Source organism: Oceanospirillum sp., from assembly GCF_982874595.1.
In genome coordinates this window covers 1-57,671 of sequence record NZ_CEYNZH010000014.1, presented here as the reverse complement: position 1 = coordinate 57,671, position 57,671 = coordinate 1, and the positions used below count along the sequence as shown (strand labels likewise).

The following is a 57,671-nucleotide window of genomic DNA, read 5'->3' as shown; positions in this document are numbered from 1 at the left end:
GGCCCTGGTCCCGGCAAACGCTGGCAGACTTGTCGAACCGTTTGCAGGAATATGGCGCTGCAAGCCAGGTTTTTGATCTTGTCTTTCCTGAAAGCAGGCCCGGAGATGATCTCCTTAACAGAGCATTAATCAGCAATCAGGCCATTGTAGGCCAAATACCGATTCTTGATCTTGAGCAGAAAGCGATACGGACCGGAGTGCTGTCAGGAGCCATGTCTTCTGGCTGTTACCCATTGGCACCCAAAGCCCGAGGCTACCTCGCCAATGCCCCAAGCGTTATGACTCAGGGCGCTCAGGCTGTTGCCTCCGGCCATATTACCCCGCATATATCCAATGACGGTTCGGTGCGTTTTCAGGCACCTGTTGTCTGCGCAGATGGCAAGGCTTACCCCTCTTTAGCACTGTCGCTGATGCTGCATAATCTTAACATTGACCGACTTGTTTACCAGGAAACCTCATTTCATAACCCAGCGTCCCTTCTGGAGCCTTCGGGTCGTCTGGTGGCCCCGGATTATCCGTTGTTATCAATCCCTGTCGACAACAACGGCCTGATGCGTGTGAATTACGAGCATTCCCCGGAGCGCTTTATTTACGTCTCAGCAGCCGATGTTTTGGCCGGTCGTGTCGATCCTGACCTGCTGAACAACCGATGGGTGCTTGTTGGGGCTACAGCCTTTGGGATGGGAGACCTTGTTCCCAGCCCTTATAGCGGTTTAACACCCGGGATTGAGATTCAGGCGCGTCTCGTTGTCAGTATGCTGGACCAGTCGATCCCTTATACGCCTTCCGGCTTGTGGCTCTATCGCGTACTGAGCCTGGTTATGATTTTTTCAGCCTTACTGGTGTTGGCGACCCGTTCCGCAGACCACCGTCATGGATTTAGCCGTGCTATCTTCATGAGTTCACCCTTGTTGATACCCGGTATTGCCCTGATTATTCATACGGGTGCGCTGAATTATCAGCTTTGGCTGGGTTGGAGTGAGCAGGCTATTTTGGGCTGTGCATCGGCTTTATCCTTGCTGGTGCTTGAGTATCTGCGCAACCGGCATGAGAAACAGCGTCTTTTCGACAATCTGAGTAGCTATCTCCCTGAAGATATTGCCAGCGCCATTGCGTTTCATCAGCCCTCGGGCCAGCTGAAAGCTGAGCAGATGTCCTGTGTCGTCCTGAGTGCAGACCTGAGAAATTTCTCTGCCTTCCAGCGCAACAGCTCTCCGGAGAATACCGTTCAGTTGCTTCATGGCTTTTTTACATTGGCCAGCCACATTCTGGAAAAACATCAGGGAACTCTATTTGAATTAAAAGCCGATGCTTTACTAGCGGTATGGCCCTTAGAAACGGATGACGACCGTAAAGGTGTGCCTATTCGAAATGCATGGGCCGCCGCCGCTGAGATTCAGCAGCAAATCCAGCCCATGCTTGCGCGTGCACTTGCTGACGAATCTGAGCCTCTTGGACTAGGGATAGGTTTAGCCGCGGGTGATGTCATTCAGGGCCAGCTGGGTTCTGAACGAAACCGAACCGCCATTATTTTAGGCGATGCCGTCACAAGAGCCTTAGGCTTGCAGCACATGACGGAAGAATTGGCTTATCCCACGCTTTGCAGTACCGAGATTCGTCATTATCTTGCTGATACAGAGGTTCAGGACATCGGGCGCTTTTTATTGCCGGGTAGCCTACGCCCTAAAACCTTGTTTGCGCCTGATTCTGCATCTCTTAGTCGTCAGGTTCCGGGTGTCTTTAGCGAACAGGACGCCGATGAGACGGATGGTTCAGTAACAGACAGCATGTATAAAGCGTCAACGGGCATCGCACAATTGTCTGACTACCGTACGTTTAAGTCGTCCGCAGCAGGAAAGACAAAGTAAATTTAAGCACCCAAAAAGCCTTTAGCAGCAAGCCAGGCCCTTAGTGCCCAAAAAGCAGCAAGCGGCAAAATGGCCAAGCAGTCTTTGGTCAAAAAGATAAGGTTAGCAACCAAAGCCGTTATGTTCTCGTGACCGACTTAACAAATCCAAAAGCTAAAGGCTGATTAACCCGCTAAATTATGCAACACTCACCAATCGTTTTGTTCTTGGTTTGACAAAGCGCAAGCTGAACAACATAAAAATACAAACTTTTGTCTGGTTGGCTGGGCTTATCTGATGCATAATTCTGCGCCTTCAGGACGTATGCACGGCATGAAGCGTGTGCTGGCGTTTGAAATAGCGCTTCTGGTGTTTGAAAAAATAGGTTTTAATCGTTTATAACTTATTCTGATTTTTTGATACGCATCGCCACTGGCAGGAAGCTGGTTTTTTGCAAAGTTTCCCGCCTTAAATTCGTTTAAACGCTATCCGGTTTAACTTTCATCGGGTTTAAAATTCACCTTTGGTTGATGTCCGCATTCAACTGGCGGGCCGATGTGATAAGAAAACGTGTAACAGTATGGAGTTCTGGTTGGTAACGTCACATCAATCACTGAAAATGCGCGTATCAGAAGACGCAACGGCACCAATTTTTCCGTTTTTTTTCAGGCGAATTATTTCGTTTTCTTTAAAGACTTCACTAAAGCCCGCGGCTAATCTTTTGGCGGTGTTGCTCGCCTTAGCGCTTCTGCTGGTTCCTCGCCATGTTTATTCTGCCCCCGCGTTTTTCGCGCCCTATCAGCAACTTACGCAGCAGCAGTGCCTGAGTATTGTTCAGCAGGTTTTTCAGCAAACCGCAACCGACCCCGACCGGGCTTCCCGCTGGGAGAAGCGACTGAGTTTGTTGCGTCCCTACAAAAGCACGTGTTATTTGCATGCTGACTTCCTGTCCGCACTGGGTACGGCAGAGTTGAATACAGGCCGTTTGTCTGATGCTCAGGATACCCTGGAGCGAACCCTCATGGTACAACCGGACAATGGTGATGCCTTAGTGAATTACGCACAGGTGCTGGATCTGTTGGGGCAGCCTTTTGCCGCGTATGACCTTAATCGGCAATTGCTCAAGCGTACGGACTTGCCTGATGATGTTGCCCGTTTTTTAAAAGCAAGAGACAAGCTTTGGGCCAGCCGTTTTACCCGCACGGACTACCGATTGTCGGCGGCTATCGGATATGACAGCAATCTCAATACCGCCGCCGATCTCTCCAGCTTAACCCTGGGAGACGGTAACACACTGGTTCTCGATGAAGAGAGTCGGCCTATTTCCGGCAGTGTCTTTCATCTTAACGCCAGTGTTAAAAACGCCACCCTGCTTGAAGATGGTATGCGAGTCTGGCAGGGCAATCTGTATACGCGCACCGGTACCGAGGCGCGGTTGCAACAGCAGGCATTCCGGCACGATCAACAGCAACTGGATATTCACTTCAAGCGTTTTTATTACTCAAGAGGTAAGCGCGCCCGTAAACTAAAGGGAACACTCGCTTGGGGCGTGACCGGACGACAATTCTGGTACAACGACACAAGCCTTTATCAATCAGTGGATCTGGAGCTGGAGCATCGTCAGCCATTGGCGGCCGATTGCGCCATAGAAAGTGATATTCGGCTATCCCGCCAGCATTACCCGGATGACAACGATCAGGATGCCCTTGATCACCGCCTTCAGATCGGCTTCGAATGTCAGGTGTCTCCCGCGCTGATGCTTTATAGCCAGCTGGGTTTGGCCTTTAACCGCGCCTTATATGATCGGACAGGGGGCGACAGAAGAGTCCGGGATCTGATTTTGGCCGCCCAATACCGCCAGGACACAGGACGGCTCTGGAGCTTAAGTGGTCGTTATGCCCTAACCGAGGATGCAACCGGCTACAGCGACCAGTTGGATCAGGGCAATGCCCGATATCAATATAGCCTGCAGGTAACCGGACAGCTGCGTCAGCCGTTAACTCCGGACCTTGATCTGGAATTAAGTGTAACAAAACTGACGCAAACCAGTAATATTATTCTTTACGAGTATGAGGCGGAAAAAGCCAGCCTGGCCCTTAACTGGCAGTTTTAACAGCCAGTGGTGGGTGTCCGTGGGTATTGTCGTCCTGTGTGTTCGCCACCTGTGTATTCGCCAATAGGGTCGACATGTAACGCCTGGCGTTATGTCGGCCATGTACGGGCTGAAACCGGTATTTGTATCGAAAGTTTAACCGTTGCGTAACGATTGCGTAAACAAGTGTGATCTGGCTCTTTTTTTGATGCTTTGAGGGTTGTGATGGTTTCGCTAAATGTCTATTATCGGGCAGGTTTTTTTAATCAATAGCGTAAAAGCCGAATCACGTCAGACGTTGTTGATACATAGGTTGATACATAGAAAGCAGCAGGCTAATACGTCTTCGTTAATGGTGCTGACTAAGCCCTTGGCTGAACAACGCTTGCCTTTAGCGCAAGCAGAACAGGCCTTTAGCGTGAACAAAACAGACTGTAAGCCTGAACAAAATATAAACGTATCGCTCATGTGACCACCATCACAAGCACGCCAAACAAGAGCTGATACCTTAACAACAGAACAATGGGAACAGATGCTTACTGACCTTAATCGCGGTAGCGAAATCCGGTAAGCGCTGATCCCAAAGCCCGGTAGCTCATCAGGCTGTCGGGTTGCTCGCAAGAGCAAACACTTTATCTTCGACGGGCACGATGCCCTCGAATTTAAAACCAAAACTAAACCAATCCTTGATCAAGGAGTTTTACAAATGGCTTTAACTAAAGCTCAAATCTCACAGGTAACTGTGGCGGCACTGGGTGCTGCACCTGGTGGTTTCGCGGCTGATCTGGCTGCATACAACACTCAGGACGAACTGGCTGCATTCCTGGAAGGTGCAAACCTGCTTGGCGCTGGCAAAACCAACGCTGAATACGCGCTGGAAGTAAAAGCAAACGCTGGCGGCACGGCTTCACAGGATGACGTTACAGCTCTGTTCAACGCGCTGGAAGCAGGCACTAGCCGTGCAGAAGCGGTTGTAGATTTTGTTGGCAAACAGCTGGTTACTGCTAACTCTGCATTCAACGCTAAAGTTGATGCGGCTGTGTCTTACACCGGTGGTTCTACTAACCTGGCTGAGCTGAAAGCGGTTGTGGCTGATAAAGTAGATGATGGCCTGACGGTTGTTTTCAATGACGGTGAGATTAACCAGGACCATGACGATGGTGCTGATACTGGTGAAACCGTAAACAACATCGGTAAAGCTCAGATTGATGCCGGTCAGAGCAAAATCTCTGCCGACTTCACGTTTGAACTGGAAAACCAGATCGGTGAAACTGACCAGTACAACGGTCTGTTCCTGTCTCCAATTATCGATCGTCAGGCAGCTGAAAGCTCTGGCTCTCAGATCTTCCTGGAACTGTTGGACCTGCGTGCTGAACAAGACGGCAAAGATCCACTGGAACGTGTTCCTGTAGATACGTTTGCATTCAGCCTGGACGGTTCTCAGATCATTGTTCAGTCTGACGCTATCTATCAGGCAAAAACTTATGATGAGTTGTTCGCTGCGATTAAAGATCGTGTTGCTGAGCTGGGTAACGGTGTAAATGTTCCTACACTGAACTCTGACGGTGTAACACCTGCAGATGCTGCTGCTTACGCGAAACTGTCTGGTTTCACAGTAGAGAAAGGCAACCTGTTCACCGTAACTAACCAGTCTGGTAACGAAGTTTCCGGTACTCAGATCGTTCTGACTGACGCTGGTGGCGCAACTCTGACACCACAAGGTTTCGTGAACAAAGCGGGTGTTATTCCTGATCCTGGTTATACCCTGTACGCACAGCTGGACAACGTTCCGCCAACTACAGTAACCAAACTGATCACGACTAACCTGGATGCTGACAATGTGGGTTACGGTTCACAGGGTGCATCTGTAAACCTGGCGGGTCAGTCTGCATCTGACAAAGGCGTTGAAGAGATCAAAGTAACAGCAAACAACGGTGTTTGGCTGACCACTCTGACTTCTAAAGCAGCGACTAACCACCTGGAGCGTATCGAACTGCAAACCGGTTCTGACAGCTACTTCCGCGTGGGTACTCAGAAAAACGCAGCAAGCCATGTTGTTGATCTGGTTGACCAGGACTTCTCTAAAGGTGGTCTGGTAGACGTACAGGAACTGGCTGCAGGCGCTGCTGAAAGCGTTGCGATCAACAGCTTTGTAAGCGACAACATCCTGGGCCGTTTTGAGCATGACGACACCGGTATCTACACCGCTGACGACTCTCAGGCGACGGTTGATTACGATCTGACTTCAGGTAACGACGTACTGAACCTGGCGATCGATACTGACATTCTGGAATCGGTTGACGTTCAGGTTGACGTTAACTCCGGTGCGGGTGACGACGTTATCACTCTGATGGCGACTAAAGGCCTGACGTCTAACAAAGCTGTTGCTGTTCAGGAAACAGGTGCTACAGGTTGGGTAATCAACCAGCAGCTGCTGGACAACGTTAAGATTGATGCCGGTGCAGGTAACGACTGGATCATGACCACTGGTGCTGGCGCGGTTGATATCGACGCGGGTGCTGGTAACGACGTTGTACGTGTAGACAACGCAGGCGACCGTGGTGTGTTCGTATTTAACGATGCAACCACTGATATCACCACTCTGGCTAACAACCGTGACATCGTTTCTAACAGCGATGACGCGCTGACCAGCGGTGCTAACGCTGTTGCTCAGACTTACAACTTCTTCAAAGCACAGGTTCAGGTTAGCTTTAAAGGCTTCGAGTCTGACTTTATTGAAATTGCGTCAACTGACTACCGTACGACTACAGAGCAGATTAACCAAGCTGTTAAGAAAGCCGTTAACTCTGATCCAGTACTGAACAAACTGCTGCACGCAGTAGAGAACGAAGGCCACGCACTGGCAATCGAATCTCTGATCGATGGTCTGCTGGCGACTAACGAGCTGACGATCAACATCATCGAGCCTGTTGCATACAACGCGGCAGAAACTGCTGCGGCTAAAGCCCTGCGTGAAGATGCAGGTCAGCTGATGCTGGCAACAGATGATCTGACTAAAGCGGATACCGCTTATAAAGTAGCCGCTAACACGACTGCTATTGGTGATGTTCAGACTGCTGTTAACAACGCAGAAACTCTGTACGCTTCTGACTTTGGTACTAAGAGCACAGGTAGCAACACCACTACAACGGTTGCAACTACTACTGCGGGTGCTTTTGAAGTTCAGAACTTTGATCTAGCGGCTGTAAGTGTTGCGAATGGTGAAACCTTAACCTTTACGATTGATGGTAATCCAGTAGTTTACACTAACGGCTCTGGTGGCGGTTTAACTGGTGCGGCCCTTGCTGCAGATATCGCTGGTAACCTTGCTCCAGCTGCTGTGAATGGTGCTACCTATACTGCTACTCAGTCTGGTGCAACTTCAACGCTGGTGATTACTCAGTCTGTTCTATCTAAGAACATTGCTGATATCACGGCTGTAAACCAAACTCCTGCTAGTGGTACTATTGGTGCACCGGCTACTGGTTCAGTGAACGGCGCTGATGAAGTTCAGACTTTGGATCTGTCTAACGTAACCGTTGCTAATGGTCAGACTCTGATCTTTACCTCTGCAGCTCTTTCTGGTGGTTCCGTTACTTATACCAATGGTACAGGTTCTGACATCTCTGGTGCTGCACTGGCGACTGCTGTTGCTGGTCAGATTGATGTTGCAGGTGCTAATGAGGCTGCGTCGGCTGCAGGCAATGTGGTAACAGTAACTTATAATGGCCAGCAAGCTGGTGCTGCAGGTGACGTTGCTCAGATCGTTGTAACAGGTACTGGTGCCGGTACTAACACACTGGTACAGACTGACTACGCGGGTGCTGCAAGCGGTGCTGAAAGCGATAACGTGGTTAACCTGGCATCAGGTCAGGACGTTCTGACACTGGGTACGGGTGCGCTGAGCAACGATACTGTTGAAATCACAGGTTACAACCTGGGTGAAAACTCTATCGTTAACTTCACCACTGGTGCGCCTACTAAGGCTAACGGTGCAGATCTGCTGGACTTCAGCTCTTACCTGACCAGCGTTAACGCAACCACTAAAGCGCCTATCGCTAAAACGGTACTGGCAACCAACGCTGATACTCTGACAGATAACTCTGTTACTGTTCTTGAGTTCAACGATGGCACGGCTATGGAAATTGCAGATTCTGCAGTGACCTTCGAAAGCCTGACTGCTGCTAACGTTAAAGCGATGATCAACGGCACTGAAGCAGGTGGTACTGACTACTTCGGTGAACTGGATCTGGCTCTGACTGCAGGTACTGCAGGTTCTACCAGCAACTACGTAATCCTGGTGCATGACAATGCACAGGGTGCGAATGCTAACAACGAAGGCGCTTATAAAGCGTTCCACGTAACCAGCTCTGGTACTTCTACCGATGCTGCTGACGTGAAACTGATCGGTACCTTCGACTTTGGTGAGAATGCTTCCGGTGATTCTTACCTGGATGGTCTGGTAGCTGCTAACCTGGTTTAATCCGGTTAGTTAGTGACAGGACAGGGTTCGGGGCTTCGCCCCGGACTTATCCAATAAACCCCGCTCTCTTTGAGAGCGGGGTTTTTTGCGTTTATGGATAGATCTTTGACGGGCTAAAGCCCGACCTACATTGGCAGGGCAGATCATAGAAGGTAGGTCGCCCATTAGAGCGACAATGTGGGTGGGGTTAAATGCTGGGTCAGCGTTTATGGATAGACCTTTGACGGGCTAAAGCCCGACCTACAGTGGTTGAGGCAGATCATAGAAGGTAGGTCGCCCTTTAGGGCGACAATGTGGGTGGTGTCAAATGCCGGGTCAGCGTTTATGGATAGATTTTTGACGGGCTAAAGCCCGGCCTACATTGGCAGGGCAGATCATAGAAGGTAGGTCGCCCTTTAGGGCGACAATGTGAGGTGTTGTTAAATGCCGGGTCAGCGTTTATGGATAGATCTTTGACGGGCTAAAGCCCGACCTACAATGGTTGAGGCAGATAATAGAAGGTAGGTCGCCCTTCAGGGCGACAATGTGAGGTGTTGTTAAATGCCGGGTCAGCGTTTATGGATAGATCTTTGACGGGCTAAAGCCCGACCTACAGTGGTTGAGGCAGATCATAGAAGGTAGGTCGCCTTTTAGGGCAACAATGCGGGTGGGGTTAAGTGCCGGGTCAGCGTTTATGGATAGATCTTTGACGGGCTAAAGCCCGGCCTGCAGTGGTTGAGGCAGATCATAGAAGGTAGGTCGCCCTTTAGGGCGACAATGTGGGTGGTGTTAAATACCGGGTCAGCGTTTATGGATAGATTTTTGACGGGCTAAAGCCCGACCTACAATGCTTGAGGCAGATAAAGGTAGGTCGCCCTTTAGGGCGACAATGTGGGTGGTGTTAAATACCGGGTCAGCGTTTATGGATAGATTTTTGACGGGCTAAAGCCCGACCTACAATGCTTGAGGCAGATAAAGGTAGGTCGCCCTTTAGGGCGACAATGTGGGTGGTGTTAAATACCGGGTCAGCGTTTATGGATAGATTTTTGACGGGCTAAAGCCCGACCTACAATGCTTGAGGCAGATAAAGGTAGGTCGCCCTTTAGGGCGACAATGTGGGTGGCGATCAATCGCCAAGCGGGGTCTTTATTGATAGACTTCCGGCGTGCTAAAAACTGACCGATACCTATGGAACAGGACTTTGACCCCCGTTTATGCTGAGTTTCTCCGCCGATGATGCGCATCTGATGCAGCTGGCCAGCTGGCACCCTTTCTGGCTTTATATGACAGACCCTGAGACCTATCAGTTGTTGTCTGTTGCACACTTTACCCCTCTGGTACCTTTTCTGTATCAGTCTGTTCTATGGCTGGCGGGGGTATCGCCTTTGGCTTTTTTTATCACTCAGGCGCTGTTGCTGACGATGACGCTATGGGGTGGGGTGGCGCTGGTGAGTCGTTTGTCGGGCGTGCGCCAGAATGGGTCGCAGCCGGGTCTCTGGCTGTTTCTGTTGGCGGTTATCGCCACTCAAAGCCTGTCGACTTTACTGCTGCGCAACTACACATTGCACTACCTGTTGGGTGGCGCGCTGGCGGTTTGGTCGCTGTACTTTTTATTGCCGGATAGAAAGAGCCTGCGGCCTGGTCGTTGGCGCCTTATGGCTGGTGGTCTGCTGCTGTTTTTAGCCTTTGCCAGTAAAGAGATCTATTGGCCGGTGGTGGGCGTTTGTCTGGTGTGGGCGGTGGTGTACCGCTGTCGGGCGCTGGCGTTGATACCGATTACCGCGCTGCTGCTGGTGCTTTGTTGGCAGGGGTACCTGTTGGGGTTTTCTGCCGGGGGGCGACAAGGGGTAGGCTTGTTGACCGATCTGGGGATGATCTCTTTCGATCAATGGCAGCATTTTGCCCTCTGGTATACAACCCATCACTGGGGTTTGTTGTTACTGTCTTTTATCGCTTTGCTGTGGGCACCGCGCCGTTTTCTGTCCTATGCCTTGCTTGCGGGCCTGCTGTTAGTACCTATGTTGGCGGCCCCCCATGGTTTCAGAATGCCGGAGTACCACGGGGATCGTCTGATGTATCCGTTTCATATCGGGTTGGCTCTGGTGTTTTTTAAGTTGGGCACGGAAATCTTGTTTAAACGGGCCTTTTTTACACAGGCCTGTTTTAAACCAATCTGTTTTAAATCAATGGGGCGCAAGCCGGGTTCTGTTCGGCACCGATTGGTTTTTGGCGCAGGCGTATGTGTACTGGCGGCGTTGTTTATGCCGGGGTTATGGTCGCCGGTCTTTCCGGATAGTGAAAAGCTTGAACGCCAGCAGGTGCAGGCGCTCTTAACGCGTGTTGATACGTTACAGGGTGTTGATCAGTGGCAGGCTGTTGACAAGCCGCAGCATGGGGCAAAAGATGAGGGGGTTGTTATTGGTGTACCGCCCTACTTTAAACTGGCGGGGCTAATGAGCGGCTATCAGGTGTTTGAGGGGCGCACCTTGCGTTTTACACCTAACTGCCGGGAGCTGCTGGCTCAGCCGGGGGACCGCTTGCCGGTTGTCCCTTTGTTAGTGGCAGACAAGCCGGTGCCGTCTGAATGGGTTGACAGAAAAACACTGGCGCAGACTTGCCAGCCCTGGCCTGAGCCGACAGAGCCGATTCAGGTTGTGCAGCCGCTGACGTTCTATTCCGGTGGACGTTTGCACTGGCAGATCACGCCAACCCGACAGGGTTTTTCTGGCGCTGGCGGTGTTTATTTTCCTGAGCGGGGGCTGATGATTCCAGCGATGCAGTTTGATCAGCGGCTGGTGCGGCCTCTGCCGGAGGAAACCTATCACTGGTTTGTGCATCAGGGGGATGCCTGGTGGTTTTCTGAACCTGAAATCGTTTTATTCAAACTTCATAAAGGGGCTGGTCAGCCACTATGAACCGAAATCTGACGTTAATGATTCACTGGCTGCTTGACCAGGCTTTGCCGCCTGTACTTAGGGATAGCCGTTGGCTGATGGCGCCTCTGTTTCGTTTGGCACTGGGGCCAAAATATCACTATTACCTGAGCTTTAAAGAGCGTCTGCCGGAACTGACGGAAGCACAGATTCAGGACTATTACCGCCTGTTGGCGGATACCTTTATTCAGCGGGATACGGATCTTAACCGCGCCTCGGTGCAGGCGGTGCTGGATCAGGTAACCGGTGACACGGTTCTGGATGTTGCCTGTGGCAGTGGCTGGTTAAGCCGCCAGCTGGCGGATAAGGGCTTTCAGGTAACGGGGGGCGATATTGTGCCGCCCCGCAGCCAGCCTGAAAGCACACAGCTGACCTTCTGTCAGGCGGATGTTACCCAGCTGGCATTTGATGATAACTGTTTTGATACGGTGATCTGCGCCCATACGTTAGAGCATGTGCGGGATATTGATCAGGCTTTGTCTGAGATACGCCGGGTCTGTCGCAAACGCCTGATTATTGTGCTGCCCTGCCAGCGGGAATACCGTTATACCTTTGATCTGCATATTCACTTTTTTCCCTATGAGTATCAACTAAGGGCGTTATTGGGCCCTAATGCCCGTATTATCAGAGCCGGGGGGGACTTTGTTGCCATTGAGGAGCAGGCAGAGGTATGAGCGCTTTGTTGTGGATCTTACTGGCCGCCAGTTGTAACACAGGGGCTTTGGCACTGCTGAAATTGGCTGGGGGCGGTATTCGCTATCAGGAAGGAACCCTGTCCGTTGGGGCGTGGCATCTGGCCTATCTGTTGGCTGGTTTGCTCTGTTATGGGGTCGCGTTTCTGTTAACGGTGCGTATTTTATCCCTGTCCGCGTTTGTGGTTGCGGTGCCGGTTTTTGTGGCTTTCCAGTTTGTGCTGACCAGCTTGCTGGCTATTTTTCTGTTTGGTGAGCCGCTGACACTTCAGGGCTGGCTTGGAGTTGTTGTGGTGTTAGCAGGGGTCGCTTTGCTGGTGACGGGAGGAAAATAAATTGGCTACAGGATCTGATATTACCCTGATCTGCCCAGCGCTGAATGAGGCTGAGGGCATCGGTTATTTTCTGCAACAGTTGGATCAGACGCTGGCGACGTTGCCGGAGATGTTCCGCTTTCGTGTGGTGGTTGTGGACGATGGCTCATCGGATGATACGGCTTTGCGGGTGCTGGCGTATTCTGCGGAGAACTTTCGTTTAACCCTTTGTCAGCTAAGCCGCAATTTCGGCAAGGAGTCTGCTATTCAGGCAGGACTGGAGCGCTACCCCGGTGATGCGGTTATTGTGCTGGACACAGATCTGCAGCACCCTTTGGCGTTAATACCGCAAATGCTGCAGCACTGGCAGAAAGGCGCTGCTATTGTGGCGGCGGTAAAAGTCCATCGGGGAGAGGAGTCTGTGGCTTATCGGTGGGCCAGCGGTAGCTTCTATAAGGGGATGCAGATGATCGGTGGCCTGTCTCTGGAAAATCAGAGTGATTATAAGCTGATGGATCGCAGGGTGGTGCAGAGCCTTTTAGCCTTGCCGGAGCGTATTCGTTTTTTTCGTGGCCTTGTGCATTGGACCGGCTTTCCGAGTGTTGAGCTGCCCTTTGAGGTGCCTGCCCGGCAGGCGGGTGATTCTTCCTGGGGCGGATGGAATCTTTTACGCTACTCGGTTCGTAATCTGACCGCTTTTTCCTCAGCCCCCCTGTATCTGATAACCTTGATGGGTTTGTTGATGCTGATGGTCAGTTTTTTTGTTGGTGCGCAAACGCTTTGGCTTTGGGCAACGGGGGCTGCGGTAACCGGGTTCACCACGGTTATTTTACTGTTGCTGATGATAGGTAGCTTATTGTTAATCAGTCTGGGGATTATCGGGCTTTATATCGCCCGTATCTATGAAGAGGTTAAAAAACGGCCTTTGTATCTGGTTGGCCGGGAAGAGGACGCGCAATAGGTATCTGCTTGCCCTTTAGAGCGTCAACCTGGGCAGCGTTCAATGCCGGGTTGGGGTTTGTTGATAATCAATGTAGGTCGCCCTTTAGGGCGACAACATAGGCAACGTTAAACGCCGGACCTGGCGATTATCGATGGATCGGCGTCGGGCTAAAGCCGCGACCTACATCTACCTTGTTGTAGGTCGCTCTTTAGGGCGACAACTTCTATAGTTGTCTTTAAATAAAAAAATGGATGGATGGGTTATGTCATGGAATGATTTAAGAAAAGGTCGGTTTTCACAGTGTGGTGGTGAGTATTTTATTACGTTTACGACCTTTAAACGCCAAGTTTTATTCGATGATTTTGATTTAGCCAGGATTTTTTGTCAGCAAATTGCGTTGAATGAACAGGCTTGTAGATGCCGTTGGTTTACCTGGGTGTTGATGCCAGATCATTTTCATGGCTTGTTACGTCTGGAAGGTTCGGGTACAGATCTGTCTTCAGTGGTTGGCAAGCTTAAGGGAATCAGTGCTTATGCCATGAACAGATACAAAGGCAAAAGCGGTAAAGTATGGCAACCATCATTTTATGATGTGGCGTTACGGCTTGAAGACAACCGAAAGGAGATTGCCCGGTACATTGTTGCAAACCCGTTAAGAAAGATGCTTACCCAATCAGTAAAAAATTACCCTTACTGGAACTCGGATTTTTTATAAAACGGACATCACATGTCGGGCTAAAGCCCGACCTACATCTACCTTTCCTGTAGGTCGTCTTTCAGGGCGATAATCCTGTCGGACTAAAGCCCGACCTACATCTACCTTGCTGTAGGTCGTTCTTCAGGTGGTAATCCGCCCGACCTACATCTACCTTTCCTGTAGGTCGTCCTTTAGGGCGACAATCCTGACGGGCTAAACCCTGCCTACATTTGAGCGTGCCTAATAAAATATTCCTTATTTTATTATTTTGATTCTTTTAAAAACATTTTTTATGTTTTTAAATAAATGTACTAAGATGCCTTGTAAGTTACCGCTCGCCAATAAACTAAAGAATGTAAAGGTTTTGCGTTTTATTTTTACTAATAATGGAACCCTGGAAAGTATTTGGCCAGCTTTCTCATACAAGGCGGCCATGCCCTTTTTTTCTTTTAGAAGCAGTGTAATATCCGTCAGACTTTTTCTTAAAGCGTCTAACTCTTCTTTTATAATGGTGTGTTCTTGTTCACGTTGTTGGTTATTAACCCGTAGCTGTTGTTCCTGTTGTTCCCGTTGCTGCTGTTCGCGCTGGCGGCTACTGGCTAACTCTAACTGCAGCTCCGATAATAACCCTTCGGTGTGCTTTTTAGATTGTTCAAGACCAAAAAAATTCCAGCATATAAAAAGTAATGCATTAATTTGTTTGTCAGTATAAAAAGGAGTTGTTAGTCTGAAAAATTTAGCCAATTCTGCGCTGTAATCTTGGGATTCAAGACCTATGCCCATGCCGCTTAACTGTGCACTATACCAGGCCGTTACACCGGGTACGCGTTGCATTTGGCCTTTAGCGGTCAGTTGTACCCAAAAATTCCAGTCTTCATACATATCTAACCGGATATCAAACTGGCAGGCCTGGCTTAATTCATTATTTTTAAACAGGACGGAGTGAATAGGTAAATAGCTTTCATATACCAGCCGCTGCGAGTCGAACTCATAATCAAAAACTTTCAGTATCTCTGGTTTAGCTTCTGAAAATACGCAAGCGGTGTCTGAATACACGGCAATAAGTTCAGCGTTAGCCTGTAATACCGGAAGCAATTTAGAGACATGATTTGGATCTATCCAGTCATCGTCATCTAAAAATAATAGTGCTTCGCCCTGAGCCTCTTTTAAAGCCACATTAGCAGCGTTAGAGCGTCCTTGATTAACCTCTAGATTAACCACATTAAGCTGAACCTGATGCTCGTTCGCCAGGCTTTCTAATTCAGGGTCGGGTGCTTCACCACCATCATTAACGATAATAACTTCTAACGGGCGATGGGTTTGCTGTAATGCTGAATCTACCGCTTTAGCAAGAGTGACAGGGCGGTTAAAGGTTCTGATTAAGATTGAAACAAGCTTTGCATCGGTTGACACCATCAACTCCTATCCATGCTAACGTACTGTATTTATTGATTATTTTAATGTGTTTATCAACCGCAGAAAACCTTTTATCCCTTGGCGGGCCCTTTGGCTCCGTTTTATGCTGGGTTTCGGCTTTCTGTGGCCTTGTGATAGCTTTTTATGTCTCTGTGATAACTTTCTATGTCTCTGTGATAAGCGGAAAGGCTGGATCTGCTCAGCAAAACGGGTCGATATTGTCTCAGATTTTGCTGAGCAAAGCAGAAAAAGTTTAGCGTATGCGCAAGGGCTGGTTGAGGGTGTAACGAAGCACAACCGAAGTTGCGCCTACGCGCATCACTTTTTAATCTCAGGTCATTTTGCTACAATCCGGCTGTGCTGGTTTGGCTACTCTTGTCCGCAATCCTTTTTGGTGTCTACGGCTTATTTTTGTTAGGACGGCTCCTGTCTGTTAGCTGCCTGGTTTATGTGTTGACTTAAATTTTGCTATGCAGGTTTTTTAAAAATGTCTGAGAACATCGCCAAAAAAGACCCGAGCGCTTCCTGCCCAAAAGTAGCTATTTTAATGTGTACCTATAATGGTCAGCACTTTGTTAACGAACAGCTTGACTCTTTTTCAGCACAAACTCACTCCAATTGGCATGCCTATGCATCAGACGATGGTTCAACGGACACCACCTTACAAATTCTGAGAGAACGTCAGCAAAGGTGGCCTGATCAGTCGCTGGAAATTCTTTCCGGCCCGGCCAAGGGCTTTGCTGCTAACTTTCTTTCTTTGACCTGTAATACAGACATCGTCGCGGATTACTATGCTTACTCTGATCAGGACGATGTCTGGGATGCGGACAAACTGGAACGTGCGCTCCGTTTTCTTCAATCGGTACCTGCTGATATACCTGCGTTGTATTGCTCCCGCTCTCGCTTGGTTAATACTGAAAACTCTGAAATAGGTCTTTCTCCTTTATTTAGTAAAAAAACCGGCTTTGCTAATGCATTGATGCAAAATATTGGTAGCGGTAATACGATGGTTTTTAATAATGCAGCGCGTGCATTATTAGTTGAGGCCGGTGAAAACGTACCGATTACTATCCATGACTGGTGGGCTTATATTGTAATTACTGGCTGTGGAGGTTTGGTGCATTATGATCCTCATCCCTCTATACGTTATCGCCAGCATCAGCACAACTTAATTGGTATGAACTCTTCCTTTGCTGCTCGTTGTAAACGTATATTAATGCTTTGGCAAGGCCAGTTTAAAGCCTGGAATGATCAACATATTGCTGCTCTGCGTGCTATTGATCACAGACTCGCACCTGAAAATCGGCAAATAATCGATAACCTTATTGAAGCACGACAGAAAAAATTGATTTCGCGTTTGGTTTTAATAAAACGTTGCGGTTTTTACCGTCAGACTTTCCTGGGTAATCTAGGATTAATTTTTTCTTCTATTTTTAATAAAGTGTAATAATTTTATATCATTATACTAATACTAATTAAATTTACGGAAACTAACCCACGTTATGCACATCCTTATTCAGTCAGCTAAGAATAAAGTATTACGGTTGCGCGAGCTTTTTTTATCGTTGGCTAAGCGTGTTTACTGGAAGCTACCATTAAAAATAAGAAATCCATTAGTGGAATTTATTTATCGGGTGTTTCCTTGGATTTTTTACGGAACGCCACACTTTCATATGTGGAAAAACAGCAAGATTATAACGCCTGCTGCAGATCAGTGTGGAGACCTGATTTTAATTGAAGGCTTACCGCCAGCAAAAAATGCACTGGGGCGTATAGCCATTCATCTGCACATGTATTACACAGATTTGTCTGATGAGTTTGTTGGCTATTTAAAAAATATGCCGTTTAACTATGACTTATATATTTCTGTGACTGATGAACAAGGCTTGGCCATCTGTCAGGAAAAATTCAGTAATCTCCCTCTGCTTAAGCAACTTAAAATAGAGGTGGTCGCTAATCGTGGGCGTGATATCGCTCCTATGTTTTGTGCATTTGGTGATCATCTTGCCCGATATGATTACGTTGCTCATTTACACAGTAAGAAGTCTTTATACAACAAAGGTGCTACCGAGGGTTGGCGTCAATACCTATGCAGCAGCCTGTTGGGTAGCCCGGAACAAATTCGCAGAATTTTTACTTTACTACAGGGCGATCATGCCCGTGGCCTTGTTTACCCGCAGAATTTTTACCTGATCCCTTATTTTGCTAACCATTGGCTTGCTAATAAGGCTTTGGGTGCTCAATGGTGTGCACGCCTGGGTATTAGTCACTTCCCTAATGTCTATTTTGACTTTCCTGCGGGTACGATGTTCTGGGCTCGCACGGCGGCCCTAAAGCCGCTGTTTGATGCCGGAATTACCCTGAATGATTTTGCTGAAGAAGCCGGGCAAACCGACGGTACTTTTGCTCACTGTCTAGAACGGCTAATGGGCCTGGTCAGCTCAAGTCAGGGTTACCCAATTGGAATTATTAAAGACAGGCAAACGCCCAGCTGGTCAGCCTGGCGCTTTAATACTGTGTTAGAGCGTAGTTTTGAAACAATCCATCAGGAACTCAATGCTTCAAAAGTTAAACTGATTGGCTTTGATATTTTTGACACCCTGCTCAGCCGTCCTATGCTTGACCCGGAAGCGGTTAAAGAAATTGTTGCGCTCCGGGCGGGTAATTCTCTGGATAACCCAAATCTGGGAAAAATCTATCTGGAGTATCGTGCGCAGGCTGAATCAAGCGCCCGTCAACAAGCCGGTCGGGATATTAATCTACACGTTATTTATCAACATTTTCAAAAAATGACGGGCCTGCCACAAGAACAGGTCAGTCAGTTGCAGGCATTGGAAGAGCAGGTTGAATACGCCAGTGTTAAGCCGCGCAAAGGCGGTGTAGAGCTGTATCATAAGGCTCTTGCTACCGGCAAACCTGTTGTGCTCATCTCGGATATGTTTCTCCCTATAGAACACATAAAATCCACCTTGGATCATCAGGATATTGAAGGCTGGCAATCGCTGTATCTTTCCAGTGATATTGGTCTGCGTAAAGACACCGGTGAGCTATATCAGTATCTGCTCGACAAATATGCTCTGCAGCCCCAGGAATTTCTTATGGTGGGCGATAACGAGCGCTCAGATTTACAGATTCCACTCGATTTAGGTGCCAATGCACTACATACCTTACGTGCCGCTGATATTGCGCGTTCACTACCACGCTGGCGTCAACTACTGGAAAATATTGAGCAGCAGGGTAATTTAAATGCCCAGCTAACCCTGGGTTTGGTGTTACAAAAAAACTTTGCTGCGGTTACCTACCCACAGCTCAATCCCTACAACTTAGTTAAACCAACAGCATTTAATATAGGTTATAGCCTGGTTGGGCCTTTGTTAACTGGCTTTGCGCACTGGCTGACAGAGCAAGCAAGGGACAATAATATTGAGCGATTGTATTTTCTTGCCCGGGAAGGGGAACTAATTAAGCAGGTATTTGACCGCTGGACTGCTGGCCTTGAACTGCCTGCCAGTAGTCATTATCTGGTTGTCTCGCGCCGTGCTGTTAGTGTGCCGTCATTGAAGAACCTGGATGATATTCTCAAAATTGCACGGAACAACTATTTCTCTAACAATCTGGCTGGTTTTTTGAAAGAACGCTTCGGTCTTAGTTTAAGTGCAGAGCAATGGCAAACCATTTCTGAGCAAACGGGCTGGCATGCAGATAAACAGGTTGAAGTCCGCGATGGAAACACTAAGCACCTGCTCGAACTGTTCAAGCTGCTGGAAGCTGATATCCTTGCTGCTGCAGCCGTAGAAAAAGCCGCGTTACTGAAGTATCTTGCCAGCCAGGGAATGGACGCTGATGGCAAGCAAACGGTCGTTGATGTGGGTTATGGTGCCACCATTCAGGGATACCTTAATGAGCTGTTAACCCAGCCCGCTCAGGGTCATTACCTGTTGACTGATGGCCGTTCGGGGGCTGTAGCACAACGTCATGGTGTTGATGTGACAGGCTGCTACTATAATCAGGTTCACCCTAATGTTGATGCACCCTTAATGTATCGCTACAACTTTGAGTTAGAAAAACTCTTAAGTTCTGATTCTGCACAAGTTGTAAAATACACTGAGACTGCACAGCAAATAGTCGGTGTTTTCCGTGATTTGTCTTCAAAGGAAACAGCTTGCCAGCCGCTACGGGAAGAACTACAACAAGGTGTATTGGCTTATGTCGATGATGCGATCAATGTGCGTGAACAGTTAATGCCGGAATTTGCACCTTCAACTCAAGTAGCTTGCCGACTCTATGAAACTTTTGTCAGTCAACTATCAGACGAAGAAATAACCTTTCTGAAAGAGATAGCTTTAGATGATTACTACTGTGGTCGTGGCCTTGTTAACTAAAATGTAGGTCGCCTTTCAGGGTGTCATTGCGGATGATGTTAAATGCTATCATTTGCCGGGTACGGCATGCTGGGTGGGATCGATGCGGTGCCTTCTGAGGTGGCATACAGGTCTTCTGTGTATGAGCCGGGAGCCGAGAAAATAGCACTCTGCTCCCGGTTTGTCCTGACTTTGCCTAGACAACCTGACCTGATTCAGACACTCAAGCCACTTAACGTTGAGCCGGTTAGCTTAAACGGTTTAGCTTATGATAGTAACCAGATCCCAGCTGATTTGGTTCTGCTCGATACCGGTAATACTGATCTGGCAATGGTGACCGAATTCAAGCGCCAGAACACCAGCCTGATACTCCAGTGATGTCAGGTGTTGCTCCAATTGATGCGGGCTGTTTAAGCCCAGTCCGGTATCAAAGATCAGCTGATCCCCCTGGTCGGCATTAAAGGCTTCAATCATGAGTTTGCCCAGCTCGCTTACCACAAAAGCATCCTGTTGTTCGCTGCCGGTCTGCGTTTCGGTTGGTTTAAGGGCTATTGTATTAAGGCTGTCTATCGGCTTTGAGGTCTGGTTCGGGCTTTGGTAGCTTTCTGATTCCTCACGATAAATACCGTCACCATCTTCATCGGTATAGGTGGTGGTTTCCAGATAGCGGCCCTCCTGTTCCGTTTTGACAATGGAATTGCCGTGCGAGTAATAGCTTTCGTCAGCATCGGGTTTTTCCCGTTGCCACTGCCCGTCATCCCATTCCTCTACAAGAATAACGTTGCCTTGTTCATCCAGGCTAAAACGGTATAAATCCCGGTCATAAAATTCAGGGGCAATTGACAGGGGATTACCGTTGCTGCTATCGGGGTAAACGGAATCCAGAGGGTATTTGTTTTCGGATATTTCCTGATAGATGCCATCATGGTTGGTGTCGGCATAGGTGGTCATCTCCACTGAATTATCTTCCCGTTCGGTTTTGATAATGAGATCACCGGAGGCGTGGTAGCTTTCATCCTGATCGGGGGCTTCTGTCTGCCAGCGGCCATCATCCCACTCTTCAAGGCTTACGACCTGGCCGTTGACGAGCGTGAAGCGATAAAAATCATCGGACATGATAAGTACTCCGTTTTGGTATTAGGGTAACGGGTACTTTAAAGGCAGTAACATTAACTGAGCATTAAATACAGGCCAATTGATGCGGGTGAGTTGCTGTTAAGATACTGGAGGAAGCAATTGAAGTGGTGTACAAGCGGGCGGGTATTCTTTTTGGGCGGTTATTGTCTGTGTTTTAGGGGGGCGAGAACAGATAACCCCAGGTTACCTGTTCTCTGGTGTCCTATTAACGTTTGCTGTACTCGTAGGTTGTTCGATAGTTGAGGGTGCCGTAGCCCGCAATGGTGGTTGTCATGCGAATTTCACCGACATTGCCAGAGAAGGTACAACTGACCATGTCCCAACTGTATGCACCGTTGCCGTCTTTTAGGTCGTCATAAAGATCTTCTACGCAGAACTCACTCTTTGAGTTGGGCTTTAGCGTATCTTCGACAACCGTCGCAATGGGGGACGTGTTTTCCATATAAGTGGTGATGGTTAGGTCGTAACCTCCGGTATAGTCGCCTAAGTCGTAGTCAGGGTAGTCGTAGTCATCACCGAAATCATCGTCGTCATCGCTATCAACATAGAGTGGGATGCTGTTGTTGCCTTCCAGGAAATTGGTCAAAAGCGCGCCATAGTTATTGAAGGTGCCGCTGTTTTCGATAGATGCCAGCAGGTCATCCAGTACTTCATCCCAGTCATCACCAATATCAAAGCCTGTGGTTACCGGGTTGCCTTTAGGCAGTTTAAAGCCAGAGCTATTGAGGGCGCTGGTCAGGCTGTTTATGGCAGCGTCAAACTGGCTTTGGCTGATGTTAATATCGGCACCGTTAAACCAAGCGTCTGGCGTAGCCGATGCGGCGCGGGCGACGACCATGTTGGTGAGCGGTGTAATATTGACGGTACCCAGGCTGTTAGCAAAACTATAGAGATTGCTGCCCAGCAAAGGGCTGTTGATTTTAAGGGCGCAAGGGAGTACGTTTTCGCCAATCTCTCCGGCCCATTCGCCTTTGCTGTTGGTAAAGACAGGGCTGACAAAACCGGTGCCGTCGGCACATTTTGCGGTAACTTCCTGATTTTGAATGGCTGCACCTGTCGCGGCTGTGCCTCTCAGTTTGGTGTCATCAGAGTCACTGCCGCCACTGCTTCCGCAGCCGGTTAATGTCACAGCGCTAACGCCTAAAACAAGGCAGGATGCCAACTTTTTCATTTTCTGATCCTTTAAGAAACACAGGGACTCCCCTGTTTTTGGTAGCGGCTCACAGACCGCTGAGCCTATCTATGAGCCGCTGTTATCCCTTAGCTAGTCCATTAATTGGTATTCCACCAGTATCTCCCAGTTGGCTACACCATCGACTATTGGGTCATGTAATACGCGGAGCTTCGCATAGCTGCCGTCATTACGTTTTATAACATGAACCTCCCCTTTTTTTACAGGGGTAATGGCTGAGTCTCCCGTTGGCCAGGATGCAGGAATTGATGAAACCTCGCTTAGGGTATTTTCTCCCTGATTGCTGATGTAAATATTTCCGGTTTCGTCCTGTAACGTTGGGGTGATCCAGATACCGGTTCCCCAGTCACCGCCCAGTCCACTCGGGCTCCAGGCTGTTGTGTATAAATCTTGGTTTGCTGATGAGCCTGTTTTCAGATTAAAGCCAAAGTGTCCCAGTACGGCCTGAGTCGTACCTGTAGAGGAGAAGGTTATTCCCTGTTTTTTGTAGGTATCATCAATCTTGAAGTCTGTTGGGTATAACCCTGCCACGCTATCGGTGATGATGAGGTACTGACCTTTGGGGGTTGCATAAGCGGCAACTTTTGCGGAAGTGGCCCCCAGATCCAGGTGCAATTTGTGAAGCTCCAGCTCTGGGGCGTTAGCAGGGCTGTAACGGCCTTCATCGCTGAACGCTGCGGTGGCCGCGATCAGGTTTCCTGTACTGGTGCCTGCGCACTCCCAATCATCATTGGCATAGTAAATATCAGTCTGTTTGATCTGTTCATCGGTGATTTCCAGTTGTTCTACAACGTATCGGTCATTGTCGTTATCAAATTGACAATTGCCCAGCCAGGTGCCTTGCAGGGCGCTTGCTTTTTCGGTGTCACTACTGTCTTTGCTGCTGCCATCACTGCTGCCAAGGCAGCCGGTAAGCGCAAGGCTGGATGTTAATAATAGGGTGCTAATGCTCAGAACGTTTTGCTTGGAAGGGTGAGTCATGCTTCTGTCTGATTGCCGCTGCAATCAGCCTCCGTTTGTTAAAGTCCTTCTAATATAGTGTGGGTTTTGACCGTTTTATTTGATTAGAGGCAATTAATATGCGCTTTTTTATAGAATGCCTGCTGGGTATCTGTTAGCTGTGTTTTCTTGTTGGTTTAAATGAGTGCAGAGGTTAAACCCGTTACAGCATCACTGAGATTTAATGGGGCCTTGATAAATTGAGGAGGACAGGATGTCTTATCCGAGTGTGGTTCATCATGGGGGGGCTAGGGGAGTAACCGGAAGCTGCCATCAGTTTTTTCTGTCAGAAGCGTGTTCTGTGCTGGTTGACTGCGGCTTGTTTCAGGGAGACGAGGTGCGTTCCGGGCGTGATCTGACCATTGGCTTTGACCTGGATACGGTCAAGGCGCTGATTATCACTCATGTGCATATTGATCACGTGGGGAGGCTGCCTTACCTGTTAGCGGCGGGTTATAAAGGCCCGGTTATCTGTTCTGAGCCATCGGCGATTCTCTTGCCTTTGGTGATTGAAGATGCGCTTGAGATCGGCTTTACCCGAGACCGATTGTTAATCGATAAGGTATTGAAACAATTACAGTCTCAGCTCGTGGTCATTCCTTATGGGGATTGGTTACCCGTTGCAGCAGATCAGGTGGTCCATCTGAGTGTTCGCCTTCAGAGGGCCGGACATATTCTGGGCTCTGCGTTTGTTGAGTTTGATTGTTCTTACCTTAAGCCGGTCAGAAATGTGAGGGCTGTATTTTCTGGTGATTTGGGCGCTCCCTGGTCGCCTTTGTTACCTGCGCCAAGATCTCCGTACCGGGCTGACATTTTATTTTTGGAAAGTACGTATGGTGATAAGCGGCATGTAAACCGACGAGGGCGAGCTAAGGCGCTATTGGGTTATCTTGAGCAATGTGTTGTGAGTGAAGGCTGTCTTTTGATACCGGCTTTCAGTATCGGCAGAACTCAGGAGTTACTGTATGAGATTGAGCATCTTATCTATAAAGCGCCTTCTGATTCACCGCTCAAAGCGCTTGAAATTATTGTGGATTCTCCTCTTGCTGCCTCATTTACGGATGTTTACCGCCAGCTTCGGCCATTTTGGGATGCAGAAGCACGACGTCGTTTAAGCATGGGCAGGCACCCGCTGAGTTTTGAATCACTCTATACGGTCGACAGTCATGATAATCACCTGCATACCGTCAACTATTTGAGAGATTACAGGCGGCCTGCTGTTGTGATTGCTGCAAGTGGTATGGCAACGGGTGGACGAATTGTTAATTATCTGAAGGCGTGTCTGGGTGATGAACGGCATCAGGTTTTGTTTGTTGGTTATCAGGCATCAGGTACCCCCGGGGCTGATATCCTTAAATATGGGCCTTCAGGTGGCTGGGTTCGGCTGGATGGTCAGCAATATACGATTAAAGCGGCTGTGGCATCGTTGAGCGGCTATTCAGCTCATGCGGATCAGGCTGATTTAGTCCGGTTTGCGTCCGGTATGAGGGTTAAACCTGAGCGGGTGCATCTGATTCATGGGGATGAGCAGGCTCAGAAAACGCTGAAAAATGTGCTTGATGGCCAATTAAGTCAATGGGGTACGAAAGTGATAACGGCTTTTGACTGATGAGAGCCAGAGCCTTATAAGGCTCTGGCTTTTTTCTTAATTTACTCAGTCAGCGGTGCTGTTTGCTCCTGGCTGACTGGGGCCGGGTTGATGGAGAGCGGGCTGGATGGTTCTGAGCGGGTTGGTTTCTGATTCGTTGGCTCTTGTTGAAGCTGTGGTGATGTTGCCGAGGGTTGTGCGGGCTGATTGACAGAAGAAGGCAGACTGTTTGGGATCTGCAGTTTTTCAAGCTTTTGTCGCAGCGTGGATATTTCTTCTTTCAGATGGTTTACCTCCAGAAGTAGGCGATCATTCTCTGACTCTAATGGGATTTGTGCCGCCCGTAATTTCTTGATTTCTGATGCCAGAATTTTTGACTGATTGGCTAAGGTATTATCCCTGTAGTCTTTTTCACTAAGAGCAATCGCTATCTTTAGCAGATTACTTTCAATTTCTAGCAGGTAGGCTTCATATTTTTCTTCTGGCGTGCTTTTTAGCTTTTTAACTTCTGCTGCGATATGAAGCGTGTGGTTTATTTCAAATCGTACAGAAGCCACGGCTTTTTCAATGAGATTAAGCTCTCGTGGATTGGCTTTTATGGTTTCTTTGGCGAGGTCTAATTTAGCCAAAGCTCTGCGGTAGCTGTCCGGTGCCTGCAGGCTAATGCCAGCCTGTTCCAGCTTTTTGGTATCTCTTTCAATCGGATCCAGATAGATTGTCTGAATCGTAGTGATTTCAAGCTGTTTTGCTTTGGGAAGAAATTCTGACTGTTTATCCTGAGCGGTGCCTATTTCATCGTCTTCGACGTAGCTGAATAGTGCTTTATAGTGGTTGTTGATCGTTTGAAAGCGCTGGGGATGATGCTTTTCGCTATTAATCTTAATGAGGTATGCCATTTGTTCAATGGAGGGGGCTAATACCTGGTCTGCTTTTTCTTTGAGCTTGGTCAGCTTGTTGTAAGTTACTTTAACGGTTTCTACGTTCTGACTAAAGCGTTCAGCGTAGCTTTCTGAAGAGAAAAAGGAATAATCTTCCGAGGCTTTCTCTGGGTTGTTAGAAATTTCTTCATAAATATCAACAGCTTCTGACCAATCTTCCAGCATTTGGCTATATAAAGAAGGTGAGTACAGCTGTAAATGCTCGGCGTCGTTCAGCTTGTCAAGCCAGAGTGTGTAGGCATCCCGGGACTCGCTAATAGCGCGCTCTTTTTCCAATTCAGTCGTTTTGGCTGCATCGCTGGATATTTGCTGGGGCTTTAATGTGTTGCCACCGCATGCCCCTAGCATGCCAAACAGAAGTAGCGTGATGACTGCTTTAGAGGAATATTTAAGAGGATTAGCTATTGATCGTTTCGGGTTGTCTCTGTTTCGCATGATCTGGCTCATTGATCGTTCCTTTGAAAGGGGAGACTGTAGGTTTGGTCTTGCAATGTATTTGCAATTACAAGGTTCTTGATATCTTTAGGGTTCAATATGTCTTCATAATATATCTTCATAATGCTTAGATGATCAAGTGCGGGTAAAGCCCAAGGCATGCCGGGTCAGCCCGTTATATCGGGTTGTTTCTTTATAGGTTAATTCGCTTATTTTCCGGATAAATAGTCGGATATTGCATTTATAGGTTGGACTGGTCGCTTTAGGCTTGTTTTCTGACTTTTCTTTTAATGTTTTGAAAAAGCGCACACAAAATCATGCTTAATTGTATTAAGCTTGCGGCTGTTAAGCATTTTTATTCTCGGTGGGGCCCTGTCATGCTTTTGGTTAAAAACAATTGTTCCGTTGTTTTTTCTATCCGTTTTTTTGCTCTTGCACTGATCCTTTGTGCACTTTCTGCAGTGGTTTTCGCGGAAGAAAAACCATCAGAATCTGCTGAATTTTTGCGTCAGGCGGAGCAGCATCTGGCCGCGGGTGATACTGAAAGGGCGCTTAACCTTTTACTGGAGCACGAGTACGAGTTTGCCGGACTGGCTGAGTATGATTATTTATTAGGGTTGGCAGCTGTTCGTTCTAATAAGGCCGCTTTGGGGCTTTTTGCGTTAGATCGATTGCTGCTTGCTAACCCTCTGCACGCTGCAGGCCGGTTGGAGCGGGCTATTGCGCTTGTTCAGCTGGGGCAATTTGAGCAAGCTGATTTGGAATTGGCTCAATTGGAAGAAATGTCGCCACCACCAGAGGCGGCTAAGGTTATTCGGAAATACCGGGACAGACTTTCTGAGCGCAAGCGTCTGCAGTCTGAGCCTTCTCATAGTTTTATGATAACAGGCGGGCTAGGTCACGATTCGAATGTTAACAGTGCGCCTGCGGATTATAATGTTGAGCTTTTTGGTGGTCTTTTTCAGACAACGATTAGCGGGATGTCCGGAACATTCGCTGATCTTCAAGCCCAATATGTTGGGCGATTCCCTCTTAATAGCGATAATAATCTTCAGTTCTCAGCCGGAATTCAGGAACGTCTTTATGACAAGTCGGCTTTGGAGCAGTTTAATCTTTCCGTTTTACAGGGTAGCGCTTCTTGGCAACATAAACTTTCTAAGGATCGCTCTGCTTCGGGCAGTGTGCAGTTTTCTCAGGTCTATACGGATACATCCAGAGAGAAACTTTTAAATATGCTGACGCTCAAGGGGCAGCTTGAGCAGCCAGTGCTTCAGTCCAGTCGACTGTCTTCGCATGCCATTTTGCGCAATGCAAGTTATGCGGACCTTGATCACAATGATTATGATTCTCTGGGCGTTGGGGCATCCGTTTTATACCCGATGTCTGCAGTTTGGGATATTCGCTTTACAACAGAGCTGGAGAGGGAGTTTGCCTCTGCAGAGCGTGATGGTGGTGATGCCTGGAGAGGTAAGTTGAAGCTTGTTCAAAGCTTTGCCATTGCTGAACGACAAAAACTGCAATTAGAACTGGAGTACCGCAAGGTTCTTTACGACGACAAAGGCTTTGCTTTCTATAATAAATTGTCCAATGCGTATCGCGATGATGATCTGATTTCCGGTGCTGCTGTTTTCTCCTGGCTTATACGCCCGGAGTGGTACTTTACCGGCGAGTTAAAATATCGGGATCAGAGTTCCAATATTGACTTTTTTAATTCCGATCAGTTTGTAGCTGGTCTCAATATCACTTATCTGTGGCGCTGATTCTGGGGGAGTAAAATGAATTCACCAATAGCTCTGAACTCTGCCGATTCAGGGGCAGGCGTTAAACATGGGGTTGCCCGGTTTATTGTTTCTATTCTGGCCTTTACTCTGCTTATGCTTGTTTTTTGCAGTACTTATGCTGCGGAGGTTGCCGGTCGTCTAATGTTTGTCCATGGCTCAGTGAATATTGAGCGTGATGGCACATCGATGACGGCGAAAAGAGGCGGAAATATTTTTGCTGGTGACAAAGTTGTCACCGGAGGTAGTAGTTCTGTTCAGATTCGTTTTACTGATGGCGGGACGCTTGCTGTACGGCCGAACTCTGAAATTGAAATCAGTCAGTATGCCTACAATGACACTGAGGAAGGTTCTTCTCAGGAAACCAGCCTGATTCGTGGGGGCTTACGTTCTATTACAGGTGCTATCGGTCATCGGAACCCTGCCAGTGTCAGTTACAAAACCCCTGTGGCAACTATTGGTATTCGCGGCACGATTATTCGGCTTGTGCATTATGACGAAGGCAGCCCTGACCTACCTGCTGGTGCTCGTTCAGGCACCTATCTAATGGTTGAAGAAGGTGCGGCGGCTGCGACGTCTTCCAGTACTCGCTTGGTTCGGGCCGGGGGCGCTTTGGCCATATTTAAATCGGATGCTGATCCGGAGTCCTATCCTGCCGATTCTTCGGTTTTTGGTTCAGGTGAGGCTGTAACGAGCCCTGAGCAGAAGAAAGATGAAAAAAGAGTTATTCAGAGTTCTGGCGTAACATCCCAGACTACTCCCTCACCCGAGACGGATACTTCGATTTTAAATAACCGAAATTTGTCTGAAGATCAAAGAGACGATGGTCAGGATGATGCTGAGTTACAGTGCCAGTCTGAGGGATTCAGCTCTTGCGCAGAGCGGGAAGAATATTTGCTGGCAGAGAAGCAGTGCATTGACGAAGGGTACTTATCTTGTGCTGATAAGGATTCGCAACCCACGGAAGAGCAATGTGTGAGTGAGGGATTTGATTCTTGTCAGGCTAGAGACGAATATTTAGCCGCTGAGAAAGAGTGCAAATTGCAGGGATTCACGTCTTGTTCAGCAAGGGACTTTTACCAAAAGCTTGAGGATGAGTGTAAGGCGGAAGGTTTTGCATCCTGCGCTGAGAAGGATGCCTTTGTGGCAGCGGAATTTGCCTGTAAACAGGAAGGTTTTACATCTTGTGAGGCGAAAGAGCAGGCCCTGATTAAGGACAGGCTCTGTCAGGGATATGGCTATAACGACTGCTCACTGATGTTGAATCCGACGGGGCGAGCTCTGAACCCTGCTGACTCTCTGATTGGGCAGGGAGTCTTATTTGCGGGTACCTCGGGGACTGTGTTGAGTTTTGCGGGAAATTCGACCACTTGGGTAAGCTCCGACGAAAGTTCATCCGGTGGGCTGCAATCACTGTTTGTCGGTGCTGATATATCTGATGAACTCAGAATTCAAAGGCTAATGCCTTCGCTTGAAGATATTGAACAACACAGCCTGCACTTTATAAACCCTATTACAGATTCGAAGACTTATTTAGGCTATTGGCCAAAGAGCGAGTATGCGTTCTTAGACCCTCAGACGGTATCTGATTTGGGCGAGCCTCTGGGGCCTTTGGTTTATTCTGCAAGTGACTCGTTACTAACGGATCTTTCCGATATTCAATCTTCCATGGATTCTGGGGCGCTGGGACTGTCGTATGACTTTTTGCTGGCTGCAGATACCAGCAAAATAGCGCCAGTTTTGGATGGAATGGTTCTGCAGAATATGTCGTTACACTACGATGTGCAGGATCAAAAGTTGAGAGGCGGTGCTCAGTTTGAAGGTGGTCAAGCTATATTAGATCTTTATAACTATGATGGTGTGACGATCTCTACTTTTTTAGAGCAGGGTATGAATTTCTCTGGGAGCTACTATTCATCCAGTGAGGTGGAATCATCTTCTTCAGGCAATTTTTTTGGCGGCTTTTCCGGGGATAGCTCTACCGTAGACGGCGTGTTTGGCATTTTATACGCTGAAGTGCCTGAGCATAACCTGAGCGGTGAGGTTGGGGTTGCGTTGAATGGCGTGGGTAATCATTTGCCGCCTCTGCCTGGACAGCGAGCCAGCTCTTATGGCTTGCTTGGGTTAGATAGCAGCTTAAGCGCTTATCCTGAAATTCGTAGCGTTGAATGTGTAAGGGGTGAATGCTTCGCGGATTCTGCTGCCTACTTTGAGACCCTTCTGGCGAGTGGGGCTCAGACTTTTGGCCTGGCTTTAGAAAACCCTCTGAATCAGAATATTGATAATGAACATATGCTTGCAAGTGGCGAAATGGTTTATTGGGGCGTCTGGCAGGAGGCTGATTATTCTGTTGTTGATTCTGATCCCAGTTTGAGTTCGATCTCAAATACCAGTATTGGGGTGTTACCCTACATTTACACCAGTGCTAAGCCTCAGTTGAATGATCTGTCGGATCTGGTTGCTTTGACGGGTAATAATTCCGTTCAATTCAACATAGCCGCTGGCGGAGAAATATATGACGCTTCAGGGTCTTTTATTGCTGCTCTCGATTATATGAGCTCATTAACGCTGAATATAGGTGGGGCCATCCCAAACATGGATATTTATCTGGATTTAGGGTCTGATGGGATATTATCTGCATCGGGCGCAGCTTTGCCGGATTTGACGGGTTTTGACCAAGTTGCTCTAACGGGTAGTGGAACTTTTACGGGTGGCCTGGCTTCCGGACGGTTTGCCGGAAGTGATGCGGAAGCTATTATGTTACTCATCGAAACATCTGGAGTTTTAGGAAAAGGGGTTTCTTTGTTTGAGAGATAATTCTGGCGAGATGTGATGACCTTACAGGGATGAAAAGCCAGCCACCGGTGCTTAGTTCATTTTGGTTGGCTTTCATCGCTTTCAAAAAAGACAGGTGTTTTATATCTGCGACCAATGCAGCAACTGCCTGTTATTTTCCGGATTGACTACATTTTTCTTTTATGTTCTTTTGCTACTTTTTTTGGTTGTTAAAAAGTGTGCATAAGCTTTTTTAACTCTCCTAAGCATATCAATTTATGGTCACTAAACTTTTAACGCATCAGCCTGTTTTCAAGCAACTACAGAGCTTGGCCACTGGTTTACCTCACATCAAAGATCTCTTTCGTTCTGACCCTGATCGTGCGGAATCAATGTGGGTTGAATCCGATATTTTTTGTTTGGATATTAGTAAGCAAAGAGTTACCCGCGAAATTCTAGACGCTCTTGAAGCGCTCTTCTATCAGTCGGAGGTTCCCAGTGCTGTTGATCGCCTTTTCTCGGGGGAGGTTGTTAACTTTAGCGAGGGGCGAGCGGCGCTTCATACTCAGTTAAGGGTTCCTAGCGAAAAGCAGGGTAGCGAATTTCTTGACGTAGAGCTTCAGCTTCAAAAAATGGAGCGGCTTGTTGACGAGATACACCAAGGAATCCGGAGAGGTTTTTCAGGCAAGGCTATTACAGATGTTGTCAATTTGGGCGTTGGCGGTAGTGATCTTGGCCCTTTGATGGTTTCTGTTGCTCTTAGGGAGTTTGCTTCGCCCTCTGCCAGGAAAATACAGGTTCATTTTGCATCCACTATAGATGGAAGTCAGTTGTTTGAGCTTTTGGAGCATCTCAACCCTGAGACAACGCTTTTTTTGATCGCATCTAAGTCCTTCACGACAATTGATACTTTGTCGAATGCTGATACGGCGCGAGCCTGGTTGAAAAAGGTATGTCCTGATGAGGGGCTGATGCTTCGTTGTCACTTTATTGGCATTTCGGCTGTTGCAGAGCGCATGTCTTCATGGGGGATTCCTGAAAGTAATCAACTTATTTTTTGGGATTGGGTTGGCGGACGGTTTTCTCTTTGGTCTACTGTCGGATGTTCGATCGCACTGAGTTTAGGATGTTCGGCTTTTAGGGCGCTACTTGCTGGTGCGCATGACATGGATCTTCACTTTCGCAGCCGACCTCCTTTGGAAAATATTCCTGTTCTAATGGCTCTTCTCGGGGTATGGAATGTTAATTTTTTGGGGATCAAAACCCATGCCATTTTACCCTATGACGGGCGCTTGAAGTTTTTTCCACCTTTTTTGCAACAATTAGAGATGGAAAGTAATGGTAAGTCAGTCACGCAGGATGGGATATCCGTTGATTACGATACCTCGCCAATATTATGGGGAGATGTAGGCGCAAATGCTCAACATGCTTTTTATCAGCTCTTACATCAGGGGACTCAGTCTGTAGGCTCTGATTTTATTTTAGCAGCTAACCGATATGATGATTTCCAACAGCACACCCATTACAACGAATTAGCTGCTCAGCATGAGTTGAATATTGCAAATTGCCTTGCCCAATCTAAGGTCTTTGCTTTTGGAGGGGATCTCGACTCTTCTAACCCTTTTCGGTGTTATCCGGGAAATCAGCCGTCATCCACTCTTCTGCTAAACCGTCTGGACCCTTATTCGCTTGGGGCGTTGATAGCCTGTTATGAGCATAAAGTATTTACTCAAGCCGTTTTATGGGGAATTAATCCCTTTGATCAGTGGGGGGTTGAGTTGGGTAAAGAGGTGGCTCTTAAGCTACGTTCCATTGATTATTCCGGAGTTGATGACGATATCGATAGTTCGACGCGCGCTCTGGCACGTAAGGTTGCTGCTTTCAGAGAGACACGACCGCTATCGGATAGGGGCTGATTTTGTGTGGTTTTGGGTATAGACAATGAATATTTGTATTTTAGGGAATAACCTTGAAGCCTGGACTCTTGCCGCAGGGCTTTCGTCAACAGGGTTTGGTGTCAGTATTGATCAGTCTTGCCTGCCGGGTGAAAACAGTGAAATCGCTGAGCCTGACCTACTCTTGTTGTTGGAGGCTCGCCTGTCCGAAGGGCGCATTACCTTGGCAGGTAGTACGGACGTCAATTGTAAATGTTGCTCTATATTAATCGACGCAAGAAGCAGCCTACCCCTTGAGGAGCATTTTTCAGCTCTGGAAAACTTTGTTCGTTCTGCTGAGCACAATGAAAGCACCCATGAAAGGATTTTTTTTGCGCTTGTGCAGTCTGTTGCTGTTGGTACAACGAGCAAGTTGCAGGCAAGGGTTGATCGATATCTTGCTGATAATGAAATAAATCTGGATGTAGATTGTATATATTGGCCTTCGTTTATTGAGGCAGGCCGAGCATTACAGAGTTTTACCAAATCGGAGCGAATCATTATTGGATGTAGCTCCGGTCAAGCCGCTACTTTCATTCAGCAACTGATGTCTCCTTTTAACCGCAGTAAGGACGTTAGCCTTGTTATGCAGCCCAGCGAAGCTGAGTTGACCAAAATTGCAATCAACGGAATGTTGGCAACGCGTATTAGCTACATGAATGAGCTTGCTGACCTGGCTACGCATCAGGGCGTTGATATTGAGTCGGTAAGACAAGGTATGGGGGCCGACTCCCGAATCGGGCATCATTATTTATATCCGGGTTGTGGTTTTGGTGGGGACTCTTTTCTGCGAACTCTTGATTATTTACAGTACGAATTGACAGAGAGTCAGATAGAGTCTGATTGCAATAAAAAAAGAGGAAGGAGAGTGTCTTCCGGTGATGTTCGTGGATTGGGGTTGCTTCAAAGCGTAAGATCAATCAATACGAATCAAAAAGACTTACTTTTTCAAAAATTCTGGCGCTACTTTAAGGCTGATCTTGAAAATAAGAAAGTCGCTCTTTGGGGGGCTGCTTTTAAACCAAATACCAGTAGTATCTCTGGTAGCCCTGCACTGACCTTACTAAGAGCTCTCGTGTCTCATCATGTACACGTGAATATATTTGACCCTATGGCTGTCAATTCTTTGCAGACCTGGTTGCTTTCAGAGAATGATCTCAGCCAAGAATATATTCATTTTTGCCACAGTCCTGAGGAAGCGGCTCATCATGCTGATGCAATTATGCTGGTTACCGAATGGCAGATTTTATGGAATCTGAATCTTTCTAAGATTGCTGAGAATATGAGAATTCCATTATTGCTGGATGGAAGAAATGTTTATCAGCCATTTCTTGCGGAGCAGGCAGGTTTTGTTTATTCCGGTATTGGCCGGGGTTTAGCTATTTAAGTTCTATTTTTAGTGATTACTGGAAACCAATGATGCCTGAATTATCCTTTGTTTCTCGCTTGGTAAAAGCGTACTTTTTAAATTGTCCTGATTTTAATAATGCACAACATCGGGTCTCTTTTGGGACTTCCGGGCATCGGGGGTCATCTCTTAAAAATTCGTTTAATGAGTGCCATGTTCTGGCTATTGCTCAAGCCGTTGCTGATTACCGCCAATTACAGAACTATTCAGGACCACTGCATCTTGGGCGCGATACACATGCCTTATCCGAGCAAGCGTGGAATTCGGTGCTAACGGTTCTAATTGCCAATGATGTTGATGTGTATATCGATGCAGGGCCTCTTGCGATAACAGCAACTCCGGTGATCAGTCATGCGATTCTCACACACAATGCAGCAAATCCTGACCAGTTAAGTGATGGTTTGGTGATAACGCCTTCTCATAACCCACCAGAAGATGGGGGCATTAAGTATAACCCTGCTCACGGTGGCCCGGCTGGCGCTGATGTGACGGACTGGATTCAGGCTAAGGCCAATGAGTATCTGGAGGTTGGTCTTGATGGGGTTAAGCGTGTGGCATTGGAAGCAGCGGTTGCTAGCGCGGAGAAGTTTGATTACACCGGCCAGTATCTGGGTGATCTATCTCAGGTGATTGATCTGGACTCAATTCGTAACGCCGGTATTAAGCTGGGCGTTGATCCACTAGGTGGTGCGGGGCTTCCTATCTGGCAGGAATTGACTTCAAAAACAGGTATTGAGATTGAGGTGGTGAATAACAGTATTGATCCCAGCTTTTCATTTATGCCTCCTGATCATGACGGAAAAATTCGAATGGACTGCTCCAGCCCATTCGCGATGGAAAACCTGCTGGCCATTAGAAAGCGTTTTCAGTTGGCTTTTGGCAATGATCCGGATGCAGATCGGCATGGCATTGTTGACTGCAGAGGTTTGATGAGCCCAAACCACTTTTTGGCGGTATGTATCGATTATCTGTTGAGTTACCGGACGCACTGGGCTTCAGACCTGAAGGTGGGTAAAACACTGGTATCTTCTTCGATGATTGATCGTGTCGTTGCCGGGCACAAGCGTGACTTATATGAGACCCCGGTCGGTCTTAAATGGTTTGTTGATGGTCTTCAGGGTGGGTGGCTGGCTTTTGCGGGAGAGGAAAGTGCCGGTGCTACCTTGCTCACGCGTGATGGCTATCCGTGGTCAACAGACAAAGATGGTATCGTTTTATGTCTTCTTGCGGCGGAAATCATGGCCGTTACTGGAAAGTCTCCATCAGAATACTATGAAGAGCTAACAAGAAAATATGGAAACCCGGTTTATCGTCGGGTTGATGCCCCTCTGTCACCTGAGCAAAAAGTTGCTTTTAAAAACCTGACAGCAAATGATATTCACTCAGAACAGCTTGCGGGTGACTGCATTAATCAGGTCTGTGTGAAGGCTTCCAGTAATCAGGTAGCGATAGGAGGCATAAAAGTGACTACCGAAAATGGCTGGTTCGCTGCCCGCCCAAGTGGTACTGAACCTCTTTATAAAATTTATGCTGAAAGTTTTAAAGGTGAGCAGCATTTGAACGAACTGATTGATGAAGCTAAGGCTTTGCTGTCGCAAGTACTCTAGTTTGTTATAAGCGAGATTCTGCTTATGAAAACCACCCGGTCAGCAATATTTTGCTTATCGGGTGTTTTTTTATCGGTTGAAAGCCCCTAAAATCAGGTGCTTAGCAGCTTTTTTAACTTGGCCTGTGCTTTGCAATTGTCATGTTTGCGTTGCGTCTCTGCAGAGATCGCACGCAACTAACAACAAGAAAGATAAGGAATACATGACAATGAAACACTTGATGCAAGGTACTGTTTTGAACAATTCAATTTTGAAAAGCACGTTTGTTAAAAGCACTGCGATGGCTGCTGCGCTAACCGCTTCTGTTTTCGCTTCAGGAGTTCAGGCTCAGGAAAGTAAGTCTTACATTTTTGCGACAGCGACAACCGGTGGCACTTACTATCCGGTAGGGGTAGCGGTGAGCACCCTGACCAAGGTAAAACTGGAGCCTACGCACAAAATCTCGCTGTCAGCGATCAGTTCCGCCGGGTCCGGTGAGAATGTTAAATTGCTGCGCGAAAATCAGGCGCAGTTTGCGATCCTGATGGGGTTGTACGGAAGTTGGGCAAAAACCGGAGAAGGCCCGCTGGCTAATGCTGGCCCGCAAAAACATCTGCGCTCTGTGACGATGCTGTGGCCTCAGGTTGAACACTTCCTAGTCTCAAAAGATAAAGTAAAAACCGGAACCCTGGACGATCTGCAGAACCTGCAGGGTGCGGGTTTTTCTATTGGGAAGCGTAACTCAGGTACAGAAGGTGCCAACCGCTATATCTTTGGTCAGCTGGGTATTAACCCGGATGAAACCTTTGATCTGGCGTTCCTGGGCTATGGCGCTTCAGCGGACGCTTTCAGCAACCGCAAAATTGAGGGTATGAACACCTCGGGCGGTATGCCGGTTTCTGCGGTAACCCGTGCGATGGCGGATACCAATACAGAGGTTTCTCTGTTGGGTGTGACTGAGGATCAGCTGGCAAAAGTGAATGCGAAATACCCTCTGTGGGTTCCGTACACGATTCCGGCGAACACTTATCCGAATCAGTCCCAGCCTGTTCAGTCGATGGCTCAGTCTAACTTCCTAGCGGTTCGTGATGACGTTAGTGAAGAGGACGTCTATCAGCTGACAAAAGCGATTTATGAAAACTTAGGTTTCCTGAAAAACATCCATAAGGCAACGTCTGAGATGTCTTTACAAACTGCGATCAACGGTCTGCCGGTTCCGCTGCACCCTGGTGCACTGCGTTACTACCGTGAGCAAGGTGTAAAGATTCCGGATTCACTGCTTTAACCTTTTTAGGGCAAGACCCTTCTGAATTCAGCAGGGTGTCACTTTCCGTTGTCTGATCCGAGCCGGCGACTGCGCTCACTCGGTTGTCGGCCAAGGCATCAATCAGGCGCGGATTGTCTTGCTTATTACGGTCTTGCCCTTTTTCGTTTTCCTCTATGTCTTTCTGGTTTCTGCGGCGAGTGATGCCGCAGAGGCTGGTTGTCGCTTTTGCGCTGTCAGCGTTTTAAAAGGACCCAGTTATGAGTCAACAGTCACTGAGTCGTGAGGCCGTTCAGGAGCCTCAGAATACTCCTACGCCTGAAGAGCTGGATGCTCATCTGTCATCTGATCCGGAATCAGCGGTTCCTGCCCCGGAAACCGAGGGTTGGTTTGGCAAGTTTGCGTTTGTTTTCTGCATCTTTGTCGCATTAAGCCATATCTACTTCAACACACTGGGCAATATGTCTGAGCTGTGGTTGTCCGCTATGCACTTTGGCATGTTTGGTTTTCTCTGTGCACTGCTTTACCGAACCGGTAAGCATAAGCTCGGTGCGGTTAAATCCTTTCATTGGGGGCTTAACATTTTGCTTGGGGCATTGAGCCTTGCGGTGGTTGTTTACCTGATGCTGGGTGAAACAGCACTCTATGCCCGAGGTGTGACCTTTATCACAACAGATTGGCTGGCCTCGATCGTTGCGGTGATACTGGTGATTGAGTTTGCCCGCCGTACCAGTGGCTGGGTAATTCCTGTGATGATTCTGATCGCCCTGTCCTACGTGGCCTGGTGGGGTAAGTATCTGACTGGCGTGTTTCACTTTCCGGGTTTGACTGCAGAAACGCTGCTATTCCGCAGCTACTTCTCTAACGAGGGCATGTTCGGTTCTATTGCCCGGATCAGTTCCACTTACGTGTATATGTTTATCCTGTTCGGAGCCTTTCTGGTTCGCTCCGGTGCCGGTGAATTTATCATTGAGCTGGCGCGATGTGTGGCGGGCCGCATGATCGGTGGACCGGGACTTGTGGCGGTGCTGGGATCGTCTCTGATGGGCTCGATCTCAGGCTCTGCGGTTGCCAATACGGTATCAACCGGCGTGATCACCATTCCGATGATGAAGCGTGCAGGTTTCCGTCCGGTGTATGCCGGTGGGATTGAAGCAGCTGCTTCAACCGGTGGTCAGCTGATGCCCCCTGTGATGGGAGCGGGTGCCTTTATTATGGCGTCTTATACGCAGGTGCCTTATCTGGACATTATTACGTTGGCGTTTCTGCCGGCGATGATCTACTTCCTGTCGGTGGCGTTCTTTGTCCGTATCGAAGCCAAGCGCCTGAATATTCAGGTCGTTGAGGAAGAAACACCTCGCGCACGGGATATTCTGAAGCGCGGCTGGCACTCTCTGGTACCTATTGGAGTGCTGATTGCTCTGCTGATTTATGGCTTTACGCCAACCTATGCTGCTGGTTTCAGTATTCTGAGTGTGATCTTTGCGTCCTGGTTATCACCGAAGCCGATGGGGCTGCGGGATATTGCCGAGTCTATGGTGCAGGGCACCTACAATATGATCCCGACAGCGGTGCTGCTGATTGCGGTCGGCCTTGTGATCAATGTGGTGACGACGACCGGTGTGGGTAATACCTTCTCGCTGATGATCAGTCAGTGGAGTGGCGGTAGTTTGCTGATCAGTCTGGTACTGGTGGCTTTGGCTTCACTGATTGTCGGCATGGGATTGCCTGTAACGGCATCCTATATCGTTCTGGGTACGCTATCTGCTCCGGCACTGTACAGCCTGATCAACGAATCTCATCTGATCGATTATCTGATGAGTGGTCAGGTGGAAGGTATGGCCAGCGCCATGATTACCCTGAGTCTGCCAAGTCTTGCGGAAGCTCTGCCTCAGGGTCTGACACTGGCACAGGCGCAGCAGGTGATCGCAACGCTGCCTGCGGATTCTCTGGATATGGTGGTTGAGCAGGGGCTGTCAGCAGAAACGCTGACTATCAGTCTGATCTCTGCGCATATGATCATTTTCTGGCTGTCTCAGGACAGTAACGTGACGCCTCCGGTGTGTCTGGCAGCCTTTGCAGCCGCGGCGGTTGCCCGGGCAAATCCGATGCGCACTGGGTTTATGGCCTGGCGGTTTGCTAAGGCGCTCTACGTGGTGCCGTTGTTATTCGCCTACACCCCTTTAATTGGCGGAACCCTGCCGGAAGTGTTGCAGATCTTTATCTTTGCTTGCCTGGGAATGTATGCACTGGCGGGCTTCTTTGAGAATCATCTTGAAGGGCCGCTTCAGCTTTGGCAGCGGATCTTACTGCTGCCCTCCGCGGGTCTGATGCTCTGGCCTGATCTTGGTCTGGTTGCGCAGCTGGTTGGTTTTGCCATTCTGTTGCTGCTCTTTGTGATGAGCCGTCGGGCAGAGCCCGTCAATCCGCATCAGGTGGTGAGTGCCGAAGCCGCTTAACCTTCAGAAGCTGTCACCAGAAAAGGTGGCAGCTTTTTCTTTTTCTGAGAGGCGGGGCATTTTAATATGCCCGGCCTTTATTGCTGTTTTCCGAACAGTCTTCTCAGAACTGCAGTTGTGAATTTTTCCGAGGCTGACTTTGAATAAACCGGTTGTGTCCGCTGGCCGGACTCGTCTGATCTCTTATCCTGTTGCGATCACACTTTTGGTGGTCTGTTGTTTACTGCTCACCTCTGGTGCGAGCCATTACTCCTACTACAACACTCTGGCGCAACTGGAACAGGAAAGTCATTTCAAGCTTAACCTCTACAAAAAGGTGGTGCTGAGTGAACTGAAGCGCCATGCCTACCTGCCTCTGATGCTGTCGAAAGATGATCAGGTGCTGGAGTTTTTGCATGACTCAGAACTGAAGATGAAGGGGCAGGCGCTTAATGCTCATCTGGAATCCCTCAGCGAAGGGACCGATGCACTCAATATCTATCTGATGAATACCGACGGTACCACAATCGCCACCAGTAACTGGAAGAGAGAGACCAGTTATCTCGGGGTGAACTATCGCTACCGTCCTTACTTTCTGAATGCTTTGGCGGGACAACCGAGTATTTTTTTTGCGATCGGTGTGACGACCAAGATCCCTGGCTTGTTTCTGTCTCATCCTGTGTACCTGAACGACGAGGTGGCGGGCGTGGTTGTGGTTAAGGTCAGTATGCAACCCTTAGAAAAACTCTGGGCAGAGCAGGGGGCAGAAAAGGTTTTTCTCACGGATGCCAACGATATTGTCTTCAGCAGTACCGAGTCGGACTGGCGTTTTAATGCACTTTCTAATCTGACCTCGGAGCAGCGGGAAGGCCTTAGGGCCGATCGTAAATATCTGGATTATCCCATCAGGTCGTTACCGATCCGGCGGAATGTTGATATTCAGGATCATCGTCTGATTCGCATTGTTGATGGTCCCCGTCAGGGCAACAATTATCTCTGGCTGACCCAGGCGTTGCCCAACAGCCCCTGGAAGTTGCATATCATGGCCAGTGCGCTGGATGCCAGAGAAGCGGCGATTAACGCCTTTTTTCTGGGCTTGCTGCTCTCCAGTCTGGTTGGCCTGTTAGCCTACATGCTGATGAAGCGCAAGCGTGTGGCAGACCGGCTGAGGGAAGCACACGACCTGCTGGAGCAACGTGTTGAAGCCCGTACAAGGGAGCTTTCCCAAAGTAACCTGCAATTAACCCATGAGATTGAACAACGCCAGAAAGCCCATGAAGCTTTGCGTCAGGCTCAGGATGACCTGATTCAGAGCAGCAAGCTGGCAGCCTTAGGGCAGATGTCGGCGGGTATCACCCATGAACTGAATCAGCCGCTATCGGCAATTCAGACCTATGCCCGAAATGGTGAAAAACTGGTGGCACGACAGCGCTATGACGCTGCCGGAGAGAATTTTAGCCGTATTTTTGCTCTGACCAGTCGAATGGGAGAGATCATCAATCACCTGAAAACCTTTGCCCGAAAAAGCCAAAAACGGCGAGAAGCCGTTGCTCTTAAAGGGTGTGTTGAAAATGCCCTGGAGTTGGTGGAACACATGAGCCAGAGGGATCAGGTCGCGATCAGCCTTGTGGTTGACGATGAATCACAACTGATTGTGGCGGGCGATCCGGTGCGTCTTGAACAGGTCTTCGTCAATCTGCTGAGCAATGGTATTCAGGCGCTGCACAGTTCAGATAATTCTGATAAACGGATATCGATCTGCCTGAGAGCGGTGGATGGCAATGCTGAGGTGATCATCCATGATAATGGACCGGGTTTTGACGATCTGGTGCTGGAATCGATTTTTGACCCCTTCTTTACCACCAAAGAGATTGGCGAAGGTCTGGGCCTCGGGCTGTCTATCGTGTACGGCATTCTGATGGAGCATAACGGAGCGATTGATGCCCGTAATCATCAGGGGGCCGAGATACGTGTTTGCCTGCCTCTTTTTCAACACCGGGACCCGATGGACTATATGGCTGCAGAAGGGAGTGACCTGTAATGTTTGATGCAACCAAACAACCAAACAATTTTCAGCCTGAGCTGACCGTGCTCTTTGTTGATGATGAAGAGAACATGCGGCTTTCGGCAGAGCAATGCCTGCAGCTGGAAGACTTTCAGGTTGTGACCTGTTCCGATGCGAAAGAAGCTCTGACACATCTAAAGCCGGGGTATCCGGGGATTGTGGTCACGGATATCCGGATGCCGGGGATGACGGGCTTGGAATTAATGGAACAGGTGCTGGCTATCGATTCTGAGCTCCCCGTGATTCTGCTGACCGGTCATGGCGATATCGACATGGCTGTCAGCGCCATGCACAAGGGGGCTTATGATTTTCAGCAGAAGCCGTTTGATCCGGACCATTTTATTCGCATTGTTGGCCATGCATTGCGCCAAAGGGCACTGGTGCTGGATAACCGTCGTCTCAGAAAAAGTATTCAATCCCCGGATCTTCTTAACGCTCTGCTGGTCGGTAAAAGCCCTCAGATGCAGGCATTGCGTGATACGGTTCTGGATCTGGCAGATCTGCCGGTTAATGTGCTGATTCATGGAGAAACCGGAAGCGGCAAAGAGCAGGTGGCGACCAGCCTGCACCAGCTGAGTTATCGTCAGTCATTACCTTATGTCGCCCTGAACTGTGCTGCCATGCCTGAGCACCTGTTTGAAAGTGAAGTGTTCGGTTTTGAAAAAGGGGCGTTTACCGGGGCTGATCGTCAACGCATAGGTAAGTTGGAATACGCTAAAGGTGGGACGGTTTTCCTTGATGAGATTGAAACCATGCCCCTTAATCTGCAGGTCAAATTGCTTCGGGTTCTGCAGGAGATGAAGGTCGAGCGACTGGGTTCCAATCAGCTGGTGGATTTGGATTTTCGTTTAATTGCCGCGACTAAAACTGATCTGCAGACTGCCAGCGAACAAGGGGAGTTCCGGGAAGATCTCTATTTTCGTCTGAACGTCGCAGAGATTCATATTCCCCCTCTGAGAGAGCGCAGAGAGGACATACCGCTTTTATTTACACACTTTATCGATCAGTTGGCTCAGGATTATGGCCGTGAGCCCTTCGAGCCGGATCTGAATGATATTCAGGCGGTGATGCAGCACCGCTGGCCCGGCAACGTTCGAGAGCTAAAAAATATCGCCCAGCGCTTTGTCTTTGGTCGGCAAGGACAGAAGCTGGCGGTCTCTGAGCTGATGAAAACACCGGCGATCAAAAGCGGTGTCAGCCTGCAGTGCCAGATGAGAAGTTTTGAGCGGACTCTGTTAGAAAATGCACTTCGACGTCATAGCGGGCAGGTACAGCCTCTGCTGGATGAGTTGGAGTTACCCCGCAGAACTTTTAATGAGCTGATGAAAAAACACGGTCTGGAAAGAAAGTGTTATCGGCAACAGGTTGAGTAATAATGTATTCGTTAGCATTTTGTGGGTTCTTATCGACTAGCCAAAAAGATACAATCACTGCTAATTCAATCAATTTTGAGGTGGGTTGTGCGTGTCATCACTTTTGGAACATTCGATATTCTTCATTATGGACATATCCGGATTTTGAGCCGTGCTAAAGAATTGGGTGACCAGCTCGTTGTTGGGGTTTCCTCTGATGCTCTCAACGAACGAAAAAAAGGCCGCAAACCCGTTTATTCTGAATTTGAACGAGCAGCGATGCTTAAAGCTCTACGTGTGGTTGATGAGGTTTTTCTTGAGGAGTCTTTGGAGCTTAAAAAGCAGTATATTCTTGATTATAAAGCTGATGTTCTGGTTATGGGGGATGACTGGGCCGGGAAGTTTGATGATATGAACGCGGTGTGTGATGTTGTATATTTGCCAAGAACACCTTCAATTTCAACAACCTCAATCATTGAGGTGGTCAAGTCTCTGCCTGAGTAATCGCTGTGGTATCAAGTCAAAAAAATTATGATTTTTTCAGTGCTGAAGAGAGAACAGTACCTCTTTGGCTTAATACTAGTTTGATATTTCTTTTTACAACCTTTGTTGTTTTTAGGTTGTATATGAGGGATGTGTTTCACTATTTTGAACCTTTTTTTTACCTGTTACTGCTTTACTCTTGTTTTAGATATGGTGTCGGCTTAAGGCGATTATTTCTGGTTGTTTTAATAGTTGCTATTGCTATTCCGGTTTTAAGTTGGCTGATGCTTTTACAGGATTTTTCGAGAGAAAATGTGCTCCATGTCAGGCCGGAAGATTTTTTAGATAAATTTATTTATTTATTTATGGGTTTTTTTCTCTATCTAAATAAGAAAAAGATCCCTCTTTTTTTACTGCTAGCTTCTATCGTTGTGCTATGTATACCTTTTGCAACTGGCGGGGGGATTGCCGAAATTAAGAAAGGTCTTTCAGGCGAGCGTGTTGACTTCGGGTTGGTTGCTATCCGGACTGCGCTGCTATTTGGCCTGGTTTTTGTGGGGTACACGATCTACGCGTTTTTTTCGAAGCAACGCCTTTCGTTTCGTTTGGCTCTGGTGGGTTTATCTTTATTATGTTTAATGATTATTTTTGTTACACAAACAAGGTCGGCTGTTGTTGGGCTAGTATTTTTCCTTTTATTCTTAGTCTACAGTTTTTTTAAGGAAGGTATTAGCCTGAGGAAAAAGCTTTATTTTGGGCTTCTATTATTACTTTTAACGGCAACAGCTTACGTTTCAGGTTTAGCTAATCCATTGTTAAATCGATTTGAACTTGAGGCGCAAACTTTTACGAAATTCTATGAGAAACGCCAGGATTTTTCGGAGTTACCTGATAGCAGTATGGGGCTTCGTCTTCAGTTTTGGCGAGCTGGAATTGAGTACGGTATGGATCGCCCGGCACTAGGTTGGGGGTACAGAGGAGGTAATACCGTTATGGAGTTGTCAGGCACAATTTCCCCTGACAATACCTTTATAAATACAGTCCATAATGGATATCTTGAGCTTTTTGTGCGGTATGGTTTTTTTGGTTTGATTTTTTTTGTTTGTGTAATGACGGTTGTTCTATTCTATTTTTATAAGTCAGTTAAACTTGGCTTGGTTCCTAGGTGGATTTCTTTTTATATTCCAGGATCGATGATCTATTTTAATTGTATTGCTATGTTTACTTCGGATTTTTTTTATTGGCAAAGCTTATATGCTTTTAATATCATTATGGCGGTTGCGGCAGCTTATGCTTATCAAGCTGTAAGACATGTTAAGGTCGGGGAGGCATTGTAATGGCTGGTGAAGCTAGGCTTGAAGGAGAGGTGGGAGAAAAGGCTCTTTCAATGCTTAAGGAAATAACTTCTGTTCTAGAGAAGTTCGGTGTTGACTATGTCCTGGATTGTGGCACTTTGCTGGGTATTATGCGAGAAAATCGTTTGCTGCCTTGGGATAACGATGTTGATCTTGCCGTTGATTCATCTCAGCTCACCAAGCTTAAAAGGTGCATGTTTTTACTATGGTTCAAGGGTTATAGAGTCAGGTTCGCTAAGTCGACAATAGAAACTGCATCTATTCCTTATGGTGCTAAAAGAATCTTTCGGATTCGCAATAGAAAAGGCATCTTTCATCGTGGTGATAATCTTATTGATATCTTTATTAAGTACGATGCGGGTGACGGTTTTCACTATGTAAGAATTGGGGAAGGTGTCAATTCGGTTGAGCAGCGCTTTCCGACGAATTTTCTTAGAGAAAAAAGTACTGTTGATTTTGAAGGCAAGCAATATCCAATTCCTAAGAATTATGATGAGTATCTGACCTACCGATATGGGGACTGGAGAATACCCGTTAAGGAATGGGATTATATTTCACAAGATAAGTCGAAAGTTGACTCATCTTCCTAGTGTTTTTTTATTGTTTAAAAGGGCTGAGATGTCCTTTTTTTATGCCTCAAAAAAAGTCTGGGGTGTTATAATTGCTGGTTTGCTCAATGTATCAGATTCAGGTTGCGGAACTTCTTATGGATAAAACAAACAAGCGTGCAGTGATATTAGGTGCCGGCGCGCCTCACAATGGTGAGCAACCATCTTTGCTGGAGGCTGTGAATGGAGTCAACGTGCTTGAATGGCTGCTGCGTGCGACATCAGTATTTAAAGGTAATGCCTGTTTGGTATTAGGATACCAGTCTGATGAGATTGCCGAGAAGTATCCGGAAATTGAAACAGTTGTAAACCCTAACTGGTCTGACACTGGAAGTGCAGCTTCTTTACTGAGCACTGACCTGACTGTCTCTGATGATGTGCTGGTTTGTTATGGTGATATCCTTTTTAGAGAAAAATTAGCAGATACCCTCAGTGAGACAGAGGCAGATATTGCTGTTGCTTGGGATAGTCACTGGAAGCAGCGATATATTGGTCGTTCTGAAGATGATTTAACGGGTTCAGAAAAAGTTTTGGTTCAGGGTGCTGATGTGTTGCGTTCGGGCTGCGATATTCCCGATGAATGGGCATCCGGAGAGTTTATTGGTTTGGTTCACTTTGGCCCAAGGGCGGTAGAGGCTTTGCGAAGTATCCAGGGTAATCTGCCTGGTTTATTGCATAAAGCGCACCTGTCAGGACTTGTTGAGTGGTTAAGGCTTTCTGGGCTTAGTGTGAAGGGCGTTGATGTAGCCGGGGACTGGGCAGAAGTTAATCAGCCTAAAGACATTGCTCATTTTGTCCTAGGGACGAAAGCAGAGACACTGGCACGCCTACGCAAGATGGTGACTGCTGCGACAATTCAGGACCAGGTTTCTTTCACTACCGGTGAGTGGAGTGATAGTGCCAGTGAAATTTTGAGGCAGGCTGAGAGCAAGTTTGCAGGTCAGACGGTTGTTGTTCGTTCAAGCGCCCGAAGCGAAGATGCTTTTACCCACTCTAATGCGGGGGCTTATACCAGCGTGCTTAATGTCGCTGTCCCTGCTGGCCTTGAAGCTGCGATCGATGAGGTGATTGCTTCATATCATAATATGCAGCCTGATGATCAGGTGCTGATTCAGCCCATGGTTAAAGACGTGATCATGAGCGGTGTGGCTTTTACCCGCACTCTGGAGCGTGGCGCGCCTTATTACGTTATTAATTATGAAGAAAGCGGTTCGACTGATGGTATTACGGCAGGCAACACCAACGATCATAAGGTGTTGTATGTTCATCGTGATGCGCAAGAATCGCAAATCGCAGATCAGCGGTTAGTGCCCTTGGTTTTGGCGTTGATCGAGGTTGAGTGGCTGCTATCCTATGATGCCCTTGATGTTGAGTTCGCGGTTGATAAAGACCTTCAGGTGCATATCCTTCAGGTTAGACCTATTGCTGTAGAGCAGGAAGATCTGCTGCTTCAGAATGCTCAAATGGCGGAGATGTTCGACAGCGCGTTACGGCATTGGGACAGCGATTTCCAGCCAGCAGCACATATTTTTGGCAGTAAGCCGCTATATGGGGTAATGCCTGACTGGAACCCGGCAGAGATTATTGGCACTAATCCCGGGCGGCTTGCGGATAGCCTCTACCGGAAATTGATTCTGGATGATACTTGGGCGACGCAGCGTGTCGAATACGGCTACAGAGATATTCGTCCTCAGCCCCTGCTAACCAGCTTTGCCGGTAAGCCGTATATTGATGTTCGGGCCAGCTTTAATTCTTTTATTCCACAAGGAATATCAGATCAGTTAGCCGCTAAGCTGGTTGAGTTCTACCTGCACTGGCTTAGTGAAAATCCGCACCTGCATGACAAAGTAGAGTTTGATGTCGTGCCGACTTGTCTTGGTCTTGACTTTGCGCGTTGGGAAAAGCGCCTGAAAGATGAAGCGGGCCTGTCCGATGCAGAGCTCTCTGATCTGAAATCAGGTTTACGGCAGGTAACCTGTAATGGTATCGAGCGGACTGCTGGCGATATTGAAACCACACATGCGCTTAATGATCGTCTGGTTGCCGTAAAAAACAAACTGACAGACTACCCAGTATCCCGATTCCTTAACATCGCAAAGAATCTTCTGGACGACTGTAAACGCTATGGCACCCTTCCCTTTGCGCATCTTGCTCGAAGCGGTTTTGTTGCTGTAACGCTACTTAAAGAGGCTGTGGCCACTGGCGTGCTGACCGAGCAGGCAAAGAACGAGTTTATGGCATCTGTAAGAACGGTCTCTCATGAGCTTACAGAAGATGCTCGGGCTGTTGTGTCTGGTCATCTTAACTGGGATGAGTTTGTCGATAAATATGGTCACCTGCGCCCTGGCACTTATGATATTACTTCCCCTGCGTATCGTGATGATCCTGAAAAGTATCTGCGCCCTATCCTTGATAAGACTGGTACTGAAGCTATTCACTTATCCGAAGGCACCTCACTTTGGGAGCAAGAGCGGGTAGCCTTTTTTAACGCTGTAAGGTCTGAAGGCATTGATTACTCGGACGAAGAGTTGGAGCGGTTCCTGCGTCAGGCGATTGAGGGGCGTGAAAGTGCTAAGTTTGTATTCTCTCGTAACCTGTCTCTGGCCCTGGATCTTATTGTTCGCTGGGGTGAGCGGTATGGGTTGGACCGGGAAGAATTATCTTCACTTTCTATTCAAGAGTTGCTTGATGCGACTCAGTCACCACAATCTGAAGCGGTTGTGTCTGAAAGACTTAAAGCGACCGCGGATTATCACGCCCGGTTCCGTGTTGTCGCTCAGTCTTGCGAGTTGCCTGCTTTGCTGACATCGAAGGACGACTTTTTCTCGTTTCTTCTGCATGAAGGCCAGCCAAACTTTGTAGGGCAAACCCGTGTATTAACGGATTGCGTTAACTTGGCAGACAGCTCTCCTGAGGATCAACCTGATGTGAGTGGCAAGATTGTCATGATTCCCCAGGCCGATCCGGGTTATGACTGGCTGTTTGGCCAGGGGATTGCTGGGCTGGTGACCATGTATGGTGGCGCTAACTCTCATATGGCGATCCGGGCAGCGGAATTTGCGATGCCTGCAGCAATCGGTATTGGAGAACAAATGTACCGTCAGCTAGCTAAAGCCTCGGTGCTTGAGTTAGACCCTGCAAACTCTCAGTTGAAGGCGATTCATTAGTGTTTCGTCTGGGTATAAGTCAGAGATTTGACCGTATTGACGGCCGTGATGAAGCTCGCGATGCTCTGGATTATCATTGGTCTGAGTTTTTGTGGGAGCTGGGAATTCTGGCAATTCCTCTCCCTACGGGGATCCCTGATCATGAAGAGTATTTTGCGGAATTAAAGCTGGATGGCTTTATCCTGAGTGGTGGGAATGATATCGGCACGGCTCCTCAACGTGATGCGCTTGAATCTGCAGTGTTAGTGTTTGCAGGTAAGAAAAAACTACCTGTGCTTGGTGTCTGTCGCGGTATGCAATTTATCAATCACTACTTAGGCGGCTCCTTGGTTGAGGTGACCGGGCATGTGGCTACCCGGCATCCGCTTGAAGGAACTATGGTGGCTGATCGTATTAGCAATGAGGTTAACAGTTACCACAATCTCGCCATCACAAAGCCAACCCTTGGTCAAAGTTTACAGGTGATGGCTTCCTGCGATGACGGTGTTGTTGAGGCCTTTAAGCATAGTGAGTTTCCCTGGATGGGGATTATGTGGCATCCCGAGCGTGAACTGCCTTTTTCAGAGGATGACCAGAAACTGATTCGTGATTTTTTTGGAGTTTGATATGAAAGTTATTGTGCTTGCTGCTGGGCAGGGTACACGTTTACGCCCTTACACCAATGATCGGCCAAAATGCATGGTTGAGCTTGATGGTCGTCCATTGCTTCACCGACAGCTTGAGGTGATTAAAGGTAGCGGTGTACCTGTTGAGAATATAGCTCTGATCGGTGGTTATCTTCGGGATAAGCTAAATGCTCCTGAGGTAAAGCTTTACACCAATGAACGTTTTGCGGAAACAAATATGGTCAGCACTCTGTTCTGCGCTGAAGAGTTCATGTCACCTGACCAAGATCTTCTGATTTGTTATGGGGATATTGTCTACGAACCTTCTGTGCTGGATACATTGCTTTCAACAGAAGGTGAAGTGGTTATTTCGGCGGATCTGGAGTGGAAACGCCTTTGGTCTCTGCGTATGGATGAACCTTTGTCCGATGCCGAAACGTTCAAGATGGAAGGTAATAAAGTACTTGAACTGGGCAAGAAGCCTGAAAGCTACGATCAGGTTCAGGCGCAGTATATGGGACTGATCAAAGTACGAGCCGATAAAGTTCAGGCCTTCATCGACTTCTATCATCAGCTGGATCCATCTGCGATCTACGATGGTAAAGATCTGGATAATATGTATATGACCAGTCTGATTCAGTCTCTGATTGATAACCGCTGGGATGTACGTGCCGCTCTGGTTGAGAATAAGTGGTTGGAAGTAGACTCGGCTTCAGAGCTTGAACTGTATAGTGAGCTACAGGAAAAAGGTCAGTTGTCATCATATGTCAAGCTTGGATGATCTATGCGTAAACTTATTAAGGATTTAACTGAGGCTCCTGTCTCGTCTTTAATTGCATTTCTGAAAATGTCTTTTTTTCTACCGGTTTTTTTTAGCTACCGTGGCAAAAGAGATGCAACGGCTATCGAATTTCGTCAATCTAAACCTGATTCAGATACGTTGCCGCTGCTTCAGGCTGCTCTGGCTAATAAACCAGGGAAGAAAATCCTGATTATTGCTGATAAGCCTAAGGTCGCAGCTCCTTATGTTACAGAGTTGAATGAATTTCTTAAGACGGATCTTATTGAAGTAACGTCTCTTAGCTCTGCTCTGAAAAGATCCCGTACTGTATTTTTGATCGATAATCCCAACTCCGAGCGTCTTATGATGAGAGGCGCTCGGTTTTTTTTGCGCGACCAGAAGTACTACCGCATCTTTCATGGGCTCATCACAAAAAAAACGCCCACCGAGCAAAAATTTGAAGACTATATGCCAAGCCGGCGAGGCGGGCGAGCCTTTGATGGTGTTTTATGTCAGAACTGGATAGAGAGTTATCGTCGAGCCTATTTTTCAGGCATTCCAGTAAGGAAGACAATTCGGGTTGGTTATCCTCGATTTTATCGTGCTCCAGCCCTGAAAGATAAAAGCGCCCCTCTGCTTCTAACAGAAGAGGCGCAGTCTTTGATACAAAAGCCTGGCTTTAAGATCATGTATGCCCCAACCCGATCCGGTAGTCTACCTGCGTTATCAGGCTTTGATGAGCAGGTTCTTCTGCAGTGGCTTGAAGAGCACAATGCTTATCTGTACCTGAAGACTCATGTTCTTACCAAGCAAATTCAGGGCTTTGAAAACCTTGGTGACCGCGTTGTTGATCTTTCTAAAGTAGCGACCATAGGCAGCCTGGATATCCTTTCCTGCATGGACGCCCTGATCACAGATACCTCTTCAATTATGATGGAAGGCTTTGCTTTGGATCTCCCGGTGATTCATTCAATTAATGAAGACCCAACTGTAGCAACAGCTCATGATGTTATCGCTTTTGAAGAGCATATTGCTTTGCCCGGAATGCGTGCCTACGACTTCAATGAGCTGATTGAAAAGTTAAATTGTGCCAAAGCTGGGGATTACAGCAATCAGTTTGCACAGAATGTGTGGGGGCTTGTTCCTGAAAAAGATATCGAGCAAGCCTTTGCGCGTATTATCCGTTAGGTGTCTTGATGGCAAATTTTACTACCCTTGAGGGTGAGAACTACGAAAACGCTCTGGCTATGTTGAAGGATGTGACTGACATTCTTGAAACATATGGTATTCGCTATTGGCTTGAATGTGGCACTTTACTGGGTGTCATTCGTGAAGGGCGTTTGTTGCCTTGGGATACGGATATCGATCTTTATATTTTAGCCGAGGACGTGCCGCTATTGCGTAAGGCGTTCTGGAAGCTCTTTTTTAAAGGTTACCGGGCGAAGATATCCCGCATAAAGCATGACCATTTTCCGCTAAAAAAGGGTGAGCCAAGAATCGCCAAAGTTAGAAATCGGGATGGCCTTTTTCATAGAGGGCCATTATTGATTGATATTTTTATTAAGTACTCTCCCGGTGACGGCTTTTTGTACAACATTCTGATGAATAAAGGCGCCTGTGTGGTTCAGAAAGCTCCAACCGATATGTTAGCTGAGAGCTCTGCCGTCGATTTTGGTGGCAAGCAATACCCGGTTCCTGCAAAGTATGATGAATATCTGACCTATCGTTACGGAGATTGGAGAACACCAGTTAAAGAGTGGAGTACTTACGAAAATGATCAATCCAACTGCGAATAAGAGTGATATCTGAATGTCGGCTGCAAAGCGTTACCTCTTTTTCGTTCAGCAAACATACTCCTATGGCATTTTGCGCCCGCTTCAGGATGAGATTCGTGAGCGTGGTGACGAGGTTGTTTGGTATCTTAATGGTAAGTCAGTTTCAGCCAGTCAGCTGAACCCTGATGAGATACAGCTGACAACTGTAGAGGAAGTAAAAGCCTACAATCCGGTTGCTGTTTTTGTGCCGGGAAATGTTGTCCCGGATTTTTTCCCAGGCATCAAAGTTCAGGTGTTTCACGGCTTTGAGTGGAAGAAAAAAGGCCACTTTGTGATTCGTGGCTTTTTTGATCTTTATTGTACACACGGTCCTATTACAACAGATCGTTTTGAGGCGCTTGCTCGAAAGCATCGGCATTTCCGCGTTATTGAGACTGGCTGGCCAAAAATGGATCCTTGCTTTCCTTTGCCTCCGCATAAAAAAACGGGCAAACCCACTATCTTGTTTGCCCCTACGTTTTCCCCTGCATTAACGTCTGCTCCCGCTCTGTTGGATCAATGGCAAAAGCTCGGTAATTCCGGTCAGTACAATATTGTGGTTAAGTTTCATCCAAAAATGAATAAGGATGTGGTTACTGCATACAGGGCGCTTAACTTAAGTCATTTACGGGTTAGCGAAGATGCCAGTTTGATTCCGTTGTTACAGCAGGCTGATGTTGTTGTCTCAGATACCTCAAGTGCTGTGACTGAAGCTTTGCTGATGGGGAAAGTTGTCGTTACGCTTAATAACTCAATGCCAGAAGACTACTTGATTAACTTCACAAAGGCTGATCAGCTTGAGAAAGTACTTGATCAGGCTTTGTCACCGGACGAATCACTGAAAGATAAAATCGAGAGTTATATCAGGCAGGTTCATCCTTATCAGGACGGAAAAAGTGCTGCTCGTGTGCTTGATGCGGTAGACCGGGTTTCAGCTTTGGGTGTACTGCGTAAACCGTTGAATCTGTATCGGCGCTATAAAGTCCGCAAATCACTTGGTTATATGCATATCCGTTGAACGTGGTGATAAGCAGAAAAGAATAGTTGAACAAAAAAAGAGCCTGCTGAAAGGCTCTTTTTGGTTTTGGTCGGTGTTATCGATTGTTTATCAGGTAGTCAACGATGCGTTCGGCAACTTTGCCGTCAACCAAGCCAATCAGCTCTTGAGTCGTTTTCGATCGGTTTGATTGATTTGATGCTGGGTTGGCGAGTTCTTCTCGAATAGCTACTTCAAGGTTAGTCACTTTATCTACATGGCGGCCCACGTCCCGGTACTTGTGAATTGTTTGATCCATACGTTTTTCAAAACGATAGCGGAATGGGCCTCTGTAGCCCCAGCGTAATTTGAAAAAATCCAGCCAAATGACAGGTTTATCCAGAGCAGCGAATTCAAAAAGAGCAGAAGAGGCTTCACTGATCAGTATGTCAGCCGTAGCCATGTAAGGGATCAGCGAAAGTTCTGTTGGCTTTGCCAAGTATACGTTGTCGAACGTGTTCCAGTGTTCAATAAGTTTCCTTTGAGCCTTGTATTTTTTGTTCGTATAGCTAAAGAAATGGGGTTTGATAATAATGTTGCAGTCCGCAAACACTGCAGGCCAATTTTTTTCCATCAACTCAATTGAACTGGGATAAAAGGTTGGGGCGTAGAGAAGTGTCGGTTTGTTTGCGGATAAGCCCGCGTTTTCCAGATCAAAGCTCACCTCTGAAAAGCCAGTCTTGGCTACCAGAGGATCCAGTTTGGCGAAGCCTGTTTCGACAAAGTTTGCTTTTGGGTAACGATGGGATAGCTCCAGTTGGCGAAAGTGCCCCTCTGTGAAGCGAACGTCAAATTTAGACAGTCCCTCCCCGTAGTAACACTCTTTTACTCCGATGCCGTGATAGAGCAAGGCTGTTTTTGTCGAAGAGGGCAGCTGATCAAAGTGCTTAAAGGTGTTGCCGAATATGATCCAGTCCGCAGGATTCTCCCTGTAAAATTCCAGAGTGTCAGCTTCACTCATGGCCGATACAGGTAGTTCGGTCATTTCGAGAAACGTTTCTAATATCTCTTCAGAAGCACTGAGCTGGTGAATCACAAAGTGGCACTGATGCCCGAGAGAAGAAAGTCTTCTGTATACCGGTTCGTATTGAGGAACGTAATAAAGCTGCTGAACATCAAACCAAACTTTTAGAGACACCCTCTTCTCCTGATCAAGCGCTAATTAATGTGAGGCATTTTGTCGTTTTTGTTTCTGTGGGACAACCTTTCATCGGTACAGAGGCAATTGCTTGCGTACTCCGCTATGATACCCTCGCGTTACTGAGTCTAGGTTAGCCTTTTACGGCTGATTAATATTTCACGTTTTACTAGGGATTTTCTTTTGCTGACTTTTGAATCCTGCCAGAAATCGGTTCTTGTGGTTGGGGATGTCATGCTGGATAAATATTGGCATGGTGCAACTGAGCGTATCTCACCTGAAGCGCCGGTTCCTATCGTGAAGGTTAAAAGCAATGACGCCCGTGCCGGTGGTGCTGCGAATGTGGCTTTGAATATTGCCGCATTAAAGCTTTCAGCAAAGGTGCTGGGTGTTGTTGGGAAAGACCACGAAGCATCTGAACTGGAGTCATTGCTGTCTGATAAAGGTGTTCAATCGGGTTTTGTCGTTGCAGCAAATCAGCCGACGATCACTAAGCTTCGCATCATGAGTCGCCATCAGCAGCTGCTCCGATTGGATCATGAAGAAGTATTTGCACCGGAATATGCTCAGGATCTGAATCGTCTGACATTGCAGGATTTGGATAATGTGGCCACAGTTGTTTTGTCAGATTATGCAAAAGGCTCGCTGCAGTCCGTAAATGTGCTTATTAGCGAGCTGAGAAAATCTGGCCTTCCTGTATTGGTTGACCCAAAGGGAACTGACTTTAGCCGTTATAAAGGGGCAACACTTCTGACTCCAAATATGTCTGAGTTTGAAGCTGTCGTCGGCTCTTGTACGTCAGAAGATGAGGTTGTTGAAAGGGCTATTCGTCTGTTGGATGAGTTGTCGTTGGACGCCTTGCTGGTCACCCGTAGTGAAAAAGGGATGACGTTGTTTCAGGCTGGTAAAGATCCTGTTTACTATGCGGCAAATGCTAAAGCTGTCTTTGATGTCACTGGCGCCGGTGATACGGTGATTGCTACTCTTGCAGCAGGAATTGCCGGAGGGCTGGATCTTGAGCGTTCTGTCGAGGTTGCCAATATCGCTGCCGGTATTGCGGTATCTAAACTGGGAACAGACACCGTATCTCTAGCGGAGCTAAATGCAGAGCTCGCCAGTTTCTCAGGGCTTGAGCAGCAGAAAGTTATTAGTGAAAATGCGCTAGTTCAGGCATTGAGTGTGTCTAAACAGAGAAATGAGCGAATTGTATTTACCAACGGTTGCTTCGATATTCTCCATCCAGGTCATGTCAGCTATCTGAATGCTGCACGTAAACTGGGGGATAAGCTAATTGTTGCCGTTAATTCTGATGCATCCGTATCTCGACTGAAAGGCCCTTCTCGGCCGATCAATGATTTGGAACACCGTATGCACGTTTTGGGTGGTCTGGCATCAGTGGATTGGGTTGTCCCTTTTGAAGAAGACACGCCTGCCCGTATCATTGCAGAACTCGTTCCTGATGTGCTGGTTAAAGGTGGGGACTATAAATTAGAGGACATCGTCGGCGCTGACACAGTTATAAATTCCGGTGGCGACGTTAAAGTGTTGAATTTTGAAGATGGTTTTTCCACAACCAGCATCATCGAAGCAGCTCATCAATCAAGTTTGAAGTGATAAAAGGATCATCTGATGGATTTAAAAAATATACAGCTAAATGATTGGAGCGGTATCGCTATGGAATGGGCCGACAAAGTATGGCCTGCTTTGTTGCTTTTAATTCTTGGCCTTTGGCTGGTTAAACGAGTAAAAAATGTTCTCGTAAAATTGCTGCAGAAGAAAAATATGGATGAGGCTGCAGCAAGCTTTATCGGACAAATTGCCCATAGTGTTTTGCTTGTTATTCTGTTTATTGCGGTTTTAAGTGAGATTGGCGTTGATACGACCTCATTGATTGCTGCTTTAGGTGCTGCGGGTTTAGCTGTCGCGTTAGCGCTCAAGGGCTCAATGGAAAATCTGGCAGCAGGGATTCTTCTTGTCTCTCAACGCCCCTTTAAAAAAGGCGATTATATTGAGGGGGCTGGTGTTGCCGGAAGTGTCGACCATATCACCATGCTGAATACCCGACTGAAAACACCGGATAACAAGCTGATCGTAGTACCTAATGCTTCTTTGATAAATGATAACCTGACTAACTATTCGGCTAATCCAACCCGCCGACTGGATCTGATCGTCGGTGTCAGTTACAGCGATGATATCCGTCTGGTCAAAGAAACGCTGAAAGAGATTATTGCAGCAGAGCCTCGTGGTAAAACTGATCCGGAACCTTTAGTTGCTGTCAGTGAGTTGGCGGACAGTTCTGTGAACTTTACCGTTCGGGTTTGGGTCGATGCTGCTGAATATTGGCCAATTAAATTCGATCTCACAGAGAAGATTAAACTGACATTTGATGAGAAAGGGATATCAATTCCGTTCCCGCAGCGGGATGTGCATCTTTATCAGCATTCAGAGTAATCAGTAGAAGGCGGCCATGGTCGCCTTTTTTTATTTGGCAAATATCTAGCTTAAAAGGGCTCTGATATAATCTCTGCAATTTTTAGAGATCAGTATCCTCACAGGCAGGTTCATGAAAGAAATTATCCTTATCAACATTTCCGGCGTCGATAAGCCAGGGCTTACTTCATCTATTACAGATATTCTTGCTGGTTATGGTGTGAATATCCTGGATATTGGCCAGGCGGTTATTCACGACACTCTGTCTCTCGGTGTGTTGGTACATATTCCGGAAGAGTCTGAATCGTCTCCGGTTTTACGCGATGTGCTTTTTAAGGCTCACGAGCTAGGCGTCAATATCCGTTTTACACCTGTAGCGGAAGACAGTTATAGCCACTGGGTGGATGGGCAAGGTAAAAACCGCTTTATCGTTACTTTGCTGGCGCGGCAGGTTACGGCGGAGCATATTGCTCGTGTCACGGGTGTTGTCGCGGGTAATGATCTGAATATTGATCGTATCAATCGTCTCTCAGGTCGAATCCCGCTTCGCGCTATTTCCGAACAAAGTCGTGCTTGTGTCGAATTTTCTGTTCGGGGCGATCCGGAAAATCCGGCTAAAATTCGCGAAGAGTTCCTGAGCCTGGCCAATGAGCTGAGTGTCGATATCTCTTTCCAGGAAGATAATGTATTCCGCCGTAATCGTAGACTGGTTGTCTTTGATATGGACTCAACCCTTATCGAAGCAGAAGTGATTGATGAGCTGGCAAAAGCTGCTGGTGTTGGTGAGCAGGTTTCTGAAATCACGGAAAGTGCGATGCGCGGTGAAATTGACTTTACCGAGAGCTTCAGGCGTCGCGTTGCCTTACTGAAAGGACTCGATGAGAGCGTGCTTAGCGGCATTGCGGAAAACCTGAAGATTACTGAAGGTGCTGAAAAGCTGATTTCAACACTTAATGCGCTGGGTTACACAACTGCGATTCTTTCCGGTGGCTTTACTTACTTTGGCGAGTACCTGCAGAACAAGCTGGGTATTGATTATGTTCACGCCAATGAACTTGAGATTCGCGATGGTAAGGTGACTGGTAATGTTACGGGTATTGTTGTTGATGGTGAGCGTAAGAAAGAGTTACTGAAGCAGATTGCAGCGGATGAAGGCGTACGCCTTGAGCAAACAATTGCTGTTGGTGATGGTGCGAATGATCTGCCGATGTTGGGTACGGCGGGCTTAGGGATCGCCTTCAGGGCTAAACCGATTGTAAAAGAAAGTGCAGAGCATTCCCTGTCCAATCTAGGGCTGGATGCGATTCTTTACCTTATCGGCTACAGTGATCGAGATTTGGATTAAGTAACTGAATTGGTTTTGTCCCATAAGAGCCAGCACCTTAAAGAGGTGCTGGCTTTTTTGTTGCTAAGTCGAGGCGGAACAGAGTAATCGTGGTTAGCAGTCTGCGTGTACTTGCCTGCTGGTATTGTAAATTGCTCTTCATTTCTAACGTCGAAATTGTAGGTTTTACTTTATTCTGACTTTTTTCAGGTATTTTTGCACTTTTCTTATTTTAGGGCTTGTACTGCCCCGCTTTGTGCGTATAATTCGCCCTCGTTGTCACG

The 57,671-nt window shown here is 47.5% G+C and carries 38 protein-coding genes (1 of these 38 running past the window's edge); 32 read left to right on the top strand and 6 right to left on the bottom strand.

What is annotated here, in order from left to right; all coding sequences use genetic code 11:
- The 8 genes from AC4GL5_RS08770 to AC4GL5_RS08735 all read left to right on the top strand — a co-directional run.
- On the top strand, positions 1–1,868 hold the 3' portion of the coding sequence (locus tag AC4GL5_RS08770; RefSeq protein WP_490382400.1) for a CHASE2 domain-containing protein. 295 nt of this gene lie to the left of the window's left edge; 1,868 of the gene's 2,163 nt are visible here — the last part of the coding sequence; the start codon falls outside the window, past its left edge; its stop codon occupies positions 1,866–1,868.
- Positions 1,869–2,568: 700 nt separating this feature from the next.
- Entirely contained in the window at positions 2,569–3,960 is a 1,392-nt protein-coding gene (locus AC4GL5_RS08765; RefSeq protein ID WP_490382399.1) for a tetratricopeptide repeat protein, read from the top strand.
- 685 nt (positions 3,961–4,645) lie between these two features.
- Complete coding sequence (locus tag AC4GL5_RS08760) at positions 4,646–8,422, top strand: beta strand repeat-containing protein (RefSeq protein WP_490382398.1); 3,777 nt, start codon at positions 4,646–4,648, stop codon at positions 8,420–8,422.
- A 1,193-nt stretch (positions 8,423–9,615) separates the two neighbouring features.
- Positions 9,616–11,316 (top strand): hypothetical protein, encoded by a 1,701-nt coding sequence (locus AC4GL5_RS08755; RefSeq protein ID WP_490382397.1) that lies wholly within the window; start codon positions 9,616–9,618, stop codon positions 11,314–11,316.
- On the top strand, positions 11,313–12,008 hold the full coding sequence (locus AC4GL5_RS08750) for a class I SAM-dependent methyltransferase (RefSeq protein ID WP_490382396.1): 696 nt from the start codon (positions 11,313–11,315) through the stop codon (positions 12,006–12,008). Before AC4GL5_RS08755 ends, AC4GL5_RS08750 begins: the two co-directional genes overlap by 4 nt.
- A complete protein-coding gene (locus tag AC4GL5_RS08745; RefSeq protein ID WP_490382395.1) occupies positions 12,005–12,361 on the top strand; it encodes an EamA family transporter in 357 nt (118 codons plus the stop codon). Before AC4GL5_RS08750 ends, AC4GL5_RS08745 begins: the two co-directional genes overlap by 4 nt.
- 1 nt (position 12,362) lies before the next feature.
- Positions 12,363–13,301: a glycosyltransferase family 2 protein gene (locus tag AC4GL5_RS08740; protein WP_490382394.1), complete on the top strand. Its 939-nt coding sequence runs from the start codon at positions 12,363–12,365 to the stop codon at positions 13,299–13,301.
- A 244-nt stretch (positions 13,302–13,545) separates the two neighbouring features.
- A complete protein-coding gene (locus AC4GL5_RS08735) occupies positions 13,546–13,998 on the top strand; it encodes an REP-associated tyrosine transposase (RefSeq protein WP_490382393.1) in 453 nt (150 codons plus the stop codon).
- A gap of 237 nt (positions 13,999–14,235) precedes the next feature.
- Here AC4GL5_RS08735 and AC4GL5_RS08730 read toward each other — a convergent pair whose 3' ends face one another.
- On the bottom strand, positions 14,236–15,393 hold the full coding sequence (locus tag AC4GL5_RS08730) for a glycosyltransferase family 2 protein (RefSeq protein ID WP_490382392.1): 1,158 nt from the start codon (positions 15,391–15,393) through the stop codon (positions 14,236–14,238).
- A gap of 490 nt (positions 15,394–15,883) precedes the next feature.
- Here AC4GL5_RS08730 and AC4GL5_RS08725 point away from each other — a divergent pair, with 490 nt between their 5' ends.
- Both AC4GL5_RS08725 and AC4GL5_RS08720 read left to right on the top strand, forming a co-directional pair.
- Positions 15,884–16,843: a glycosyltransferase family 2 protein gene (locus AC4GL5_RS08725; RefSeq protein ID WP_490382391.1), complete on the top strand. Its 960-nt coding sequence runs from the start codon at positions 15,884–15,886 to the stop codon at positions 16,841–16,843.
- A gap of 55 nt (positions 16,844–16,898) precedes the next feature.
- Positions 16,899–19,778: a rhamnan synthesis F family protein gene (locus AC4GL5_RS08720; protein ID WP_490382390.1), complete on the top strand. Its 2,880-nt coding sequence runs from the start codon at positions 16,899–16,901 to the stop codon at positions 19,776–19,778.
- Positions 19,779–20,018: 240 nt separating this feature from the next.
- On the opposite strand, the gene AC4GL5_RS08715 is transcribed toward AC4GL5_RS08720, so the two are convergent.
- The 3 genes from AC4GL5_RS08715 to AC4GL5_RS08705 form a co-directional block, all read right to left on the bottom strand.
- Positions 20,019–20,873 (bottom strand): hypothetical protein, encoded by an 855-nt coding sequence (locus AC4GL5_RS08715; RefSeq protein WP_490382389.1) that lies wholly within the window; start codon positions 20,871–20,873, stop codon positions 20,019–20,021.
- A gap of 226 nt (positions 20,874–21,099) precedes the next feature.
- The gene (locus AC4GL5_RS08710) at positions 21,100–22,065 is read right to left on the bottom strand and encodes a hypothetical protein (protein ID WP_490382388.1); all 966 of its coding nucleotides are present in this window, start codon (positions 22,063–22,065) and stop codon (positions 21,100–21,102) included.
- A gap of 93 nt (positions 22,066–22,158) precedes the next feature.
- A complete protein-coding gene (locus AC4GL5_RS08705) occupies positions 22,159–23,067 on the bottom strand; it encodes a hypothetical protein (RefSeq protein ID WP_490382387.1) in 909 nt (302 codons plus the stop codon).
- Positions 23,068–23,299: 232 nt separating this feature from the next.
- Here AC4GL5_RS08705 and AC4GL5_RS08700 point away from each other — a divergent pair, with 232 nt between their 5' ends.
- Positions 23,300–24,694, top strand: a complete 1,395-nt coding sequence (locus AC4GL5_RS08700; protein ID WP_490382386.1) for an MBL fold metallo-hydrolase RNA specificity domain-containing protein — start codon at positions 23,300–23,302, stop codon at positions 24,692–24,694.
- A gap of 41 nt (positions 24,695–24,735) precedes the next feature.
- Here the strand turns inward: AC4GL5_RS08700 and AC4GL5_RS08695 are convergent, their stop codons facing one another.
- On the bottom strand, positions 24,736–26,058 hold the full coding sequence (locus AC4GL5_RS08695; RefSeq protein WP_490382385.1) for a hypothetical protein: 1,323 nt from the start codon (positions 26,056–26,058) through the stop codon (positions 24,736–24,738).
- A gap of 305 nt (positions 26,059–26,363) precedes the next feature.
- Between AC4GL5_RS08695 and AC4GL5_RS08690 the strand changes: the two genes are divergently transcribed.
- The 18 genes from AC4GL5_RS08690 to AC4GL5_RS08605 all read left to right on the top strand — a co-directional run bounded on the left by AC4GL5_RS08690 (position 26,364) and on the right by AC4GL5_RS08605 (position 52,477).
- On the top strand, positions 26,364–27,806 hold the full coding sequence (locus AC4GL5_RS08690) for a hypothetical protein (protein ID WP_490382384.1): 1,443 nt from the start codon (positions 26,364–26,366) through the stop codon (positions 27,804–27,806).
- 15 nt (positions 27,807–27,821) lie between these two features.
- Positions 27,822–30,641 carry a FecR family protein gene (locus AC4GL5_RS08685; RefSeq protein ID WP_490382383.1) on the top strand — a complete coding sequence of 940 codons (2,820 nt, stop codon included), beginning with the start codon at positions 27,822–27,824 and terminating at the stop codon, positions 30,639–30,641.
- A gap of 236 nt (positions 30,642–30,877) precedes the next feature.
- Complete coding sequence (gene pgi / locus AC4GL5_RS08680; RefSeq protein WP_490382382.1) at positions 30,878–32,515, top strand: glucose-6-phosphate isomerase; 1,638 nt, start codon at positions 30,878–30,880, stop codon at positions 32,513–32,515.
- Positions 32,516–32,540: 25 nt separating this feature from the next.
- Positions 32,541–33,920: a nucleotide sugar dehydrogenase gene (locus AC4GL5_RS08675; protein WP_490382381.1), complete on the top strand. Its 1,380-nt coding sequence runs from the start codon at positions 32,541–32,543 to the stop codon at positions 33,918–33,920.
- A 29-nt stretch (positions 33,921–33,949) separates the two neighbouring features.
- A complete protein-coding gene (locus AC4GL5_RS08670) occupies positions 33,950–35,548 on the top strand; it encodes a phosphohexomutase domain-containing protein (protein WP_490382380.1) in 1,599 nt (532 codons plus the stop codon).
- Positions 35,549–35,828: 280 nt separating this feature from the next.
- Positions 35,829–36,812 carry a TAXI family TRAP transporter solute-binding subunit gene (locus AC4GL5_RS08665; protein ID WP_490382436.1) on the top strand — a complete coding sequence of 328 codons (984 nt, stop codon included), beginning with the start codon at positions 35,829–35,831 and terminating at the stop codon, positions 36,810–36,812.
- Between the two features lie 239 nt (positions 36,813–37,051).
- Positions 37,052–39,250 carry a TRAP transporter permease gene (locus AC4GL5_RS08660; RefSeq protein ID WP_490382379.1) on the top strand — a complete coding sequence of 733 codons (2,199 nt, stop codon included), beginning with the start codon at positions 37,052–37,054 and terminating at the stop codon, positions 39,248–39,250.
- Between the two features lie 139 nt (positions 39,251–39,389).
- Complete coding sequence (locus AC4GL5_RS08655) at positions 39,390–41,270, top strand: ATP-binding protein (RefSeq protein WP_490382378.1); 1,881 nt, start codon at positions 39,390–39,392, stop codon at positions 41,268–41,270.
- Positions 41,270–42,667, top strand: coding sequence for a sigma-54-dependent transcriptional regulator (locus tag AC4GL5_RS08650; RefSeq protein ID WP_490382377.1), 1,398 nt, complete (start codon positions 41,270–41,272; stop codon positions 42,665–42,667). Before AC4GL5_RS08655 ends, AC4GL5_RS08650 begins: the two co-directional genes overlap by 1 nt.
- Positions 42,668–42,754: 87 nt before the next feature.
- The gene (locus AC4GL5_RS08645; RefSeq protein WP_490382376.1) at positions 42,755–43,150 is read left to right on the top strand and encodes an FAD synthase family protein; all 396 of its coding nucleotides are present in this window, start codon (positions 42,755–42,757) and stop codon (positions 43,148–43,150) included.
- A gap of 5 nt (positions 43,151–43,155) precedes the next feature.
- Entirely contained in the window at positions 43,156–44,466 is a 1,311-nt protein-coding gene (locus AC4GL5_RS08640; protein ID WP_490382375.1) for an O-antigen ligase family protein, read from the top strand.
- On the top strand, positions 44,466–45,074 hold the full coding sequence (locus AC4GL5_RS08635; RefSeq protein WP_490382374.1) for a LicD family protein: 609 nt from the start codon (positions 44,466–44,468) through the stop codon (positions 45,072–45,074). Before AC4GL5_RS08640 ends, AC4GL5_RS08635 begins: the two co-directional genes overlap by 1 nt.
- A 116-nt stretch (positions 45,075–45,190) precedes the next feature.
- Entirely contained in the window at positions 45,191–48,259 is a 3,069-nt protein-coding gene (locus AC4GL5_RS08630) for a PEP/pyruvate-binding domain-containing protein (RefSeq protein WP_490382373.1), read from the top strand.
- Positions 48,259–48,864 carry a gamma-glutamyl-gamma-aminobutyrate hydrolase family protein gene (locus AC4GL5_RS08625; RefSeq protein ID WP_490382372.1) on the top strand — a complete coding sequence of 202 codons (606 nt, stop codon included), beginning with the start codon at positions 48,259–48,261 and terminating at the stop codon, positions 48,862–48,864. Before AC4GL5_RS08630 ends, AC4GL5_RS08625 begins: the two co-directional genes overlap by 1 nt.
- 1 nt (position 48,865) lies before the next feature.
- A complete protein-coding gene (locus AC4GL5_RS08620; protein ID WP_490382371.1) occupies positions 48,866–49,645 on the top strand; it encodes a phosphocholine cytidylyltransferase family protein in 780 nt (259 codons plus the stop codon).
- A 3-nt stretch (positions 49,646–49,648) separates the two neighbouring features.
- On the top strand, positions 49,649–50,833 hold the full coding sequence (locus AC4GL5_RS08615; protein ID WP_490382370.1) for a CDP-glycerol glycerophosphotransferase family protein: 1,185 nt from the start codon (positions 49,649–49,651) through the stop codon (positions 50,831–50,833).
- An 8-nt stretch (positions 50,834–50,841) separates the two neighbouring features.
- The gene (locus AC4GL5_RS08610; RefSeq protein ID WP_490382369.1) at positions 50,842–51,441 is read left to right on the top strand and encodes a LicD family protein; all 600 of its coding nucleotides are present in this window, start codon (positions 50,842–50,844) and stop codon (positions 51,439–51,441) included.
- A gap of 13 nt (positions 51,442–51,454) precedes the next feature.
- A complete protein-coding gene (locus tag AC4GL5_RS08605; RefSeq protein ID WP_490382368.1) occupies positions 51,455–52,477 on the top strand; it encodes a CDP-glycerol glycerophosphotransferase family protein in 1,023 nt (340 codons plus the stop codon).
- Positions 52,478–52,553: 76 nt separating this feature from the next.
- On the opposite strand, the gene AC4GL5_RS08600 is transcribed toward AC4GL5_RS08605, so the two are convergent.
- Positions 52,554–53,633 (bottom strand): CDP-glycerol glycerophosphotransferase family protein, encoded by a 1,080-nt coding sequence (locus AC4GL5_RS08600; protein WP_490382367.1) that lies wholly within the window; start codon positions 53,631–53,633, stop codon positions 52,554–52,556.
- Between the two features lie 183 nt (positions 53,634–53,816).
- On the opposite strand from AC4GL5_RS08600, the gene hldE reads away from it, so the two are divergent.
- The 3 genes from hldE (at position 53,817) to serB (ending at position 57,408) form a co-directional block, all read left to right on the top strand.
- Positions 53,817–55,247: a bifunctional D-glycero-beta-D-manno-heptose-7-phosphate kinase/D-glycero-beta-D-manno-heptose 1-phosphate adenylyltransferase HldE gene (gene hldE / locus AC4GL5_RS08595; protein WP_490382366.1), complete on the top strand. Its 1,431-nt coding sequence runs from the start codon at positions 53,817–53,819 to the stop codon at positions 55,245–55,247.
- 15 nt (positions 55,248–55,262) lie between these two features.
- Positions 55,263–56,084 carry a mechanosensitive ion channel family protein gene (locus AC4GL5_RS08590; protein WP_490382365.1) on the top strand — a complete coding sequence of 274 codons (822 nt, stop codon included), beginning with the start codon at positions 55,263–55,265 and terminating at the stop codon, positions 56,082–56,084.
- A 112-nt stretch (positions 56,085–56,196) separates the two neighbouring features.
- The gene (serB, locus tag AC4GL5_RS08585) at positions 56,197–57,408 is read left to right on the top strand and encodes a phosphoserine phosphatase SerB (RefSeq protein WP_490382364.1); all 1,212 of its coding nucleotides are present in this window, start codon (positions 56,197–56,199) and stop codon (positions 57,406–57,408) included.
- The last annotated feature ends 263 nt before the right edge of the window (positions 57,409–57,671 follow it).

What these genes read in the sequence shown, in the direction of transcription:
- AC4GL5_RS08760 (WP_490382398.1), top strand. Translation starts at nt 4,646, where the DNA reads ATGGCTTTAACTAAAGCTCAAATCTCACAGGTAACTGTGGCGGCACTG.
- AC4GL5_RS08755 (WP_490382397.1), top strand. Translation starts at nt 9,616, where the DNA reads ATGCTGAGTTTCTCCGCCGATGATGCGCATCTGATGCAGCTGGCCAGC.
- AC4GL5_RS08750 (WP_490382396.1), top strand. Translation starts at nt 11,313, where the DNA reads ATGAACCGAAATCTGACGTTAATGATTCACTGGCTGCTTGACCAGGCT.
- AC4GL5_RS08745 (WP_490382395.1), top strand. Translation starts at nt 12,005, where the DNA reads ATGAGCGCTTTGTTGTGGATCTTACTGGCCGCCAGTTGTAACACAGGG.
- AC4GL5_RS08735 (WP_490382393.1), top strand. Translation starts at nt 13,546, where the DNA reads ATGTCATGGAATGATTTAAGAAAAGGTCGGTTTTCACAGTGTGGTGGT.
- AC4GL5_RS08725 (WP_490382391.1), top strand. Translation starts at nt 15,884, where the DNA reads ATGTCTGAGAACATCGCCAAAAAAGACCCGAGCGCTTCCTGCCCAAAA.
- AC4GL5_RS08720 (WP_490382390.1), top strand. Translation starts at nt 16,899, where the DNA reads ATGCACATCCTTATTCAGTCAGCTAAGAATAAAGTATTACGGTTGCGC.
- AC4GL5_RS08715 (WP_490382389.1), bottom strand. Translation starts at nt 20,873, where the DNA reads ATGTCCGATGATTTTTATCGCTTCACGCTCGTCAACGGCCAGGTCGTA.
- AC4GL5_RS08710 (WP_490382388.1), bottom strand. Translation starts at nt 22,065, where the DNA reads ATGAAAAAGTTGGCATCCTGCCTTGTTTTAGGCGTTAGCGCTGTGACA.
- AC4GL5_RS08705 (WP_490382387.1), bottom strand. Translation starts at nt 23,067, where the DNA reads ATGACTCACCCTTCCAAGCAAAACGTTCTGAGCATTAGCACCCTATTA.
- AC4GL5_RS08700 (WP_490382386.1), top strand. Translation starts at nt 23,300, where the DNA reads ATGTCTTATCCGAGTGTGGTTCATCATGGGGGGGCTAGGGGAGTAACC.
- AC4GL5_RS08695 (WP_490382385.1), bottom strand. Translation starts at nt 26,058, where the DNA reads ATGAGCCAGATCATGCGAAACAGAGACAACCCGAAACGATCAATAGCT.
- AC4GL5_RS08690 (WP_490382384.1), top strand. Translation starts at nt 26,364, where the DNA reads ATGCTTAATTGTATTAAGCTTGCGGCTGTTAAGCATTTTTATTCTCGG.
- AC4GL5_RS08685 (WP_490382383.1), top strand. Translation starts at nt 27,822, where the DNA reads ATGAATTCACCAATAGCTCTGAACTCTGCCGATTCAGGGGCAGGCGTT.
- pgi (WP_490382382.1), top strand. Translation starts at nt 30,878, where the DNA reads ATGGTCACTAAACTTTTAACGCATCAGCCTGTTTTCAAGCAACTACAG.
- AC4GL5_RS08675 (WP_490382381.1), top strand. Translation starts at nt 32,541, where the DNA reads ATGAATATTTGTATTTTAGGGAATAACCTTGAAGCCTGGACTCTTGCC.
- AC4GL5_RS08670 (WP_490382380.1), top strand. Translation starts at nt 33,950, where the DNA reads ATGATGCCTGAATTATCCTTTGTTTCTCGCTTGGTAAAAGCGTACTTT.
- AC4GL5_RS08665 (WP_490382436.1), top strand. Translation starts at nt 35,829, where the DNA reads ATGGCTGCTGCGCTAACCGCTTCTGTTTTCGCTTCAGGAGTTCAGGCT.
- AC4GL5_RS08660 (WP_490382379.1), top strand. Translation starts at nt 37,052, where the DNA reads ATGAGTCAACAGTCACTGAGTCGTGAGGCCGTTCAGGAGCCTCAGAAT.
- AC4GL5_RS08650 (WP_490382377.1), top strand. Translation starts at nt 41,270, where the DNA reads ATGTTTGATGCAACCAAACAACCAAACAATTTTCAGCCTGAGCTGACC.
- AC4GL5_RS08635 (WP_490382374.1), top strand. Translation starts at nt 44,466, where the DNA reads ATGGCTGGTGAAGCTAGGCTTGAAGGAGAGGTGGGAGAAAAGGCTCTT.
- AC4GL5_RS08630 (WP_490382373.1), top strand. Translation starts at nt 45,191, where the DNA reads ATGGATAAAACAAACAAGCGTGCAGTGATATTAGGTGCCGGCGCGCCT.
- AC4GL5_RS08620 (WP_490382371.1), top strand. Translation starts at nt 48,866, where the DNA reads ATGAAAGTTATTGTGCTTGCTGCTGGGCAGGGTACACGTTTACGCCCT.
- AC4GL5_RS08615 (WP_490382370.1), top strand. Translation starts at nt 49,649, where the DNA reads ATGCGTAAACTTATTAAGGATTTAACTGAGGCTCCTGTCTCGTCTTTA.
- AC4GL5_RS08610 (WP_490382369.1), top strand. Translation starts at nt 50,842, where the DNA reads ATGGCAAATTTTACTACCCTTGAGGGTGAGAACTACGAAAACGCTCTG.
- AC4GL5_RS08605 (WP_490382368.1), top strand. Translation starts at nt 51,455, where the DNA reads ATGTCGGCTGCAAAGCGTTACCTCTTTTTCGTTCAGCAAACATACTCC.
- AC4GL5_RS08590 (WP_490382365.1), top strand. Translation starts at nt 55,263, where the DNA reads ATGGATTTAAAAAATATACAGCTAAATGATTGGAGCGGTATCGCTATG.
- serB (WP_490382364.1), top strand. Translation starts at nt 56,197, where the DNA reads ATGAAAGAAATTATCCTTATCAACATTTCCGGCGTCGATAAGCCAGGG.